48 protein-coding genes and 13 pseudogenes are annotated in these 57,671 nt (G+C 56.6%); 41 read left to right on the forward strand and 20 right to left on the reverse strand.

Annotated features, from left to right (window positions below; genetic code table 11):
- The 3 genes and pseudogenes from B4968_RS13475 to B4968_RS13485 form a co-directional block, all read left to right on the forward strand.
- A partial coding sequence (locus tag B4968_RS13475; RefSeq protein ID WP_139792828.1) for an NAD(P)/FAD-dependent oxidoreductase occupies positions 1-1,048 on the forward strand: 1,048 nt, incomplete at its 5' end.
- 271 nt (positions 1,049-1,319) lie between these two features.
- A pseudogene (locus B4968_RS13480) lies at positions 1,320-1,574 on the forward strand (IS110 family transposase); the annotation flags it as partial.
- Positions 1,558-1,950, forward strand: a pseudogene (locus B4968_RS13485) (transposase); the annotation flags it as partial. The pseudogenes B4968_RS13480 and B4968_RS13485, both read left to right, overlap by 17 nt.
- Before the next feature lie 40 nt (positions 1,951-1,990).
- Here B4968_RS13485 and B4968_RS26185 read toward each other — a convergent pair.
- Positions 1,991-2,773 (reverse strand): annotated as a pseudogene (locus B4968_RS26185) (IS30 family transposase); the annotation flags it as partial.
- A 305-nt stretch (positions 2,774-3,078) separates the two neighbouring features.
- Between B4968_RS26185 and B4968_RS13495 the strand changes: the two are divergent.
- A pseudogene (locus B4968_RS13495) lies at positions 3,079-3,850 on the forward strand (ZIP family metal transporter).
- 57 nt (positions 3,851-3,907) lie between these two features.
- Here the strand turns inward: B4968_RS13495 and B4968_RS23825 are convergent.
- The 4 genes and pseudogenes from B4968_RS23825 to B4968_RS13510 form a co-directional block, all read right to left on the reverse strand.
- A complete protein-coding gene (locus tag B4968_RS23825; RefSeq protein WP_338153274.1) occupies positions 3,908-4,273 on the reverse strand; it encodes a ZIP family metal transporter in 366 nt (121 codons plus the stop codon).
- A gap of 116 nt (positions 4,274-4,389) precedes the next feature.
- A pseudogene (locus B4968_RS26190) lies at positions 4,390-4,614 on the reverse strand (hypothetical protein); the annotation flags it as partial.
- A 34-nt stretch (positions 4,615-4,648) separates the two neighbouring features.
- Entirely contained in the window at positions 4,649-4,963 is a 315-nt protein-coding gene (locus tag B4968_RS13505; RefSeq protein ID WP_206601103.1) for a hypothetical protein, read from the reverse strand.
- Complete coding sequence (locus B4968_RS13510) at positions 4,960-5,175, reverse strand: hypothetical protein (protein WP_083099739.1); 216 nt, start codon at positions 5,173-5,175, stop codon at positions 4,960-4,962. The genes B4968_RS13505 and B4968_RS13510 overlap by 4 nt, the downstream gene beginning before the upstream one ends.
- Before the next feature lie 192 nt (positions 5,176-5,367).
- On the opposite strand from B4968_RS13510, the gene B4968_RS13515 reads away from it, so the two are divergent.
- The 3 genes from B4968_RS13515 (at position 5,368) to B4968_RS13525 (ending at position 7,632) form a co-directional block, all read left to right on the forward strand.
- Positions 5,368-5,952 carry a hypothetical protein gene (locus tag B4968_RS13515; RefSeq protein ID WP_083099983.1) on the forward strand — a complete coding sequence of 195 codons (585 nt, stop codon included), beginning with the start codon at positions 5,368-5,370 and terminating at the stop codon, positions 5,950-5,952.
- 161 nt (positions 5,953-6,113) lie between these two features.
- On the forward strand, positions 6,114-7,049 hold the full coding sequence (locus B4968_RS13520) for an MBL fold metallo-hydrolase (protein WP_083099741.1): 936 nt from the start codon (positions 6,114-6,116) through the stop codon (positions 7,047-7,049).
- A 100-nt stretch (positions 7,050-7,149) separates the two neighbouring features.
- Complete coding sequence (locus tag B4968_RS13525; protein ID WP_083099744.1) at positions 7,150-7,632, forward strand: bacterioferritin; 483 nt, start codon at positions 7,150-7,152, stop codon at positions 7,630-7,632.
- 392 nt (positions 7,633-8,024) lie between these two features.
- Here the strand turns inward: B4968_RS13525 and B4968_RS13530 are convergent.
- Positions 8,025-8,429, reverse strand: a pseudogene (locus B4968_RS13530) (transposase); the annotation flags it as partial.
- A 272-nt stretch (positions 8,430-8,701) separates the two neighbouring features.
- On the opposite strand from B4968_RS13530, the gene B4968_RS13535 reads away from it, so the two are divergent.
- Both B4968_RS13535 and B4968_RS13540 read left to right on the forward strand, forming a co-directional pair.
- Positions 8,702-9,094 carry a response regulator gene (locus tag B4968_RS13535; RefSeq protein WP_083099747.1) on the forward strand — a complete coding sequence of 131 codons (393 nt, stop codon included), beginning with the start codon at positions 8,702-8,704 and terminating at the stop codon, positions 9,092-9,094.
- 186 nt (positions 9,095-9,280) lie between these two features.
- Positions 9,281-10,096 carry a sensor histidine kinase gene (locus tag B4968_RS13540; RefSeq protein ID WP_083099750.1) on the forward strand — a complete coding sequence of 272 codons (816 nt, stop codon included), beginning with the start codon at positions 9,281-9,283 and terminating at the stop codon, positions 10,094-10,096.
- A gap of 329 nt (positions 10,097-10,425) precedes the next feature.
- On the opposite strand, the pseudogene B4968_RS13545 reads toward B4968_RS13540, so the two are convergent.
- The 8 genes and pseudogenes from B4968_RS13545 to rfbF all read right to left on the reverse strand — a co-directional run.
- A pseudogene (locus B4968_RS13545) lies at positions 10,426-11,853 on the reverse strand (IS1182 family transposase).
- A 510-nt stretch (positions 11,854-12,363) separates the two neighbouring features.
- Complete coding sequence (locus tag B4968_RS13555) at positions 12,364-13,134, reverse strand: cephalosporin hydroxylase family protein (RefSeq protein WP_083099755.1); 771 nt, start codon at positions 13,132-13,134, stop codon at positions 12,364-12,366.
- A gap of 11 nt (positions 13,135-13,145) precedes the next feature.
- Entirely contained in the window at positions 13,146-14,066 is a 921-nt protein-coding gene (locus B4968_RS13560) for an NAD-dependent epimerase/dehydratase family protein (protein WP_083099758.1), read from the reverse strand.
- Positions 14,063-15,193: a glycosyltransferase family 2 protein gene (locus tag B4968_RS13565; protein ID WP_241525737.1), complete on the reverse strand. Its 1,131-nt coding sequence runs from the start codon at positions 15,191-15,193 to the stop codon at positions 14,063-14,065. The genes B4968_RS13560 and B4968_RS13565 overlap by 4 nt, the downstream gene beginning before the upstream one ends.
- A 111-nt stretch (positions 15,194-15,304) precedes the next feature.
- Positions 15,305-16,059: pseudogene (locus B4968_RS24530) on the reverse strand (methyltransferase C-terminal domain-containing protein).
- 52 nt (positions 16,060-16,111) lie between these two features.
- Positions 16,112-16,582 carry a class I SAM-dependent methyltransferase gene (locus B4968_RS24535; protein ID WP_241525740.1) on the reverse strand — a complete coding sequence of 157 codons (471 nt, stop codon included), beginning with the start codon at positions 16,580-16,582 and terminating at the stop codon, positions 16,112-16,114.
- Positions 16,582-17,136 (reverse strand): dTDP-4-dehydrorhamnose 3,5-epimerase family protein, encoded by a 555-nt coding sequence (locus B4968_RS13575; RefSeq protein WP_083099761.1) that lies wholly within the window; start codon positions 17,134-17,136, stop codon positions 16,582-16,584. Before B4968_RS13575 ends, B4968_RS24535 begins: the two co-directional genes overlap by 1 nt.
- Positions 17,137-17,254: 118 nt before the next feature.
- Positions 17,255-18,004, reverse strand: a pseudogene (gene rfbF / locus B4968_RS13580) (glucose-1-phosphate cytidylyltransferase); the annotation flags it as partial.
- 221 nt (positions 18,005-18,225) lie between these two features.
- Between rfbF and B4968_RS13585 the strand changes: the two are divergent.
- The 5 genes from B4968_RS13585 (at position 18,226) to B4968_RS13605 (ending at position 22,583) form a co-directional block, all read left to right on the forward strand.
- Entirely contained in the window at positions 18,226-19,503 is a 1,278-nt protein-coding gene (locus tag B4968_RS13585; RefSeq protein ID WP_241525741.1) for a class I SAM-dependent methyltransferase, read from the forward strand.
- A gap of 164 nt (positions 19,504-19,667) precedes the next feature.
- Positions 19,668-20,768 carry a CDP-glucose 4,6-dehydratase gene (gene rfbG, locus B4968_RS13590; protein ID WP_241525742.1) on the forward strand — a complete coding sequence of 367 codons (1,101 nt, stop codon included), beginning with the start codon at positions 19,668-19,670 and terminating at the stop codon, positions 20,766-20,768.
- A 434-nt stretch (positions 20,769-21,202) separates the two neighbouring features.
- Positions 21,203-21,460 (forward strand): DUF3302 domain-containing protein, encoded by a 258-nt coding sequence (locus B4968_RS13595; protein ID WP_083099988.1) that lies wholly within the window; start codon positions 21,203-21,205, stop codon positions 21,458-21,460.
- On the forward strand, positions 21,457-22,296 hold the full coding sequence (locus B4968_RS13600) for an HlyD family secretion protein (protein WP_083099764.1): 840 nt from the start codon (positions 21,457-21,459) through the stop codon (positions 22,294-22,296). Before B4968_RS13595 ends, B4968_RS13600 begins: the two co-directional genes overlap by 4 nt.
- Positions 22,293-22,583: a hypothetical protein gene (locus B4968_RS13605; RefSeq protein WP_083099766.1), complete on the forward strand. Its 291-nt coding sequence runs from the start codon at positions 22,293-22,295 to the stop codon at positions 22,581-22,583. Before B4968_RS13600 ends, B4968_RS13605 begins: the two co-directional genes overlap by 4 nt.
- Before the next feature lie 18 nt (positions 22,584-22,601).
- Here B4968_RS13605 and ftrA read toward each other — a convergent pair whose 3' ends face one another.
- On the reverse strand, positions 22,602-23,669 hold the full coding sequence (gene ftrA / locus B4968_RS13610) for a transcriptional regulator FtrA (protein WP_083099991.1): 1,068 nt from the start codon (positions 23,667-23,669) through the stop codon (positions 22,602-22,604).
- A 99-nt stretch (positions 23,670-23,768) separates the two neighbouring features.
- Here ftrA and B4968_RS13615 point away from each other — a divergent pair, with 99 nt between their 5' ends.
- The 15 genes and pseudogenes from B4968_RS13615 to B4968_RS13680 all read left to right on the forward strand — a co-directional run bounded on the left by B4968_RS13615 (position 23,769) and on the right by B4968_RS13680 (position 39,059).
- Positions 23,769-24,227: a nuclear transport factor 2 family protein gene (locus tag B4968_RS13615; protein ID WP_083099768.1), complete on the forward strand. Its 459-nt coding sequence runs from the start codon at positions 23,769-23,771 to the stop codon at positions 24,225-24,227.
- Entirely contained in the window at positions 24,224-24,595 is a 372-nt protein-coding gene (locus B4968_RS13620) for a VOC family protein (RefSeq protein ID WP_241525743.1), read from the forward strand. The genes B4968_RS13615 and B4968_RS13620 overlap by 4 nt, the downstream gene beginning before the upstream one ends.
- A 308-nt stretch (positions 24,596-24,903) precedes the next feature.
- Complete coding sequence (locus tag B4968_RS13625) at positions 24,904-26,181, forward strand: flavin-containing monooxygenase (RefSeq protein ID WP_083099993.1); 1,278 nt, start codon at positions 24,904-24,906, stop codon at positions 26,179-26,181.
- 57 nt (positions 26,182-26,238) lie between these two features.
- Complete coding sequence (locus tag B4968_RS13630; protein WP_083099774.1) at positions 26,239-26,655, forward strand: RidA family protein; 417 nt, start codon at positions 26,239-26,241, stop codon at positions 26,653-26,655.
- A 4-nt stretch (positions 26,656-26,659) separates the two neighbouring features.
- Positions 26,660-27,333 (forward strand): annotated as a pseudogene (locus tag B4968_RS13635) (DUF1028 domain-containing protein).
- A gap of 15 nt (positions 27,334-27,348) precedes the next feature.
- Complete coding sequence (locus B4968_RS13640) at positions 27,349-28,845, forward strand: aldehyde dehydrogenase (protein ID WP_083099777.1); 1,497 nt, start codon at positions 27,349-27,351, stop codon at positions 28,843-28,845.
- 28 nt (positions 28,846-28,873) lie between these two features.
- A complete protein-coding gene (locus B4968_RS13645) occupies positions 28,874-29,800 on the forward strand; it encodes a LysR family transcriptional regulator (RefSeq protein ID WP_083099780.1) in 927 nt (308 codons plus the stop codon).
- Positions 29,801-29,910: 110 nt separating this feature from the next.
- Positions 29,911-31,980: an oxidoreductase gene (locus B4968_RS13650; protein ID WP_083099783.1), complete on the forward strand. Its 2,070-nt coding sequence runs from the start codon at positions 29,911-29,913 to the stop codon at positions 31,978-31,980.
- A 30-nt stretch (positions 31,981-32,010) separates the two neighbouring features.
- Positions 32,011-33,159 (forward strand): acetylornithine deacetylase, encoded by a 1,149-nt coding sequence (gene argE, locus B4968_RS13655; RefSeq protein WP_083099786.1) that lies wholly within the window; start codon positions 32,011-32,013, stop codon positions 33,157-33,159.
- 166 nt (positions 33,160-33,325) lie between these two features.
- A complete protein-coding gene (locus B4968_RS26195) occupies positions 33,326-34,006 on the forward strand; it encodes an ABC transporter ATP-binding protein (RefSeq protein ID WP_420916521.1) in 681 nt (226 codons plus the stop codon).
- Between the two features lie 132 nt (positions 34,007-34,138).
- Positions 34,139-34,417, forward strand: a complete 279-nt coding sequence (locus B4968_RS26200) for a TOBE domain-containing protein (protein WP_420916522.1) — start codon at positions 34,139-34,141, stop codon at positions 34,415-34,417.
- Positions 34,417-35,346, forward strand: coding sequence for an ABC transporter permease (locus B4968_RS13665; RefSeq protein ID WP_083099788.1), 930 nt, complete (start codon positions 34,417-34,419; stop codon positions 35,344-35,346). The genes B4968_RS26200 and B4968_RS13665 overlap by 1 nt, the downstream gene beginning before the upstream one ends.
- Positions 35,346-36,179, forward strand: coding sequence for an ABC transporter permease (locus tag B4968_RS13670; RefSeq protein WP_420916523.1), 834 nt, complete (start codon positions 35,346-35,348; stop codon positions 36,177-36,179). The genes B4968_RS13665 and B4968_RS13670 overlap by 1 nt, the downstream gene beginning before the upstream one ends.
- A 19-nt stretch (positions 36,180-36,198) precedes the next feature.
- Positions 36,199-37,235: pseudogene (locus B4968_RS13675) on the forward strand (extracellular solute-binding protein).
- A gap of 639 nt (positions 37,236-37,874) precedes the next feature.
- Positions 37,875-39,059, forward strand: a pseudogene (locus B4968_RS13680) (tannase/feruloyl esterase family alpha/beta hydrolase).
- Between the two features lie 222 nt (positions 39,060-39,281).
- Here the strand turns inward: B4968_RS13680 and B4968_RS25780 are convergent.
- The 4 genes from B4968_RS25780 to B4968_RS13695 form a co-directional block, all read right to left on the reverse strand.
- Entirely contained in the window at positions 39,282-39,584 is a 303-nt protein-coding gene (locus B4968_RS25780; RefSeq protein WP_338153269.1) for a hypothetical protein, read from the reverse strand.
- Positions 39,581-39,997, reverse strand: coding sequence for a hypothetical protein (locus tag B4968_RS25785; protein ID WP_338153270.1), 417 nt, complete (start codon positions 39,995-39,997; stop codon positions 39,581-39,583). Before B4968_RS25785 ends, B4968_RS25780 begins: the two co-directional genes overlap by 4 nt.
- Before the next feature lie 276 nt (positions 39,998-40,273).
- Positions 40,274-41,596: a sensor histidine kinase N-terminal domain-containing protein gene (locus tag B4968_RS13690; RefSeq protein ID WP_338153271.1), complete on the reverse strand. Its 1,323-nt coding sequence runs from the start codon at positions 41,594-41,596 to the stop codon at positions 40,274-40,276.
- 31 nt (positions 41,597-41,627) lie between these two features.
- Positions 41,628-42,296: a response regulator transcription factor gene (locus tag B4968_RS13695; RefSeq protein ID WP_083099793.1), complete on the reverse strand. Its 669-nt coding sequence runs from the start codon at positions 42,294-42,296 to the stop codon at positions 41,628-41,630.
- Between the two features lie 107 nt (positions 42,297-42,403).
- Here B4968_RS13695 and B4968_RS13700 point away from each other — a divergent pair, with 107 nt between their 5' ends.
- From B4968_RS13700 to B4968_RS13755, 12 genes and pseudogenes are all read left to right on the forward strand, one after another.
- Positions 42,404-43,390 (forward strand): tripartite tricarboxylate transporter substrate binding protein, encoded by a 987-nt coding sequence (locus tag B4968_RS13700; protein WP_083099796.1) that lies wholly within the window; start codon positions 42,404-42,406, stop codon positions 43,388-43,390.
- Positions 43,391-43,454: 64 nt separating this feature from the next.
- Positions 43,455-43,937 (forward strand): tripartite tricarboxylate transporter TctB family protein, encoded by a 483-nt coding sequence (locus B4968_RS13705; protein ID WP_083099798.1) that lies wholly within the window; start codon positions 43,455-43,457, stop codon positions 43,935-43,937.
- 1 nt (position 43,938) lies between these two features.
- Positions 43,939-45,449: pseudogene (locus B4968_RS13710) on the forward strand (tripartite tricarboxylate transporter permease).
- Between the two features lie 949 nt (positions 45,450-46,398).
- Entirely contained in the window at positions 46,399-46,638 is a 240-nt protein-coding gene (locus B4968_RS13715; protein ID WP_139792832.1) for a hypothetical protein, read from the forward strand.
- Complete coding sequence (locus B4968_RS13720; RefSeq protein WP_083099803.1) at positions 46,628-49,276, forward strand: PAS domain-containing protein; 2,649 nt, start codon at positions 46,628-46,630, stop codon at positions 49,274-49,276. Before B4968_RS13715 ends, B4968_RS13720 begins: the two co-directional genes overlap by 11 nt.
- Positions 49,277-49,349: 73 nt before the next feature.
- Positions 49,350-49,988, forward strand: a complete 639-nt coding sequence (locus B4968_RS13725; RefSeq protein WP_083099805.1) for an endonuclease/exonuclease/phosphatase family protein — start codon at positions 49,350-49,352, stop codon at positions 49,986-49,988.
- The gene (locus B4968_RS13730; protein WP_083099808.1) at positions 49,985-50,443 is read left to right on the forward strand and encodes a hypothetical protein; all 459 of its coding nucleotides are present in this window, start codon (positions 49,985-49,987) and stop codon (positions 50,441-50,443) included. Before B4968_RS13725 ends, B4968_RS13730 begins: the two co-directional genes overlap by 4 nt.
- Before the next feature lie 315 nt (positions 50,444-50,758).
- Entirely contained in the window at positions 50,759-51,631 is an 873-nt protein-coding gene (locus B4968_RS13735) for a DMT family transporter (RefSeq protein WP_083099810.1), read from the forward strand.
- Between the two features lie 251 nt (positions 51,632-51,882).
- Positions 51,883-53,451: an adenylate/guanylate cyclase domain-containing protein gene (locus B4968_RS13740; protein WP_083099813.1), complete on the forward strand. Its 1,569-nt coding sequence runs from the start codon at positions 51,883-51,885 to the stop codon at positions 53,449-53,451.
- 476 nt (positions 53,452-53,927) lie between these two features.
- Complete coding sequence (locus tag B4968_RS13745) at positions 53,928-54,602, forward strand: acetyltransferase (protein WP_083099816.1); 675 nt, start codon at positions 53,928-53,930, stop codon at positions 54,600-54,602.
- Position 54,603: 1 nt separating this feature from the next.
- Positions 54,604-55,533, forward strand: a complete 930-nt coding sequence (locus B4968_RS13750; RefSeq protein ID WP_083099819.1) for a glycoside hydrolase family protein — start codon at positions 54,604-54,606, stop codon at positions 55,531-55,533.
- Entirely contained in the window at positions 55,530-56,504 is a 975-nt protein-coding gene (locus B4968_RS13755) for a GNAT family N-acetyltransferase (RefSeq protein ID WP_083099822.1), read from the forward strand. The genes B4968_RS13750 and B4968_RS13755 overlap by 4 nt, the downstream gene beginning before the upstream one ends.
- A 470-nt stretch (positions 56,505-56,974) precedes the next feature.
- Here the strand turns inward: B4968_RS13755 and B4968_RS13770 are convergent, their stop codons facing one another.
- Positions 56,975-57,529 (reverse strand): glycosyltransferase family 2 protein, encoded by a 555-nt coding sequence (locus tag B4968_RS13770; protein WP_083099830.1) that lies wholly within the window; start codon positions 57,527-57,529, stop codon positions 56,975-56,977.
- Positions 57,530-57,671 lie beyond the last annotated feature (142 nt).

The following is a 57,671-nucleotide window of genomic DNA, read 5'->3' on the forward strand; positions in this document are numbered from 1 at the left end:
CCACTCCAACCTCTATATCGGCGGTTTCCGCACTATCGATGACATCGGCCACACTTATGGCACTTTGGCGGCCACTGGCGTGAACGTCCTGCATGACTGGGCCGTTGGCGTTGATCGCGACGCCAAGACTGTTTCCTTGGCTGGCGGCGGCTCTGTCCCTTATGACAAGCTGATCCTTAGCCCCGGCATCGACTTTGTTGATGGCGCAGTAGAAGGTTGGGACATGAGCGCCCAGAACGCTATGCCCCATGCGTATAAGGCGGGATCACAGACCGAGCTTTTGAAGTCTCAGATCATGGCCATGCCTGCGGGCGGCACCTTTGCAATGGTCGCGCCGCCCAACCCATATCGCTGCCCTCCTGGTCCGTATGAGCGGGTCTCGATGGTGGCGCATCTGTTAAAGGCTCACAATCCGACGGCAAAGATTATCGTCGCTGATCCAAAAGAGAAATTCTCGAAGATGGCCTTGTTCCAAGAAGGTTGGGCAGACCACTACGGCGGTATGATCGACTGGATCGGGGCGGGCTTTGGTGGCGGAGAGGTTTCGGTAGACCCCAGCGCAATGACCCTTACAATCGATGGCGAAGTCACGAACGTGGACGTCTGCAATGTTATCCCGGCAATGAAGGCGGGGCAGATTGCACATTCGGCGGGTGTCACTGACGGAAATTGGGCGCCAGTCAATGCCGCGGACATGGGCAGCAAAGTGGACGCAGATATCTATGTCCTTGGCGATGCCAGCCAGCAAGGCGATATGCCTAAATCGGGCTTTTCGGCCAACAGCCAGGCCAAGGTCTGTGCAAACGCTGTCCGGGGTGCTCTGACCGGTTCAAAGGTCTTCCCGGCCAAATTCTCCAATACATGTTGGTCGCTGATCGACACCGACAATGGGGTCAAAGTTGGGGCGACCTATGAGGCAACTGAGGAAAAAATCGCAAAAGTTGACGGTTTCATTTCACAAACCGGAGAGAGCGCCGAAGTCCGAAAGGCGACCTACGAGGAATCCGAGGGCTGGTATGCGGGTATAACCGCAGACATGTTTGGCTGATAAATTGGCGGGGCTGGTCTCAGGACCGGCCCCGATCCAATTCGGGGAAATAGGCGCCAACAGATTTTGGTTTCGACCCGACGATTCAGGCGCTGAGATACCAATCAAATGGATACGACAATCAACAAGACGCGCTTTCGTAGTTTGCCAAAGCCGTCGTTGGTTCGGCTGTAGCGAATTGGCGCTTCGTCCGCACCTTACCAGTTCCTGCGTTGCGCAGCGAAGGTCAGGTCTGTCACATCCGCTCCTTTTCCCTTGGGCCCGGTTTGGGTTGGCTAAGAACGTTTTCCAGGTCCACGGGATTGATGACAATGGTGAGGTTGCATTCAACCGAGCACTTAGGCGGGCGCAAGTTCTCACGTTCTTTGAACGTCTTGAGCCATGTCTGGTTGGTATCGAGGCATGTGGGACGAGCCACCATTGGGCGCGTGAGCTAATCAAATTGGGCCATAACGTGAAGCTGATCCCACCAGCCTATGTGAAGCCGTACGTCAAACGTGGAAAGTCAGATGGCGACAGCGCTCAAGGCTGTCTACACCGCTGTGGACGCCGATGTGGCAGAGGCTGCGCTGGCCGAGTTCGAAAACAGCGATCTCGCGGCCCGATACCCGGCCATTGCGCCGAGCTGGCGGTGGGCTTGGAACGAGGTGATCCCTTTCCTGGATTATCCGCCTGCAGTGCGCAGGTTGATTTACACGACCAATGCGATTGAGGCGTTAAACTCGAAAATCCGCCGGGCAGTCCGAACCCGTGGCCATTTCCCCGGTGATGACGCCGCAGCAAAATTGATTTATCTGGCGCTGAATGCTACATCTCAGGAGTGGAAGCGCTCAATACGTGAGTGGCACGCGGTTAAAAGCCAGTTCGCAATCATGTTCGAAGATCGCTTCCCCATGACGTAACCAAACGCGTCAGAGCACAGAATTCCGCACAGTCTCAGCTGTTGCAGGAACCTGCGATCAAATCACCTTCCCAGTGCCCTGGTACAGCGCGATCTTCTACCTCCGCAGGCCGCTCACAGATCGAAACATCATCGTTGAACTTCCCCAAACCGCTCCGCTTCAACGTGGCATGACGTGACCGCCTGATGGACCGTGTGGCATGTAAATGCGCCTGGAGTTCTTTCTTTAGGACGCCCCGCGTCTGAATGAAAAGGCTCCGGTAGATCGTCCCCCTCTCGGGACATTGCTGTGCAATGCCCTGCCGGTCAGTGCATGCGAGATACGTTTGTCTTCCTCATCAGGATGTTCGCGCATGAGCCAACCTGCAATTTGTTGCGGGGACCACTTGCGATGCAGCTTGGTGGATATCATGCGGCAAAGATAGTCGTTGCCGACTAGCTTACAGGGCTTTGGACGGTGCGCTCGATCCCAGGCCTTCGCGTCGGAACCTGGCTGCACGGTAATGTTTGGTGCCGCCATTGCGGCGAACTTCACGGCTGATAGTTGAGGGTGCCCGGTGAAGGTTGCGCGCAATGGACCTCAGCGACTGCTTAGCTACAAGGCCCCGTGATATCTCTTCCCGCTCACCGAGTGTCAGCGCCAACCGAGACCGCGCCCGGGCTATTGGTCTGATGCCACCAGTGCGCTCAAGTACTGGATAGATAGACGAAGATCCGCGATCAAACACACGTCCAATCGAGCTCATCGACTCTCCGCGCTGCCACCGACCCCATATCTCCGCCTTCTGCTTCTCTGAGAAAAATATCCGCTTCCGATAGGCCATGAGTTACACTCCATCTTTCCAAAAAGACTAAAGTGTTGCGTCCATCCGTTGAAACCGCCGGACGAAACGAGCCGAATTCTCGCTGCGCGCTCTCGCAGCAGCACGATTTTTGCTGCATCAGCGCGGACTCGAGTATTTCGATACGGCGCAAAAAACCGGCCATTCACATAGAACGCAGAGAGAATAGGGCGTAGGATCAGGTAGCGGGCTATCCCGCTGTTCAGATGGCAGAAACGGAGGTCTGCTCCGCTACGCTTTGTAGGCTTTCAGAGCCTAGCCACAAACATTTTCACGGCGGGATGTAGATGAACGTTATTGTACTTGGAGTTTTGGGTAGTCTCGCCGCTGGCCTGATGACCGCGATCGGAGCGTTGCCAATTCTGATTGGCAAAACTGTTTCGCGCAAACTGAACGACAGTTTGCTCGGGTTTGCGGCTGGTGTTATGCTCTCCGCCTCATACTTCTCGCTTATCATTCCGGGACTGGAAATTTCTGAGGAACAATATGGTGCGGGAGCAATCCCGGCACTGATTGCAGTTGGTGGAATCATCCTTGGTGCCGCATCCATCTACTTATTGGATGAAAGAGTGCCGCACCGGCACTTTACCAAAGGCCTTGAAGGTCCAGAGGCCGTCTCTGTTCGAAAGATCTGGCTTTGTAATCGCGATCACGCTGCACAACATTCCCGAAGGCCTTGCCGTCGGCGTTGGTTTCGGAGGCGGCGACATTGCTGCGGCGATATCTCTCGCGGTCGGTATTGGGTTGCAGAACGCGCCGGAGGGTCTGGCAGTCGCGCTGGCACTTCAGTCCGAAGGATACTCAAAAAACTACGCTTTCCTCGTCGCTGCCGCGACAGGACTGGTCGAGCCGGTGGCAGGCTTGGCCGGAGTTGTTGCGGTGAGTGCCTCCCAACTTCTCTTGCCATGGGGGCTGACCTTTGCAGCAGGTGCGATGCTCTACGTGATCAGCAATGAAATAATCCCCGAAACACATCGGCACGGCCACCACAAGGGTGCCACAGCAGGCCTGATCGTGGGTGTGGTGGTCATGATGTTTCTGGACGTCGTGTTTGGCTGAACATGCTTTTATCAGTGCCTTGGGCTCGCTAACTGGGAAGCCATTCGAACGAGGTGCTCAATGAGCCCCCATTGTTATCCCTAGTGCCGTCGCAATCCCCCCACCCAACACGATCAGTGAGAATTTGCGCGGTTCACGTTCGGCCATTGGAAGCAAATGCGTAGCCCCGACATAAAACAGCGCTCCTGCAGAGCCTGCCATCAAGTTGCCCAAGAACGGTTTATCTATGTTACTGATCCAACCATAGGACATAAGTGTTCCAAGGGGCGTAGTTGCAGCTGCCGACACAAGGGCAAGAACGAGTGCCTTCCTGTCGCCAAAGCCGCTGCGCAGCAAGAGGACATAGGTGATGATGCCTTCGGGAAATTCATGCAGCACCATGCCGAGTGTGGACACAACACCAGTGAAAAAGCTGACAGTGATGTGACGGAGTACATCACGCCGTCAACGAAAGAGTGGAACCCGATCCCGAACATGGCAACCAGGCCAATGGCATAGTCCGCTGTGGTTGGTTTGTCGCAAACCTGTGTTGTCAGAAACCGGTTCATAAAATGCATCACGAGGTAGCCGGTCAGCATGAAGACAGGGCCCTGGGGGCTCAACTCAAGGCTTGTTGGCATCAGATGTAGGAAAGACACGGCGATCAAGACGCCCGCGGCGAAACAGGCAAAATAGACGGCATTTCGGCGCCCCCAATCGCTGAAGCGCCGTACAGTCAGGACCCCAATGGTTGTTACGAGACCGGCAAGCAGGCTTGCCCACACTGCAAAAGGGATGACTGGTGAAACGACCAAGTCCTCAGGTCTTTCGGTTGGTGCGCCTCAGCGCCTCACGAGACAAGCCGCCCTGCTTGGTGGGGGGTGTTTCACTTGTATCTATATCGCCAACAAGCATATGCAGGGCCTGCAGTATCTGCTTCAACACCTCACCATTTCGCGCTGGCATGCCTTCGTCTTCGGCGACACTGACCTCACAGGCATCATACTCCCATCGCCGCAGGATCTCGATCCTTTGCGATGTCGTAAGGCTTTCATCGGTCAAAACGTCCTCAGGCATATCGAATATGGACGGCGGATCAAGAATGGCTTTGGCAAGGCGCTTTTCGTCCATCATGCGTTCCTTGCGCTGAGTATTGTCAGCACCTCTTTCGTCGGCCCTGTGAGCACGCGTTCACCTTGGCCAGCAATATCGCTGGTACCATCCGCCAACGACTTGGCCTCGGCGATATCTGCCAGACTCGCGCCCGTCGCTTCAATCGCGGCAAAATCGTTGTCGTCCAGAACCCCAAGCATGTCCTCGGCAGCTGCCCGTGTAACGTGGCTCATTGAATATCTCCTCTACTTCAAGCCAGGTTCCATCTCTGGCTTCCGCCTGTCATGGACAACCTGAATTTTCGATCTCTGAGTTATGGTAGGGCACGGCGGGGCGTCGCCCCTTGATGTATCTCAATGCATTCGCCTTTCAATTGCATATCATGACATAAAAAATCGATAGCCACGAATGGAATGGAGACCGAAATGGCCGAAGCAGAACCCAAGTCGGACGACAGCAAGACCACCTATATCAATACTCCAGAAGCGGTCGGCGTTTTTTATACATTCGAAGCGCAACAGGCCGCATTTTACGATCTGCGTTCGGTAGGGTTTCATCATTCCGACATCAGCCTTCTCGGTAGCGATGAGGCTCTGCAAGAGAAACTTGGCAAGGCCTATTGGCGCGCGTCCGACCTTGAGGACGATCCGAAAGCGCCCAGGGCTCATTTCGTATCCGAAGAAGCGATCGGCGAACTTGAAGGGGCCATCACAGGTGGGTTTTTCTTTGTGGGGTCGGCCATCGCAATGACGGCGATGCTAACGCCTGCGAGTACCCTGGCGGCCTCCATTGCGGCCGTCGCCATCGGCGGCAGTCCCGCCGCCGTCATCGGCACACTTTTGGCGCGACGCGTTGGAAAGCATCATAAGGAATACTATGAAAATCAAATTCGACACGGCGGTATCCTGATGTGGGTCAGAACGCGGGACAAGGAAAGGGAGGCCCTCGCCGTGAAGATCATGAAGGGCCATTCCGGGCGCGATGTGCACCTGCATGGCTGGAGCGAGTGAAGGTGGCGCGGGAGCCCGACACCGAGACCAGTTTCCCCAAAGCATATGCTCCTGACCACAACTCACCAATTCCAGCTGCATCATCATGCGTGCCAATCCGCAGTGGTGACTGTCTGTAGAGCAATCGGCTGAAAGCAACTATCTTAGAAAGACGCACAAAAATGCAATTTTTTCCCAGTTCGACCGAAACCGGCAGTCCGAATGTCGCTGCATTCTACGAAAAGACGACCGGTTCCTGGCAATACGTGGCATGGTGCCCGGCAACCAGGGCTGCTGTCATCATCGATCCAGTGCTCGACTTTGATCCGGCTGCCGGTGCGACCTGGACAGCGAGTGCAGACGAGATCCTGCACTACGTGACGTCCGAGGGGCTCGAAGTAGAAGGGGTGCTCGACACGCATCCGCACGCCGATCATTTCTCATCAGCGGCTTATCTCAAGGAAAAACTTGGTGGGGTACCCAAACAGGCAATCGGCGAACTGGTAATGAAGGTGCAGGAAATCTGGTCGGATTTCTACGCCGATGACAGTCTGAACGGCCGTGACGACTACTGGGACCGCCTGTTTAAGGCGGGTGATACTTTTAAAGTCGGCAAGTGCGACGTGGAGGTATCGCTTTCGACCGGTCACACCCTGGCTTCCATCACATACAAGATTGGCGATGCGGTTTTTGCCCATGACACCTTCATGGCCCCCGATAGCGGAACATCGCGTGCGGATTTTCCTGGTGGTTCCTCGTCTGAACTATGGGACAGCCTGCAGGCAATCCTCGCACTGCCCGGCCAGATCCGCGTTTTCGTTGGCCACGATTATTGCAAGGGCGGCCGGGCCGAGGCCTGCATGGCAACCGTTGCGGAGCACAAGGCGTCCAACATTCACGTCAAGGACGGTACTACAAAGGAAGAGTTCATTTCCATACGGGATGCGCGCGATGCTACGCTGCCTCTTCCCGGTCAAATGCTTTATGCGCTGCAGATCAACATTCGCGGCGGGCGCCTTCCCGAACCCGACCCTCAGGGCCGCGCCGTGCTGCGTGTGCCACTTAATCGTTTTGCTTCGAAGATTGCATCGAACTTCGAGCATTCGGCCAGAGAATAGGTAAGCGGGTAGGTCGGGCGGTGGCCTATATCACATTGATATTGTCGAAATCTGCTCTCCATCATCGTGTTCGTAAATCAAAGTAAGAAAGTTTTCTGAAATGCCAGATAATGAAACAATGAAATACCTCCAAAAAGCCTTGCACATGGAGCTCACGGCAGCACATCAATATCAGCTGCATGCCCATGTGCTCGATAATTGGGGGCTGGACAAACTGGCCGCCCAAATGCGGTCGGAAATGCAAGAGGAGCTGGGTCATTCTGATCTTTATATAGCGAGAATTATGTTCTTTAACGGCAATCCCGATTTGAAATTCTACAAAAAGCCTGTCCAGGCGGATAACCTCGTTAGCATGTTTAAATCTGATTTGGCCGACGAATTGGAAGCAATCGAGTTTTATACCGCCGCCGCCCAGCACGCAATGAAGACGGGTGATATCGGATCTCGGACGCTCTTTGAGCAGATCGCACTTGACGAAGAGGGGCACAAAGGTTGGCTTGAGCTCCAGCTCAGTTTGATTGAGCGGCTCGGTGAAAAGGCGTTCAGTGCGAAATACGTTTCCGGAGTGGCTTCAGAAGAATAGTTGGTCTGAACAATGATCCCCGTATACGCGACCGTTATTCCCATTATCGCTGCCTTCAATGACCTGTGTGGATAGCGCCTGCATAGCAAGACATTTTTGAAGAAGATTTAGCACTGGTCAGAAGCAGCGGTGTGTTCCCACTGCCCGGCAGGCGATTGCGCAGCAATCTGCCGAGAGGGGCCTGTTTGCGCGGCGCACGCGGCCGCTGGCCCTCCCTCTCAGCGATGCAAGAATCGCCTGCCGGGCTGTGGATGGTTTCCGCAGGCAAAGTCCCAAACCGCTTCTCGGACAAGTGATGTCCCTGACATTGGACGGGGTGTCTTGGGAGACTGGCTGACTGTGCTCCATCATTTCAATGGTCATGCTGTCTCTGGTGTTCTGTTGTCCTCATATTACGCCGCGTTGGGCCGGTAATGCTGGTTCTTGGTCAGAACTGCCCAAATGATCCGGGCTGTTTTGTTTGCCATTGCCACAGTGGCAAGACGGGTTGGCTTGCGCTCAAGCAGAGCCCGCGCCCACGGATCAACGCGCTCCGGATGTGTTTTCACCTGCCTCAGTCGCGAGGTCATGCCAGTGACCAGCAGCCGTATGATATATCGGCCGCCCATCTTGGAGATACGGCCCAGCCTTTCCTTGCCACCACTTGATCGATTGAGTGGGGTTAGACCCAACCAGGCTGCAAATTCGCGGCCGTTCTTGAACTGGCGGGCACCACCTGCTGTTGCGACAATTGCGGACGCGGCCACGGGGCCGACACCCGGAATCGGCCGAAGTAGCATCACGCGAGGATCCTGCTTGGCTTGGACCTGACAGACCTTGCGCGAATGCACCGATAGGAAGCAAAACAATGACCACGCTACGGTCGCAACATCAACGCGGAGGGTGCTCCCGGTCCGTTGTTCATAGAAGTGGACAATTCCAAAGGGTGGGTCGTGGCTCAGAACCGACCTATTCCCTCCAATTTTAGCTTTAAGGATTAGTTAAATAATTTACCCGATCCTCCAAAGGAGTCTGTGCGTTCGGGCTGCCTACGATGAAGTTTCCACCGCTGAATATATGGAACAAGAGTATGGCCTACACGAAATCCAAAGATCCGCGCCCAAAGTGCCTGATCGTCGAAGATGACGAGTTTGATCGGTTGATGATGTTTCGAACTGCAAAAACTGCAATAAACAACTTTGTCATCACGGCAGTGACCTCTTTGGAGGCTGCCCGACAGGTGCTCATGGCAGGACCGGCTTCCCTTATTCTGCTGGACAACTCCTTGCCTGATGGCAAGGGTTCCGACTTTGCTTTGGGACTGGCGCAGTCACCAAGCTTGGCTGAGACCCCGATCATCATTGTTTCTGATTGGCCCTCTCCTTTCATGTGGGACAAGGCCAGTGCCGCGGGTGTCAGACGTGTTGTGACAAAGTCGGACCTCAATCCCAACCTGATCTGTGAGATATTGAGGGCTTCTTGAAGGCCAAATGGCGCAACTCTCTTGGGCGCCACGAGGCGTAGCGATGGCAGTGCTGAGGAGAACAACCTGAACCGGCTTGACGAGGATGGACGGCGCACTGCTCAATAATATCTGGCAAAATTTCATCTCGGAGTTTTTCCGACCACTCAGAAACCTCTCCGCCTGTCAGAACAAGGGTCTCAATCTATGTTACGTGCAGCCATGGGTACCTCGACTGAATGCAAGAACTGTACCACGCCCGAAGCGGTGAATATGATTACCCACAGAATTGGGCATGATCTGCGCGCGCCCCTTCGCGCTCTGAAAATCCTCCCGGAGTGGATTTCTGAAGAGTTTGAGAGCGCAGAAACTGATATTCCCCCAAAGGCCCAACAGTTTCTGGAGATGATCACAAGCAAAGCCGTCCAAATGGAAGGATTGTTGGCAGGGCTTCTGGAATACGCACTGGTCGCGGACCCGGAGGCGACGGTAAGTTGCGTCGACATTCCTGCAGAGATCGATGAAGTGGCCCGTAGATATCTCGCCAATGGTGCATATGAGATCGAAGTTGCCCCGGAATTGTCAACCTTAGTGTTAATCCGCGAAGATCTTTCTGCTATCTTCAAGCACTTGATATCAAACGCTGTTTTGCACAACGATCAATGCGATTCATATGACCGCGTGACAGGTCGGCTACACGACGCAACGGCGATCTTTTGTGTGGAAGACAATGGGCCCGGCATCGAAAGGGAATTTCACCAACGCATCTTCGAACCCTTTGCAATACTGAAACCCCGGGATGAGGCCAGAGGTAGCGGGTTGGGATTGGCAGTTGCCCAAAAAATTGCCGGCTGTTGGGGTGGCCGCATCACTGTAAGGTCTGAATTGGCAAAGGGGTCTCGTTTTCAGTTCGAATTTCCGGTTGAGGCTTGCGAATTAGCATCAGAAGAACTCGTGCCTGCCGAGATCCAATGCAAGGGGCTGGTGCTTTGGGCAAACACTCAGGAGAGGCACCCCGAATGAAGTAGTCCTTTCCTATGTTTGGGAAAGCGATTGCCCAATAGGTCAGCATCGGTCCACTGGCGGCCTTTGCCTGAAGGGTGATCAATGAACTTCCTTTTGAAAATATGTCTGCCTTGAAAACGCCCCCTCCAGCTCGAACGGCTCAACAGCTTGGCTCGTCCGTTGCTTAGGTTCAAGCATCCGCCGCAGAGACCCGTTTGATCCGCTCGAAGCCTGAAACTGGGACCGAACGCCGCGTCGGCATGACGGGCAGCTTCGGGCTTATTCTGTTGAAAAAATCGCGGTTTTCGCGGCACTGCATCACAGGATGAATGGCTTCCGCCTCGATTTCACAGGACTGTTCTGGCCTGACCAGGGTTTGGAGCCAATTTGGCTAACTTTTTGAGGTTCTGGGCGGTTGCGGCGAGGATAAATTCGTCATGAGCGCCACATGGTCCACGTAATCTGAGCCGACCTAAGCCGTGAATGCGTTTTAGATGGGCGAATGACATTTCGACTTTTTTGCGCAGCTTGCATGAGATGGCATATTGCTGGGTTTGCGATAAAGCGCGTGCGACATTGCGAGAGGCCTCATAGATGGATTGCGTAACTTTACGCTGTGGCGATTTGGGACAACAACCTTCTTTTAGATCGCACAAATCGCAGTCGGCTTTAGGGGCTCGGTAACGAATTGTCTCATCTTTGTTTGCGCCAGTTGTTCCTGTTTTATATGCACGTAGCGGCTTTCTCAGCTCTTTGCCACCGGGGCAAATATAAAGATCATTGTCGGCATCATATGTGAAGTCAGCACGTTCAAACGTGCCATCCTTTCGGCCAGGTTTATCCCCTCTCATGCATTTTCAATGCATTGCCGGGCAATGAATGACAGGAATATGCGGTGCGATCCCACGCTTCTCAACAAGCCACTCCAACATTGGGCCGGATCCATACGCCGTATCTGCAATCAGGCGCTCGGGCTTCAAGTCATGTACCGTTTTCACACGATCAATCATGGTTTTGACGGCATCCACCTCAGCTTGACGGACAGACCGCGTAGGTTCCACATCAAGGATGACTGCGTTGTCTGTATCGATCAAATAGTTCGTGGAATACGCAAAAAATGCAGACCCACCACGTGCTCCCGTCCACTGCGATGCTGGATCTGCATGTGAGATGAACTTTGGAACCACGGGGCTGGCGGCCCCAAACGCTGCATCATCAAGTGTTTCCAAATACTCGCGAACCGCGCGCGGAGCATCATCTGGATTGATAGCCTCAGGGTTCCAATCAGCCTTCGGCGTGGAGTGTTGGCGATTGGCATCGGCGGCAATAATACTTGCGCCTGCAGCGTATCGCTGCCCGCTTGCGAGACCTGCATCGATGCATTGCGCTACAACGTTTTCAAACACATGCCGGAGTAAATCACTATCGCGGAAGCGACCATGCCGGTTCTTGGAAAACGTCGGATGATCAGGAATAGCATCTGTCAAATCCAGCTTGTAAAACCAACGATACGCCAGATTGAGGTGAACCTCATCACACCAGCGCCGTTTAGCACCAATGCCCATGATATAGCCAACCAACAACATGCGCATCATCAGCTCAGGGTCAATCGAAGGACGCCCGGTTGAGCTATAAAATTTGGCCAAATGCCGACGCACGCCAGACAAGTTAATGATGCCATCAATAGCCCGCAGGACATGGTCGGACGGGCTATGATCCTCTATCGAAAAGTCATAAAACAGCGCGCTTTGTGCTTCTTGCCTCGGCCCCAACATCGCTCCAGCCTCCCATATCAATAAGGAAATTGAATCAGTCAGATATCCCTAAATCAACAAGAGTTTTTCAACAGAATAGGCTGGGACCGGTCATTGGTATAGAGCTTTCTCAAGCAAGAAAAAAGCAAAGTGATCGCCCCGGCCAGCACGAAGCCAGCCGAGGGTGTTGCTATTTAACCTTCCGGGTCAGCACCTATTCCGCCAACCATCGTCAGTAGTCGCCAGTAGTCGTCAGCATCGTCGAAGCCCAGAGCCCGAGCAGCGAGATCTTCAGCACCCTCACGAGAAAGGCCGCCATCGTATTCAGCGATAGCGGCCCTCTTTTCGAATGCGTCTATGTCCGGTGCCGTCATGAATCCGGTAGCCTGATCTGGTCTACAATGGCCCCCAGAAGTCTAGAGACCTCTTCAGCGCTCGGCTCCGCATAGGGTCGTGGTCGTATCTTCTGATCGACCCAAAGGCGCTGACGTCAGGCACGCGGCCCTTTGGACTGCCCCCCGAAACAGTTTCTCAGGACAGGCGACGCAGGAAGCCGTCGCGGGCGACTGTGATCAGCAGCCGGTCGTGGATCTGGCGGTCGATCTCAAAGCTCCCGTTCTCCCTCAAGTAGGACTGGATTGCAGTATGGGGATTATCCCCCTTGCCCCAGGGGCGGTCGCTGTATGTGTCGGGTGCCATATCCTCGATCAATGTGTCAAAGACCACACAATAGCTGCCTTCAGAGGCGAGCGGTGCATAGGCGTGCAACTCCTCTAAAACGTGCTCATGGGTGTGGTTGCTGTCCAGGCAGACAAGCACTTTCTTGTAGCCCTGTGCGATCTGCTTGACCTGGTTCACCACATCGCTGTCCACCGAAGAGCCCTGGATCATCTCAATTCTGGAGCGCATGGGGTGCGCGTCGATCGCGGCGCGGTTCTGGGCGCGGATATCAATGTCGATGCCCAGCACTTTGCGTTTGGGCTGGTTGGGGTCAAAAATAGTGCCTGCTTCGATCGCCTCGGTCATCTCCAGCAGCGCCAGCATGGAGGCGGAGAAAATCAACGAGCCACCATGGGCAATACCGGTCTCGATAATCAGGTCAGGCTTGATGTCGAAGATCAGCTCCTGCATGGCAACAATATCCTGCGGATACTGAATGATCGGGCGGCCCATCCAATGGAAGTTGTAGGAATACTGCGCCTTGGCGGAGGCCTGCAGGAAATCCATAGCGGCTGATTGCAGGGCGGTATTGTCCCGCATTTCCTGAGTACGTTCAGTGATTTCAGTCTGGAAGGGGGTCATTTGTCATCCTTTCAACAAGGGGCAGTGGCAGCGCCGGGCGCTGTCGCAATAGGGGTGGGAAGAGGGCGGTGCGGCGCGGGGTCGCGCTGTCCGATCACGCAGGGCGGATCGTCAGGATTGTCAGGGCGGGTGCCGAACTGCAGCAAATCGCGGCGGCCGTAACGGTCGGCGATCTGTTCGGCCAGGCTCCGCACGGTGATGCCGGTCTGCGAGCAGATATTGCTCACACCACTAAGGTCCGAGAGAGCATCTGCCACCAGCATTTCAGCCGCCTCGGACACCTCGAGGAAATCGCGGATCTGGCGGCCAGAGGTCAGCGCAATGGGCTCTCCTTTGGAGAGGCTTTCATGCAGTGCGGCCACCAGGCGGCGGGGGTCTTCACCCTCGCCGTGGAGGTAAAACAATCGTGCCCAAAGGAAATCCACGCCAGATTGTGGAAGGTTCTGACCCAGGGCGAGGGCGCAGGCGGCCTTGGCGGCCGCATAGGGCGATTGCGGGTTCAGCGGGCTGTCGGGCCCCACACTGCGCGACACTCCCTGTGGGTTGCGCAAATCATATTCAAGACAGGTCCCAACCCCGACAAAGCGGCGCAGCTGTGCCTGTGCTGCTCCCTGCGCCATAGCCAGCGTCCCTGCCAGACAATCGAGATTTCGCGGTGAGGTCTGGTATTTTCCCGCCTCGGCATACCAGGCCATGTGCAACACAAGGTCTTGATCCTGCATCACATGCGCCCACCAGTCAGAGCTCTGCGCAAAAAGATCGTCGACCGGGATCAGTCGGTCCTGTGGGCCCAGGATGGGGATGCGATCATCACTGCCGCAGCGCACCACATGGGACAGCCGGTGGCCCGCGCTGTGCAAGACACGCGTCACGGCCCGGCCGACAAAACCGGTGGAGCCGGTCAGCAGGATATCCCGAGCGGGCTCACTCATGGGAATTTCTTCAGCAGATTAGCTTCAAGCATATGGCCCAGGGCCAGGGTGCTGGCCTGTTTTGCAAGAGCATCATCCTTGCACCCAATATCAAAAACCAGGTCTGTCTCGCAGATATCTTCGGCACGGCTCACATGGCGCACCGGCAGGTTAGCTATGTCGTTGAGCTGCTGCACGGCTTTCTGCGGGCAGTCGCCTATGATCACCACACCTTTGGCCTTTAGGGTGTCAGGCAGTTTCACACATACAAAGTAGATCACCGCCGAATTGCGTATATGCTCCATTGGTACCGGCAAATTATTGACCCATCCGCGTCCCCGCAGCCGCGCGGCCAGCGCGTAATTTTCCAACGGATCTCCTTCGCCCGACGCCAGTCGCAGCTGAAGCGCCTTGGCCATCCGCTCCACCGGCAAATTCGACACGAAGGCCGCAACCTGTTTGTGCCGGGTCAGCCCGCCATGTTGCAGGGCAAGACCATACATATAATCCACCCCGCCGCGGTAGATGTCCCAGGCGCTCATCACATCGCGGATCCCTTGCTGCGAACGATTGTCCCCAGGAAAGTGCCGGCTGATAGAGCTATAGAAGGGTGTGCTTGCATAGATCAGGTCACCATAGCCAAGGTATTCGCAGGGAATCGTGAAGGCCCAGAAGGCAAGATCGTTTATCATGGGCTGCAACGCCCGGAAGGCCTCGCCGCGCAGGATGCAGATTTCGGAAAAAATTGCGTGTTCGGCAACGTGCTCCATGAGCTTGGCGTAATTTCCCTGCGGGATTGTAACGTCTTTCGACTGTTTGTAGCCGTAGCTCGTGACCTCGTTCTTGACCAGATCTAGCACCTCCCAGGGCGCATAGAGCCCAGCGGCCTGCGGGTTGGCCTCCAGTTGCGTGATGCTGTCGACCAGTGCTGCAGGTTTCAGCCGGTCATCATCACCGAGATAGACCAGATATGTCCCTTTGGCCGCGCGCATAGTGGCACTGATGTTGCGGACCGCACCCAGGTTCTCGGTCTGACGCAGCACGACCAGCGGCAGCCTGTCACAGGCCGTCTGCAACAGCTCCAGAGTATTGTCGCTTGAGGCATTGTCGGAAATCACGACTTCCACGGCAAAGGGCAGCTCGGCCACCACCTCTTCCAGGTGATAAGCAGCCGTGGCCAGATAAGATGCCCGTTGTAGGTCGGTATGCAGATGCTCAGTTTTGGCGACAGCATTTTCTCTCTCCTGTAGTCATGTGCGTCATGCCGAAAGCGCGGCCGCTGACGCTGACAAGGGGACGGAGGGTTGGTCCAGACGTTTAGGGTAGGGCAGGATGGTCCAGAACGTGGTGCCATGCTCCTGGGACAGCCAGGCCAGGTCGCGGGCGATCTCATCCTTGATATTCCAGGGCAGGATCAGCAAATGCTGCGGCGGGGAGCTGTCGAGCGCAGTGGGGGGCGCACCGGGACATGGCAGCCCGGCAGGTAGCGCCCCTGTTTGAAGGGCGCCGCATCGCAGATAAATGGCAACAGCCGGTCGCTGATGCGGGGATAGTTGAGCAGGGTTGTCCCCTTGGCTGCGGCGCCATAGGCGGCGACGGTTTCGCCTTTTGCCTTGCAGTCCAGCAGGAAGGAGAGCAGCGCTTCGGCTGCCTGGTCCGCCTGACCCTGCAGATCGGTAAAAAAGGCGCCCGTGGTGATGCCAACCGCGCGCTCCTGATCCAGAATTGCCTCCACGGCCGCAGTTGTTGCATGGTCCGCCGGTGTCCGGCAGCCCCAGACACGCAAACTGCCGCCGTGGGTAGAGAGCTGCTCGACATCGAAGATGCGCAGGTTGGCGGCGGCAAAGATCTGTTGGACCGTCGTCAGCGAAAGATAGGAGAAATGTTCGTGGTAGACCGTGTCAAATTGGCTCTGTTCGACCAGTTCCAGCAAATGCGGGAACTCCAGCGAGATCACGCCCTGTTCTGCCAGAAGCTGTTCCAGCCCACGGGTGAAATCATTGATGTCCGGCACATGGGCATAAACATTGTTGCCGATGATCAGATCGGCTCCGCGCTTGCGTTCGTCACGCAGCGTCGTGGCCTCGGTTGCACCAAGAAAAGGCCAGCCGACTGTCAACGCCCTTGCGCGCGGCGATCTCGGCGGTGCTGGCTGTGGGCTCGAACCCGAGGCAGGGAATACCGGCACTCACGAAATTCTGTAAAAGATAGCCATCATTCGAGGCGACCTCTACGACAAAGCTTTCGGGTGTCAGGCCAAAACGATCAATAGCACTGTCGACGAAACGTGCCGCATGGGCGCACCAGCTGCTGGACGTCGATGAGAAATAGACATAATTTTCGTCGAACAACTGATCCGCAGCGCAAAAATCCTCGGTCTGGACCAATCCGCAGCTTTCGCAGAGCAACAGGCGCAGAGGGAAATGCACCTCCGGTTGTCGCAGCTGCTCTTTTTTCAGATAGGCGTTTGAGGGCGGAGCATGCGCAAGGTCAAGCACAGTGAGAGAGAGCGGCGTTTCGCAATGGCGGCACTGCATCACAAGGCCTCCTTTATGTGGGTCAGAAAGGGCAGGGCGTCATCGCGTTCAGACAGGGCGGTGACCGGCAGCGGCCAGTCAATTGCGACCTCTGGATCACGGTGGGACAGGCCCGCCTGATGATCTGGGCTGAAGGCTGTCGAATGGCTGTAGTGCAGCATGACCCCTTCGCTCAGGGTTTGAAAACCATGTGCAATGCCCTGAGGGATATAGACTGTGTCAGCGGCCGTTCCGTCCAGCTCTAAGCTGGTCCATTGCCCATAGGTGGGCGAGGCCGGGCGCAGGTCCACCAGTACGTCATAGACCCGGCCCGCCAGACAGGTCAGGAGCTTTATCTCGGCAAAGGGCGGGGTCTGATAGTGCATCCCGCGCAGCGCGCCGCAGGCGAGAGTGCGCGACAGGTTGGTCTGAACACCCACTGGGTTCAGACCGGCAGCTGCCAGGGTCTCGGCACAGCTCAGGCGGGCGAAACTGCCGCGGTGGTCCTGCAGCGGTCGGGGGCGATAGTGAAACGCCCCGGCCAGCGGCAGTTCTGTAAGGGCAGAGTTTGCCATCTTTCAGTGTCTGGTCGTTCTGGATGGCCACCGCAGGATCCTTGGATGTAGCCGGGGCTTTTGGTAATTGGGGTGCGCAGAATGGCAGTTGGGATTCCGGGCATTTCCAGGTTTTCCAGGGCGCCTTGCCACTGCTCCAGAGCTCTTCCAGATGCTTTTTGTCACGCATGGTATCCATGGCGCTCCAGAAGCCGTGATGCTTGTAGACCGAGAGCTGTCCGTCGCGGGTCAGCGCTTCCAGGGGGCCCTTTTCCCAGACCGTGTCCAGGCTTGTGACATGGTCCAGCGCCTCTGCCTCACAGACCAAGAAGCCGCCACTGATCCAGTTGTTGTCGCCAGCCGGCTTTTCCACGAAACGGCTTACGGCCGTGCCTTCAGTCTCGATGCTTCCGAAACGGCCCGCAGGCTGCACGGCTGTAACGGTTGCGGTGCGCCCCTCGGCCTTGTGGAATTCTATCAAGCGTTTGACATCGATGGCCGCGAGCCCGTCGCCGTAGGTGACGCAGAAGCGGTCGCCCAGATGCGGCCGCGCCAGCGCAAGGCGGCCGCCGGTCTGGGTCATCTCGCCGGTGTCGAGCATGGTAATGCGCCAGGGTTCGGCATTGTGGCTCAGTATATTAAAATCACCGGCGGCCAGATCCACCTGCACATCGGCATTATAGAGCAGATAGTTGGTGAAATATTCCTTGATCATATGACCCTTGTAGCCGCAACAGATCACGAAATCCGTGAGCCCATGGGCGCTGAAGGTTTTCATGATGTGCCACAGAATCGGCTTACCACCGATTTCGATCATTGGCTTGGGGCGCAGATGGGATTCTTCACTGATGCGGGTGCCCAGACCACCGGCTAGAATAACAACTTTCATTTTGCGTTCCTGCCTGAAAAAAATGCCTCGTTACGTTCAATTCCTACAAGTACGCAGTTAATTATTCGTTGATTTGTAAAAAGTTTTAGGCTTTCCGTCCGCCCGATCTGTAATTGCGATATTTCTAATTTAGTAAGAATTGTACTCTAGCTTTCGACCATCAGATGCTTCCGGGGCGACCCGAGTATGCATAGCTGACTGCTCTAAATAGTGAGGTTTCCATGGCCGAGACGCAATCGCACGCCTGCCCCCTGTGCAGCAGTGATGTGACCACCGTGATTGAACGCAGGCTTAATGTGCCGACTCTGCAAAACGTCACGCTGCCGGATCGCAAGAGCGCGCAGAATTTCAGCTGTGGAGCACTGACCATGGTGCAATGCAGCGACTGTGGCTTTGTCTGGAATGCTGCCTTTGACGCCGGGCTGATATCTTATGACGGGGGCTACAACAACGATGTCTCCGCCTCTGGGTTCTACCAGGCGCATCTGTGCGAGATGGCGGATCGGATTTTGGCCTCAGTGCCGCCGGATCAGGACATACACTATGTGGAGATCGGCTGCGGCGAGGGCGATTTTCTGCGGCTTTTACATGACCGTTCCAAAGGGCGCGTTGTTTCGGCTGTCGGGTTCGACCCGTCCTGCACAACCGCGTCCCCGCTGCCTGAGGGGGTTGTGATCCACCGCTGTTTCTTCACCCCGCAGGAGGTGTCGAAAATACCGCCTCAGGCCAATGTCATCTGTTCACGCCACACAATTGAGCACGTCAGCGATGTGCAGGGGTTTGCCGCCAATCTATACGCAGCCATGGCGCCTGGTCGGCAACTGTTTGTGGAAACACCGGATGTCGACTGGATCCTGCGACATGGCGCCTTTCAGGATTTCTTCTACGAACACTGCGCGCTTTACAATCCACGCTCCATGCGCAGGCTTCTCGCTGCCCATGGGCTACAGGCCCAGGTCAGCCGGGTCTATGACGACCAGTACATGTGGATCGAAGCCAGTATGCCTGCCGCAGCCCCAGCGGCTGCTCCCAATGACGCACCCCGCGACGCACCCCGCGACGAAACCAGCGCGGCGCCCGCAGACCTGGGCCAGCATTATCTTGCGCGACGGGACGCGCTGCTCGACCAGTGGGCCAAATACCTGGGAGAGCGCCGCCAGACAGGCGGCGTGGCCATTTGGGGGGCGGCCTCAAAAGGCGTGACATTCAGCCTGCTGATGAACGCCCGTGCTGCGGGTCTGATCGACCTGGGCATTGATCTCAATTCGGCTAAACAGGGCTGTTTCATGCCCGTGAGCGCCACGCCGATTGTTGATCCCGCCACCGCCATGGCACAAGGCATAGCAACGGTTGTGGTCATGAACCCAAATTACGAGGCCGAGATTCGGGCCCAGATCGCTGCCATGGGCTGGCAGGCCGAGGTGGTGGTGCTGAACGACCGGGACAGCGCGCCGGAGCGCCCCGAGGCCTCAGCAGAGCTCTGCCAAAAAGCGTCTTAACCCGATACCCGACACGAACCACCCCGACACGACCCTGACACGACCCAGACTGTGGAGACCAGAGTATTGCGCACCCCCGATCCCAATCCCAGCGAGGCCTTTTGGCGGGGCCGCCGCGTGTTTGTCACCGGGCATACCGGCTTCAAGGGCAGCTGGCTCACCGCTTGGCTGTTGCAGATGCAGGCCCAGGTGTGCGGATTTGCGCTGCCTGCGTCGCGCGAGGGTGTGCCACAAAGCGGCACGCACCAGAGCCCCTTTTTGAGGAACTGGAACTGGCCACGCGGATTGACCATATCACAGGCGACATTCGCGATGCCGAAGCTTTACGCAAGGCTGTTGCCGACTTCGACCCCGAGGTGGTCATTCACATGGCGGCCCAGCCGTTGGTGCGCCTGTCCTATGCCACGCCGGTCGAGACCTATGCCACCAACGTCATGGGCACCGTACATCTGCTTGAGGCCTGTCGCATGGCGGCACCTTCGCTGCGCTCTGTCGTCGTGGTGACCAGCGACAAATGCTACGAGAACCGCGAACAGATCTGGGGGTACCGGGAAAGCGATCCCATGGGGGGGCATGATCCCTATTCCAACTCCAAGGGCTGCGCCGAGCTGGTCACCGCAGCCTATCGCAACTCTTATTTTCAGCATGCCACCGCGCAACAGGACGGGGCGCAACAGGACGGCGGGCAGCCCGTGGCGGTGGCCTCGGCGCGGGCGGGCAATGTGATTGGGGGAGGCGACTGGAGTCTGGACCGCCTGATCCCGGATGCCATGCGCGCCTTTGCCGCCGGTGACAGTCTTTCACTGCGCCATCCGGCGGCGCTGCGTCCATGGCAGCACGTTCTGGATCCGGTCGCGGGCTACCTGTTGCTGGCCGAGCGAAGCTGCTCAGGGGCGGGGCAGCTGTCGCAGGGTTGGAATTTCGGCCCGCCGGACAATATGACACTGAGCGTCGAAGAGGTGATCTCGGCCCTTGGAGACAGGCTTGGCCCCGGCTTTGAGTGGCGCCAGGAGGCAGGAGACGGGCTGCACGAGGCGACGCTGCTGCGCCTCGATTGTGCTGCGGCGCGTGAATATCTGGGATGGCGACCCCAGCTGGATGCTGCCGATATGTTGGCCTGGACTGCCGAATGGTACCGAGGCCGCCATGGAGCGCAACGTGCAGATGTGGTGGAGCGGCAGATTACCGAGTATCGCAAAAAACTGGCCCAGATTGGCTCTGCACCAGCCAAAGATCACAGCGGCGCGTCTCACATTCTGGCATGATGCCCGCAGGCGGCTTTAGCGAGACAGGGTTGAGCTGCGCCCTCGGTAAAAGGGCGTAAAATGTGCCGGATGGGTCCCTGGGCAGCACCTTTGTTCAGAACAAATCCGGCGCCCGGCTTGGGCGATCAGCGCCTCGCTTCAAATCTCCTAAGTGCTCTCTTTGAACGGGTGCAATCTTAGCCTTTTTCCATATGCTTAAGTGACGAAGTACTGGCACGGCCCTGGGAGGAGGTCGGATTTTCATCCGGCAGATCGACCGTCGCCTTCGGTGGTCTATTGGCACAGAAATGAAGTATCCCAAACCGAGCAGCGGGTGCAAAGAGTAGCTTAAAAAGGTCGGATCCTGTCCAATAATTGCGGTGTAGCCCAAATCCCATTGTTTTTGATTGAAGCTTCTCTACGATACCTGTGATGTAGCACTCAGTGGGGCGGTGATGAGCGGATTGGATATTTTTGCGGGGATCGTGCTGATCGTACTTATCTGTACTGCCCTGGCTATTTTTGTTTTTCTGGCGATGTTGCCGGGGCGTATTGCGCGCGAGCGTAATCACCCCCAGCACGAAGCTATCAATGTTGCAGGTTGGTTAGGCGCTATTGCGCTTGGCATATTCTGGCCTCTTGCTCTGGTCTGGGCCTTTTATGTTTCGCCAGATCAGAAGCTCCCTTCCAGCGAAGCAAAGGCGGCCTCATGATTGTTTTCCTGACATTGATTTATGTGGCTGTTCTGTTTGTGTTGATGCGCGTAAAAGTTTTACCCAACACAAAACCGGTTTGGGCCACCACTGGCCTATGGATGGTTTTGTTACTGATCTTTCTTTTTATTCCAATGCAATGGGGCGCTCCGACGGGACCTGTGCGCATCATGACCCGCGTGGTGCAGATTGTGCCGAATGTTTCTGGGCAAGTCGTCGAAGTTGTCGCTGAACCCAATGTGGCGTTGAAAAAGGGAGACATTCTTTTTCGCATTGATCCCGTGCCTTTCCAGCAGGCACTGGACATTGCCAAGGCCAACCTGGTGCGCATGCAGGCGCAGTCAAAACAGGATTTGGATGCCCTGGCCACGGCACAGGCGAATTTGCGTCAATCTGTTGCCCGCAAGGTGCTGGCCCAGTCACGCTATGACGATGACAAGAGCCTGGTAGACAGCGGCACCTATTCGGAAAACAGGCTTGAACGTCGTGCCAGCGATTTGGCTCAGGCAGTGGCGGCAGTGGACCCGGCACGGGCTTGGTCATGCGCGCTGAAACTGAATTGGGCGCGCTTATGCCGAACGGTCAGGTTGCCAAAGTCGCCGAGGCCGAAACGAAACTGGAGCAGGCAGAGTGGAACCTGGATCAGACCATCGTGCGGGCGCCCGGCGATGGGTTCATTACCAATCTGGCACTCGCGGTCGGACAGAGGGTGGTCAATTTGCCCTTTGCGCCCTCGATGGCGTTTGTCGATACCTCCGAATCTGCACCCGTCGCACAGGTTCACCAGATTTACCTGCGTCATATCAAGCCAGGTCAACAGGTTGAAATTGCTATGAAGACCCGTCCAGGGACGCTCATTTTCGGAACAGTGGATCGTGTTCTGCCGGCAGCCTCTGGTGGTCAGGCGCAGGTTTCAGGCTCAATTGCCGCTGCCGCGCAGGTGGCTCCAGAGCCCTTCTTGGTGCGGATCAAAACAGACGAGCCCGAAGACGCCGTTTACCTGCGCGCGGGATCAGTCGGCACTGTGGCCATCTATACTGAAAGTGCCGGCGCCACCCATGTCATCCGTAAGGTTATGATGCGTATGAGCGCCATTCTGAATTTCCTTCGCCCGGCTTTGTAGTTTCGAAACCACTGGCGACTATAGCTGGCGAACTGTAGCTGGTGGCCTGCAAGTGGTCGGCCTACAAGTGGGGGATGAGCGTCGCTCGGCTTCGGCTATCGCGCTTTTGGAAGGCGATCCCAGCCGCTCTCTGTAGCGTACCGGCGGGACGCCCATTGTCTTGCGGAATTCGCGGCGAAAGGTTTCTGCAGAGCCAAAGCCACCAACGTCCCAGACGTCCGACAGCGGGATGGATCCGTTCTCAAGCAGCTCTGCCGCGCGCGACACCCGCTCAACCTTTAGCCAGTTTAACGGTGTTGTGCCAACTTCCTCGTGAAAACGCCGCGCCAGCGTGCGTGCGCTTGTGGCCGCCACATTGGCCATACGCTCGATCGGCCAGTTCTCGTCAATAGCGCCACGGATGCGGTCTTGCAGGGCTGCCAAACTAGAGCCGGCACGCGCCTTTGGTTCCGGGCGCGGCACAAATTGACGCTGGCCACCATCCCTTTGGGCGGGCAAAACAAGCCGTCTTGCAACGGATGCTGCGGCCTGCGCTCCGTAATCCTGCCGAATGATATGCAGGCCCAAATCCAGGCCAGCGGCGGAACCGGCTGAGGTATAAACGCGGTCTGCCTCAACGAATAAAACATCGGGATCAACCTCCACATCGGGGTAGCGCGCAGCCAGCGTGTCAGTATAGCGCCAATGGGTTGTCGCGCGTTTGCCATTCAGTAGTCCAGCAGCGGCCAGCACAAAGACCCCCGAACAGATTGAGGCTACACGCGCGCCCCTGCGATATGCGGCACGCAATGCAGCACACAGCGCCTCTGGCACGGGGGTGTCCGCGCCGCGCCAGCCCGGAACGATGATCAGGCTGGCGTCAGCCAACAGATCAAGATTTTCGTCTGCATCCAAAGTGATGCCCCCAAGGGCGCGGATGGGCCCCGGTTCCGCCTTTACGGTCGCAAACCGGTACCAGTTTTCGAACTCGGGTCGCGGCAGCGCGAATAGCTCGACCGCTATGCCGAACTCGAACGTGCACAAGCCATCATAGGCGATGGCGCAGACCAGCAGTTTTTGTGGCGACGCAGAGGCAGGTTTTGTCATGTTGGCAGAATCTGTGTGAATGTTGTCCATTCTGCCAGTATCGTGATTTTCCCTTTGATGGCAAGTCTAAGGGATCACCCTGAAACCGAGGACCTGACCATGACACTCCAAACTGACTTGCTTGCCGCCATCGAGACCTATTTTGACGCGATCCATCACTGTGACACCACAAAGCTGAACGCAGTGTTCCACCCGCAGTCCAGCCTGTTTGACGCAGACAACGGCACAGTATTTGTAGAGCCGATTGACAGCTTCAGCAGCGATGTTGCGGGGCGCATATCGCCTGCCAGCACGGGCCAGCCCCGTGAAGCCGAGGTGCTGATGATTGACCATCTGTCTCCCCTTAGCGCCACGGTCAAAATCCGAATTCGGGCACATCAAACTGTGTTTGTCGACCATCTTGGCTTTGTGAAGGGGGCGCAGGGTTGGCAGATCGTGTCCAAGATCTGGCACCTGAAAGCACCGTTGAAGCGGATCAGCTCGCCTGACGACAGCCGATTGCAAACACTGCAAAATTGGAAAACCCCACACAAAAGGATTAGGAAATGGCCAAGATGAACGCAGTTGGATGGTTCGACATAAATGTCGATGATATGGAGCGGGCCGTGGCCTTTTATGAGGCAATGCTCGGGGCCAAACTTGACCCAATGGTTGATCCAACAGGCGAGACCCAGATGATGAGCTTCCCTGCCGAAATGAGCGCCTACGGCGCAGGTGGAGCCCTGACTAAGGCCCCCTATGCCGCTCCTGGCATCGGCGGGACGGTCCTTTACTTCATGGTCGAGGATTGCGCAACTCAACAACAGCGTGTGGCCGAAGCCGGCGGCTGTGTCGTCAGACCAAAGTTCTCAATCGGAGATTTCGGTTGGGTTCTTTTGTGCAAGGACACCGAAGGCAACATAGTGGGCTTTAACTCGATGAAGTAAGAGCGCCAAACAAGGATATAGGGCGTGGCGGGTTTGCTGGTTACTTCAGTTCAATACGCCACTTGCAGCAGGTGGAGCTTTCGAGCCCGTCTGCTATTCAAGATCGTTCTGAATAGCTTAGGCTGAACCGAACCCACGGTGAGAGATACATTTATTTTAAGTTCGCTGATAAAATGGAACCCTCAGCTAAGTTGCTGTGCAGGGTCGCAGAGTGGGTTTTCATCTGTCACGGGGCTCTGTGGCCGATGAAAACTCCGCCGACCGAAGACACCCCTGCCTGTGTCAGACCCTTTGGAGAGAATGCGGATATGCCAGTCGAAAAAGTGAATACTCTTGTGGTCGGTGGTGGGCAGGCAGGCATCGCGATGAGCGAGCATCTGAGCAAGGCCGACATTCCCCATCTGGTGCTGGAGAAAAACCGCATCGCCGAACAATGGCGTTCGGGGCGTTGGGACAACCTTGTTGCAAACGGCCCAGCCTGGCACGACCGGTTTCCGGGGATGGAGTTCAAAGATGTCGACCCTGACGGGTTTCCGGCCAAAGAGGTGGTTGCGGACTATCTGGTCGACTACGCCAAAATGATCAACGCGCCGGTACGTGCAGGCGTCGAAGTCACCAAAGCGGAGCGCATAGCGGGGGCAGGCGGTTTTCGGGTTGAGACATCGCAAGGGGTGATTGAAGCGCAGAATATTGTCTGTGCGACGGGTGCTTTCCAAAAGCCGGTAATCCCGCCGGTCATACCTGAAACGGCACAGGTGTCTCAGATGCATTCCTACGACTACCGCAACCCTGACCAGTTGGCCCAGGGGGCGGTGATGGTTGTGGGAGCAGGATCGTCTGGCGGCCAGATCGCGCGCGAGCTGATGGAGGCGGGGCGCAAAGTCTATCTGTCTGTTGGCCCGCATGACCGCCCGCCGCGGTCCTATCGGGGGCGCGACTTTTGTTGGTGGCTGGGGGTGCTGGGCCTGTGGGATGTGGCCGCGATGGCACCTGGAACCGAGCATGTGACCATTTCCGTCAGCGGCGCCAAGGGTGGCGAGACGGTTGATTTTCGCAAACTCGCTGCTGGTGGCATGACCCTGGTGGGACGGACCGAGAGCTACGCGGATGGTGTCGTGAGATTTGCCGCTGATCTGTGCGAAAACGTTGCAAATGGCGATGCCAACTACCTTGCGATGCTGGATGCGGCAGATGCCTATGTTGTACGCACTGGCATTGATCTGCCGCCTGAACCCGAGGCGCGGGTCTTTATGGCTGATCCCGAGTGCATGACCATGCCGCTGACAGAACTTGATCTGGCCGCCGCAGGTGTCACCACAGTCATTTGGGCAACCGGGTTTGCGCGGGACTATAGCTGGCTCAAGGTCGATGCCTTTGACGCGCAAGGCGCGCCCAGGCACCAGCGCGGCGTCTCAGTTGAGCCGGGTGTGTTCTTTCTCGGGCTGCCCTGGCAGTCGCGCCGTGGATCGTCGTTTATTTGGGGGGTCTGGCATGATGCGAAACATCTGGCGGATCATATCCATACGCAGCGCAAGTATCTCGACTATCACAAAACGACGCTGGAAAAGCAGCGACACAAGGCATGAAATGACGGGCGGCTTTCGCCTGTCAAAATTCACGGTTTAAGATCGGACAGCACTCAAATGGCTCATACGCGTATACGCAAGTTCAACACCTCTGATACCTACCCAGAACAAAACCTCGACAATGATCTTTGTCAGGCCGTGGTGACCCGCGGCGGCAGTACCGTCTATCTGCGCGGCCAATGTCCGCAGAACCTTGAGGATGCGAAAAACATCGCAAGCCATGATCCGGTCGAACAGACACACAAAGTGATGCAAAACATCCAGCAGCTGATCGAAGAAGCCGGCGGGCAGATGGAGCACCTGGTCAAAGTCGTGGTCTATATCACCGATGTGCGCCACCGCGAGGCCGTTTACCGCACCATGGGGCAATATATCAAAGGGGTTCACCCGGTCTCGACGGGGTTGGTGGTGCAGGCGCTGGCGCGTCCTGATTGGCTGGTTGAAATTGACGGCACTGCCGTCATTCCGGATTAAGCCGATGACATTTTCACTGGTCGCCCGCTGTGCCGAAACCGGAATGTTGGGTTTGGCAATTTCATCCTCCTCACCCGCTGTTGCCGCGCGGTGCTCTTTTGCGCGCGCAGGCGTGGGCGCCGTTGCGTCGCAAAACGTGACGGATCCCTCATTGGGGCCTGCGACGCTGGACCTGATGCAACGTGGCCTGTCTGCACGCGCCGCCGTCGATGAGGTCATTCGCAGCAGCCAGTTCACCGAATACCGGCAGGTGATCGCCATCGACAAAGAGGGGTCTTCGGCTATTCATTCCGGGCCAAATTCGCTGGGCATCTGGACGCAGGCCAGCGGTCTGGACGTGGCCTCGGGGGGCAACCTCTTGGCCAACGATAGGGTGCCGCAGGCAATTGTAGACGGGTTCATGGCCTCAAAGGGACATATCGGCGACCGTTTGATCGCGGCTATGCGGGCGGGTCTGGCAGCGGGCGGTGAGGCGGGTCCAATCCATTCTGCAGGCATGAAGATCGTCGACAAAGTCAGCTGGCCGGTTGCCGATCTGCGCTGTGACTGGACCGAGGACTGCCCAATCGAAACATCGCCGCCGCATGGCAGATCTATAAACCCCAACTGGATGCCTACATCCAGCGGGCCTTGGACCCGCGCGAAGCGCCCTCTTACGGCGTGCCCGGCGACGTATAAACAGAGAGTTGAGACATGCTTGAGTACACCCTTAGCGATTGGAAATCCCGCGCAGCAGCCCTGCGGTTTCGCAATCAGGCCTTCATCAACGGAAAATTCGTAGACGCTGCATCGGGCAGGGTTTTTCAAAGCATCAATCCCGCGACCGACGCCGTTTTGACTGAGGTTGCAGAATGTGATGCCGAAGACGTGGACCGTGCTGTCAAGGCCGCGCGCCAGGCGTTTGAGGCGGGCAGTTGGTCGCGGGCGGAACCGGCGCATCGCAAGGCCGTCATGTTAAAACTGGCCGATCTGATCCGTGAAAACCTCGCGGAAATGGCGCTGCTCGATAGTTTGGACATGGGTAAGCTGATCACCGATGCGGTGACGATTGATGCCCCCGGCTCGGCACATTTTTTTCAATGGTATGCGGAAGCCATCGACAAGATTTACGATGAAGTCGCCCCAACCGGGCCCGGTGATTTGGCGCTGGTGCGCCGGGTCCCATTGGGGGTTGTCGGGGCGGTGACGCCGTGGAATTTTCCGCTGGATATGGCAACGTGGAAATCGGCGGCGGCGCTTGCTGCCGGGAATTCGGTTGTCCTAAAACCGGCGGAGCAGTCTCCACTCTCTGCGTTGCGGTTGGCCGAACTTGCCTCAGAGGCAGGGGTGCCTGACGGGGTGTTGAATGTGGTTCCCGGATATGGTGCCACAGCTGGGAGGGCGCTGGGCCTGCATATGGATGTTGATTGTCTTGCCTTTACCGGCTCGACCGCCATCGGCAAGGTCTTCATGCAGTATTCCGGCCAATCCAATCTGAAACAGGTCTGGCCGGAAACAGGTGGCAAAAGCCCCAACCTTGTGTTTGCCGATTGCGAGAACCTGGATGCGGCCGCTGACATGGCGGCCTTTGGCATCTTTTTTAATCAGGGCGAAGTCTGTTCGGCCAATTCACGGCTATATGTTGAGCGGTCTATCAAGGATGAATTTGTCGAAAAGCTGATTGCCCGGGCGCAGGGGATGCAGCCGGGGGACCCGCTGGATCCGGCCTCCAAAATGGGGGCGATTGTTGATAAAACGCAAACCGAAGGCATCATGCGGTTTGTTGAAGAGGGGAAGAAAACCGCCAAGCTGGTCACGGGCGGTGCGCAGGTGGCGATCAACGGCAAGGGGTCGTTTGTGCAGCCGACGATCTTTGATGATGTATCACATGACGATCCGCTGGCGCGCGACGAGATTTTTGGCCCCGTGTTGTCGATCATTCCATTCGACGATGAGGCGGACGCGGTGCGCATGGCAAACGACAGTATCTATGGGCTTGCTGCGTCTGTCTGGACAGATAACCTGAGCCGGGCGTTGCGGGTGTCAGAGGGGTTGATGGCGGGTACGGGGTCGGGCAACACGGTTGATGCCTTGTCGGCAATGACGCCATTTGGGGGGATGAAGCAGTCAGGATTTGGTCGTGATCTGTCCCTGCATTCGCTGGACAAATACACAGCACTCAAGACAACATGGATAAAATATCAAACCTGAATAAGTCACTCCGTAGGGGACAGACAAAATGCCACTGCGGTTCACATTGCGACAGCTTGAATATTTCGTCGCCGTTGGCGCCTTGGGGTCAATCGCGCAAGCTGCGGAAAAGGTGAACGTGTCATCGCCGTCGATTTCGGCGGCAATTACGCAGTTGGAAAAAGAATTCGGTCTGCCATTGTTTGTGCGCCAACACGCGCAGGGGCTGTCGTTGACGCAGGCAGGGCGGCGCATGATGGAACAGGCAGAGCATATTTTGCAAGCCTCGGACCTGCTTGTGGATCTGGCGGGCGACATTTCCGGATCCGTGCGTGGCCCGCTGAACATCGGCTGTCTGGTTACCTTTGCGCAGGTTGTGTTGCCCGCCGTCCGGCGCAGTTTTGAAGCAGAGTTTCGGGAAGTACGTATCCGGCAGCTAGAGTTGAACAAATCCGAGATTTTCAGCGCGCTGCGCCGTGCAGAGATTGACGTGGCGCTGACCTATGATCTTGATCTGCCTGCAGATCTGGTCTTTGAGGGGCTGCTTGAACTCCCGCCATATGTCATCGTCGCCCCGGATCACCCTTTGGCGCAGAACAGCTCGGTTACGCCGGTAGAGCTTGTGCAACATGCCATGGTGCTGCTTGATCTGCCGTTTAGTGCCGAATATTTCATGTCTTTTGTTGCCGGGCTTGATATCAAGCCGCAGATTGCCGAGCGTACAAAAGACATGGCCGTCATGCGCAGCCTTGTGGCAAATGGCTTTGGCTATTCCATCGCGAACATTCGCCCGTTGAACGACCTGTCACCAGATGGAAAACCGCTAAGGTTCATTCCGCTGCAACAACCTGTGCGGCCCATGCGGATGGGTCTTTTGATGCCTACGGATGCGGAGCGCGCAAATGTCATCCGTGCCTTTGTCGCCCATTGCAAAGATCAGCGCGGGGCCGGCAGCATTCCTCACCTCACGGTTTAAGGCAGATCTCTGCGGCTTAGCCTTTTCCTAAGCGGCGATTTTGCAAGCACGTCTTTCGGTGTCTGGTCAGTGCGTTATCGTGATCCCGACCAACTTTTGAGGAGGCGGAATTGCGCGACCCACGCTTTGATATTTTGTTCGAACCTATGGCCATCGGTCCTGTGGTCGCCAAGAACCGGTTCTATCAGGTTCCCCATTGCAACGGGGGCGGCTATCGCGATCCTTCTGCGGCGGCAGAAATGCGTGCCGTAAAGGCCGAGGGCGGCTGGGGCGTCATTTTCACCGAACAGTGCGAGATGCACCATACCTCTGAAATCACACCTTTTATCGAATTGCGCCTGTGGGAAGACAAGGACATTCCCATGTTGCGTAAAATGTCCGAGCGGATGAAAACGCATGGCGGTTTGGCAGGAATCCAATTGGCCTATTCTGGCATCAATGGGCCGAACCTTTATACCAAAGAGGTGCCTCTGGCGCCTTCGGCAATGCCGATCCGGACCTTTACCAATGATCCTGTTCAGGCGCGTGCGCTTGATAAAAGCGACATCAAGGATTTGCGCCGTTGGTTCGTCAATGCCGCAAAGCGCTCTAAGGCGGCTGGATTTGATCTGATCTGCCTCTATGGCGCGCATGGCTTCGGGATTTTCCAGCACTTCCTGAGCCGGGCCACCAATCAGCGCAGCGATGAATACGGCGGCAGTCTGGAAAACCGCGCGCGCTTCGTGAACGAGGTGATTGGGGACATCAGGGATGCGGTTGGTGATACCATGGGGATCACCCTGCGGGTCAGCCTTGATGAAACCATCGGTGATCTTGGTTTTTCCAACGCCGAGCTGCGTGATTTTATCGAGATGAACAAAGACCTGCCCGATCTGTGGGACCTGGCCCATGGCACCTGGGAGGATTGCTCGGGGCCGTCACGGTTCAAGGAAGAAGCCGCGCAAGAGCAATTGGTGCGCGGTATTCACGAGCTGACTGACAAGCCGATTGTGGGCGTCGGGCGGTTCACCAGTCCGGATGTCATGGCCAGGATGGTCAAGACCGGAACACTGGATTTCATCGGCTGTGCGCGCCCCTCGATTGCGGATCCGTTCCTGCCCAAAAAGGTCGAAGAAGGCCGCATTGAAGACATCCGCGAATGTATCGGCTGTAACATGTGCATCACCGGCGACATGACCATGTCGATTAGCCGCTGCACGCAAAATCCGACTTTCATGGAAGAGTGGCGCAAAGGCTGGCATCCCGAAAAGATGAACACCAAGGGCGATAGCAATAACGTGCTGGTGGTCGGGTCCGGCCCCGCCGGGCTAGAGGCTGCATGGGCGCTGTGCCGCCGTGGTTATGATGTGGCCGTGGCCGAAGCCAAGACCGAAATTGGCGGTCGTGTGGTGCGCGAAGCCAAGCTGCCGGGTCTTTCGGCATGGGGGCGTGTGGTCGACTATCGGCAGTATCAGCTGTCGCAGCGTGCAAACGTCGATATCTACCTTGAAAGCGAGCTGGACGCCGACAGCATCCTTGAATTCGGCTTTGAAAACGTTTGTATCGCGACGGGTGCGAAATGGCGCGCCGATGGTGTTGCACGGCAGCACGTCGTGCCCATGCCCATCGCATCCGGGGCCAAGATCTATACGCCGGATGACTTGATGGATGGCACTATCCCCCAGGGAAAGGTCATCGTGTTTGACGATGATCACTATTACATGGGCGGCGTTCTGGCCGAACTTTTGGCCAAGGCTGGCGCAGAGGTGACATTGGTGACCCCCTCGGCCTATGTGTCGGACTGGACCAATAACACGTTAGAGCAAATCGCAATTCATCCGCGTCTGGTGGAGGCTGGCGTCGACATCGTGCTGAACCGCGGCATCAGTGAAATCCATGCCGGATACGTGGTCAGCAATTGCGTCTACACAGATCGCACCCAGCAGTTTGAATGTGATGCAGTGGTTATGGTCGCATCGCGCAAAGAGGAAAACGCTGTGTTTGAGGACCTCAAGGCCCGCGAGGCCGACTGGGCGGATGCGGGTCTCAAATCGGTCAAGATTATTGGCGACGCCAACGCGCCGGGGCCCATCGCCTGGGCAACCTACGCGGGCCACCGCTATGCGCGCGAACTGGATGGCGACGACATTGGCGATGCATTGCCGTTCCGCCGGGAAATCACCGAGCTGGCACTGGATTGACCCCAAAGCAAGAGAGGCACAAATCAGAGCATGACACAGACTTTGGACATTCTTGAGCGCTTGATCGGCTTTGAGACGGTCAGCGCCAACTCGAACCTTGCGTTGGTTGACTATGTTCAATCCTTTTTGATCGAGCGCGGCTTTCAGGTGCACCGTTTGCCAGATGCTAGTGGGCAAAAGGCGGGGCTTTTTGCGGTGCTTGGCCCCGCTGGCAAAGGGGTGCTGTTGTCGGCGCATTCCGATGTGGTGCCGGTGGCAGGGCAGGACTGGAGCCGCGATCCTTTTCAGCTGCATGTCGATGCTGGCCGTGCCTATGGGCGCGGCACCACGGATATGAAGGGCTATCTGGCCAGCATGCTGGCGCTGGCCGACCGGGCCTCAAAGGTGACGTTGCACGAGCCTCTCAAGATTGCGCTGTCTTATGACGAAGAAATAGGCTGCGTTGGTATCCAGCATATGATTAGCGAGTTGGCGTGCACAATTGGGGCGCCACGGGCGTGTTTTGTGGGCGAGCCGACCGAAATGCAGGTTGCGGTGGGACACAAGGGCAAGGCGGCATTGCGTGCGGTCTTTCACGGCCAAGCCGGTCATTCAGCGCTGGCGCCAAAGTTTTTGAATGCGCTGCATATGGCCGGTGATTTCCTTGCTGAACTGCGCAGGGTTCAAGATACGCTGGCGATGGTTGGTGCGCGCGATGAAGCCTATGATATTCCCTATTCAACCATCCATGTCGGGCAGCTTTCGGGGGGCACCGCGCTGAATATCGTGCCGGATCGCGCGGAGATGTTATTTGAATACAGGCATTTGGCCGCTGATGTGCCGCAGGATATTCTTGGGCGCATTCAAAATGGCGCCACCAGTGTTCTGGAACCATACCAGCGACGCTTTCCAGCTGCCGCACTCGAGATTGATCCCTACAACACCTATCCCGGGCTGGAGGTTTCGTCTGATGCAGAGGTTGTCCAGATGGCGCAACGTCTGGCGCAAAGCAATAGCACGACCAAGGTGGCATTTGGCACCGAGGCCGGGGTCTTTGACGCATTGGATATCCCAACGGTTGTCTGTGGTCCCGGCTCAATGGAAGGGCAGGGACATAAGCCGGATGAGTTTGTGACGCTTGAGCAGCTCGCCCTGTGTGATGGCATGATGGACCGGCTGCTAGAAGAGCTGGCGGCATAGGCATACCTCTGAGGGGGTTTTCAAACCGGCGAAACTTTGGGCGCATGCGCCTTAATTTTATTGCTCACCTTAGACTAAGGCTAAGCAACGCTAAGAGACACCGTTCTTAGAGAAGTTGCCTGCCGTTCGTATGCTTTCCTTAGTCAAGCTCAATAGGGAAGTAGCCATGTCAGACAGCAGGCAAATAGCGATTGATGTGCGCGGCGCCGTAAAGCGGTACGGAGATTTCACTGCCTTGAAGACGATCTCACTGTCGATCTATGACAATGAGTTTTTCACCCTGTTGGGTCCTTCTGGCTGCGGCAAGACCACATTGTTGCGGATGATTGCCGGATTTGAGGAGGTGACCGAAGGCGAGATACTGCTGTACGGCGATGCAATCGCGAACCTGCCCCCGAACAAGCGCCCGATAAACACGGTCTTCCAGAATTATGCGCTGTTTCCACAGATGAGTGTTTTGGACAATGTCGCCTTTGGGCTTGAGATGCGCGGCCAGTCAAAATCTCAGGCCCGCACCGCGGCAGCTGAGATGCTTGAGCTGGTGCAGCTTTCTCAATTCGCGGCGCGCAAGCCCGCACAGCTGTCAGGGGGACAGCAACAGCGGGTTGCCCTTGCACGCGCCCTGGCGCCAAAGCCCAAAGTTCTGCTGCTGGATGAGCCGCTCTCGGCGCTTGATCTCAAGTTGCGCAAGGCCATGCAGCTTGAGCTGAAGCACCTGCAGCGCGAAACCGGCATTACCTTCATCTTGGTGACCCACGACCAGGAAGAAGCGCTCACCATGTCCGACCGCATCGCGGTAATGTCTGCGGGTGAGTTGCAGCAACTGGGCGAGGCCCGCAGACATTAAGAGCGTCCGCGCCACCGGTTTGTCGCCGATTTCATCGGAGAGACCAACCTGCTGGAGGTCTCGGTTGACGCCATCCATGCCGGACGCGCGACATGCCATCTTGGGGGGGGACATGAGCTGAGTTGCAACGCGGTGGAGGGGATAAACGCTGGCGCCAAGGTCCATATGTCTGTCCGGCCCGAACGGCTTTTTATGTCCGAGCAGCCAACGGATTCCGAAGGGCTGAAAGGCACAGTGCGCGAGAATATATTTGTCGGCACAGACATCTCGACGCTGGTTGATCTGGATGAAGGCCCGAATTTCATCGTGCGCACCTCAAATTCGGATCGCGGCAACAAACGCATTTTTGAGCCCGGCTGCGAAGTCTACGTCAACATGGAGATGGAGGCGGCCCGCCTCCTGGTTGACTGATGGCAGGCGGAGCAGCGAGCGGCGGCAGCGCCACCACAGACACCTACAAAGAAGCCCGTAACTGGCTGTTGTTGCCTGCCTGGGTGTATCTGGGGGCTTTTGTCTTAATTCCGGTCATCATGATGTTGATCTATTCATTCCTGACCAAGGAATTTCGCGGCGGCATTATTTGGGACTTCAGCCTCGCCGCCTATGGCCAGTTCTTTTTTGATCGCGGCCTGTTTGGCGATGAGCCCGCCAAAATTGAATGGACCTACATTACAATTTTTTGGCGTTCCATCTGGCAGGCGGCGGTTGCGACCTTGCTCGCCCTGGCGATCGGATTTCCCACCGCCTATTTCATCGCAACCCGCCCGCAAAAGGCACGCCCGATGTGGGTTTTCCTGATCACGATTCCGTACTGGGTCAACCTGCTGATCCGCACCGTGTCGATGAAATTTATGTTGCGCGACACGGGGCCGCTGAACGATTTCCTGATGGGGACCGGGCTGATCAACGACCCGATCACGATCATTAACACCAACTTTGCAGTGCAACTGGGACTGTTCTATTCCTACCTACCGTTCATGGTGCTGCCGATTTATGCCTGCGTCGAGCGCTATAATTTTAGCCTCAGTGAAGCCGCCGCAGATCTGTATGCCTCTAAATGGGTCACTCTGCGGCGCATCCTGCTGCCGGCAGTCAAACCCGGTGTGATCGCGGGCTGTATCCTCGTGTTTGTGCCCTCGATGGGCTCGTTTCTTGCGCCGGATCTGCTGGGCGGGGCCAAGAACTTTATGATCGGCTCGCTAATCGAGGAGCAGTTCAAAGGCAACGCCGGGAACTGGCCCTTTGGGGCCGCGGCTTCGATGGTTCTGCTGTCGATGGTTCTGATTATCCTGATGGTATTTGCCCGCCAGCAAGCCAGGGCCGAAAAGGAGGCCAGCTGATGCGCCCACTAATGCGTCGTTTTATGCACCAGTCACAAACTGACATCAAAACCCTGCCGGGGTTTTACACTGTCACCCTTCTGTGCCTTGTGATCCTCTATGCGCCACTCTTGGTGGTCACGGTTTATTCCCTGAATGACAGCACCTCGATCACCAACTGGGAAGGCGTCAGTTTTCGCTGGTATGTGGATGTCTTCACCGGCCCCGAAAGCCAGAAGTTCAAGATCGCGGCGTGGAATTCGTTTACCATCGCAATAGCCGCCGCCACCATAGCCGCCACGATTGCAACACTGGCCGCAACCGCGATGGTCAGAGGCGGCAAATTCAAGCTGCGCACGGTCTCACTTGGTCTGATCAGCCTGCCGCTGATGGTGCCCGAAATCGTGCTGGCGGTCGCCACGCTGATCTTTTTCAACGCGATTGATTTCACCCGCGGATATGCCACAATTCTGATCGCGCATATCGCTTTTTGTATTCCCTTTGCCTACTTGCCGATTTCGGCGCGGATGCAGGGCATTGACGATAGCTATGAGCAGGCCGCGCAAGACCTTTATGCCACCAAACGGCAGGCCTTTACCCGTATCCTGCTGCCAATGATGATACCTGGGATCATCTCCGGCTACCTGCTCGCCTTTATCGTTTCCCTGGATGATTTCATCATTACCAATTTCGTCAAAGCCGCCGGTGTTGAAACCCTTCCGACGGCAATCTTTGGCTCCGTCAAACAAGGCATCAAACCAAACATCATGGCGATTTCAACGATGTTGCTTGGTGTCTCGATCCTCCTTGTGACGATCTCGTATTTCGTAAGCAAAACCGACAGCAAAAAATAACCAGCAGATGGAGAGAACAATGAAAAACCTACTGAAATCCGGCGTCGCGGCTCTGGCGCTCAGCACTGTGGCATCCGCTGCCGCCGCAGAGGGCAAAGTGGTGGTCTACCCCTGGTTCGAATACATGCCGCAAGAGCTGGTTGACAAGTTCACCGCCGAAACGGGCATGAGGTGGTGATCGACACCTACGATTCAAACGAGGCCATGCTGGCGTCGCTGAAGGCGGGCGGCATGGGCACCTATGATGTCGCAGTCCCTGGCGACTATATGGTCAAGATCATGGCAGGCGCCGGATTGTTGGATACGATGGCAGAGGGCGAGCTGGCCAACAAAGGCAACATCGCCGCAGAATGGGCTGACCCAAACTTTGATCCCGGTCGCCAGCATTCGATCCCCTACCAGTGGGGCTCTACCAGCTTTGCGGTGAACCGCGATGTCTATACTGGTGACATCAACAACACTGATATTCTGTTCAACCCGCCAGCTGAGCTGCAGGGCAAGATCAACGTGCTCGACAGTCAGGGCGAGGTCATGGCCTTGGCGGCGCTGCATATGGATATCCCGCAGTGCAGCACGGACCGTGACCAGCTCAAGGCGCTGAATGCAATGCTGCTGGGGGCCAAGGCGAACTGGGTGTCGTTCAACTCGGACACGGCCAAAGAGGTGCTGGTTTCAGGCGATGCCGCAGCCGGTATGATCTATGACGGTTTCAGCGCCAAAGCCCGCGAGGAAGGGGCCAATGTGGAATACGCCTTTCCAACGCAGGGCTACATCGCCTGGATGGATAATGTCGTTTTGTTGAACGATGCCCCGAACCGGGAAAATGCGCTGAAGTTCATGGATTTTCTGCTGGTTCCCGAAAATGTCGCGCAGCTGACCAACTGGACACGATATGCTGCGGGTGTCGAAGGTGTCGCGCCGCTGCTGGACGAAGCGCTGCGCACCTTGCCCGAGGCGAACCCGCATGAGGGGGCTGGCCAGGCGGTGTTTATTGATGCCTGTGACGAAGAGGTTCAGGCGGTCTATGATACCATCTGGACAAACCTTAAGAAGTAAGCAGATGGCGGCCTGGCTATCTTTTGCCTTTTGCAGTTTCCAGGCCGCCGTGGTGTTGCCGCCGTCTCAGGATCCGTAAACCGGAGAGCGCAGCCGCTCGTTCTCTTGCTGCGGCCGCTATAGTGCCTTGAGACGCCCTGCGTCCCATCAGAGCTTCAAGCGGCCTTAAGTTCACGTCACCCTCTTGGGCCTTGCGTCTCTGAAGAGCCAGGTCTGGCTCTGTGCTTTCCCAGCTCTAGGGGCGGAGCCCTTCACAGGGCGAGGCTCTGCTTGTGTGGGATTGCTACATATTGATGCGGCAAATTTGGATGTATCGCCTATCGAACCACCCCCGGGGCTGTGATGTGATCTCAGGGTGAGCCTTTGTGATGTGGCCATAGTGTGATTTGGCCAAAGGCTCAGGCACCTTGACCAAAGGTTCGGACAACGGGGACTTCTAAGGGAGAAGAAAATGCAAATGCTCAAGAAACGAGGCGGGCTTTCCGCGCTCGCAGTTTTGTTCAGTTTGGCGGCAACGGCAAGCTACGCGCAGAGCGACGGGGATGCAGACAAATGCGCGGCGCTGGCTAATCACCGGATCGATGGCGGCTTTGTGACCTCGGCCCAGATCATCGCGGCAAGCGATAAACTGCCCGCCTATTGCGAGGTGCGTGCAACCGCATTGCCCGCAATTTCATCGAAACCCGCCTGCCTCTCTCGGGCTGGAACGGCAAGTTTTATCAGGTCGGATGTGGCGGCTGGTGCGGCATTCTTGGGCGCAGCGATGCCGGTGGCCGGTGGGTCAACGCGATGGCTCCAGGTCTGGCAAAGGGCTATGCAACGGCCACTTCAGACAGCGGCCATCATGGACTTTCGGTGGTGGACGGTGCCTGGGCAGAAGGCAACGGCCATGCAGAACGCGACTGGGGATGGCGCGCCATCGGTGAGACCTATCGCGTGTCGCAGGATCTGATCCAGGCCTTCTACGAAGAAAAACACGACAAGGCGATTTTCCAGGGCTGTTCAACAGGCGGGCGCCTGGCGCATATGGCCTCGCTGCGTTAACCGGAAAACTATCAGGGTATTATTTCGGGTGCCCCGGCGATGAATGAAACCGCGCTTGCAGGTGCGGCGATTGCCTGGATCGTGCAGGCCAATACCGGCCCGGACGGTCAGCCCATTTTGAAACCGGGCAAAGAGACGTTGATTGGCGACGAAGTCATGCGCCAGTGTGACGGGCTGGACGGGACCACAGACGGGCTCATTTCGGACCCGCGCCAATGTACGCCGGATGTGTCGGCCCTGCGGTGCGAAACCGGCCAGGATGCATCTCAATGCCTGAATTCGGATGAGATTGCAGTGCTGGACAAGTGGTATCAGCCTGCTGTCAATTCGGCCGGCGAAGAGCTGTTTCCCGGTGGTGTTCCTGCCGGATCTGAGCCGTTCTGGTGGCTTTGGATGACCGGAAAAGAAGACGGAACCTTGCCTTTGAACCCGATGTTCGGCCAGTCATTTGGTGCCTATCTGGCCTTTGATCCCGATCCCGGTCCGGATTGGAAAGTGACCGATTTCGACTTTGACAAAGACCCCGCGCGCATGAGCCGGGCGGCCGAGAATTACAATGCGGATTCTCCGGACATTTCAAAATTCCGGGATGCGGGTGGCAAAATGATTGTCTGGCATGGCTGGGCGGATGCTATCGTTTTTCCGGGGAAAACCGTGGAATGGTATGAGCAGGTCAAAGCCAAAGCTGGGGGCGAAGATGAGATTTCGAAAAATGTCGCACTCTTCATGATCCCGGGGATGGATCATTGCGGACTTTGCCCGGCGCGGGCGGTATTGTGATGGAAAGCATCGATCCCTTTGCCGCGCTCGAAGGCTGGATGGAAACGGGTGAGACGCCCATTTCCATTGCGGCAGGAAACTAAAGAAACCTGCGGAAAACCCAGTCTTTGGGTTTTCCGCGCCCTGTTTCAGCCAGCCCTGTTTCGGCCTGTCTGTGTCTGCAACTGTCATGTGTGGTTGATGCGTCCTGCCCCTAAGGTACAACAGTCAAAGGGACTACGTTCAGGGGTGCTTTTGAATGACGGAATCTTCCCATTCAGCAAGAAACTTGCGCCTCTTTAAGGTGTCCAGAAATGTCATCAACGCAGGCTCCAACGTGATCGTTGCGCGCTCATCGTCATTCAGCGTCGAATTCAGCGGCGGCCGCGGAAGGCTATGTGCCTCCGTTCCTGACTGCAGAGCAATCAAGTGCCGGAGGAATTCCGACGCTTGTTCGGGATGCGGGGCCTGGCTCGAAACCATGGCTGTCCGCATCATTGTCGTCGGGAAATCCGAAGGCAGGATGACTTCGATGCTGTCTTTCATCTCAACACGGACGGTCGCGTAACTTCCCAACACATTGTATGCAACTGCGAGGGTGCCATCGGCCAATCGTCGATCATGCTGCCCGAGCAACAATACAATCGCACGTCCAATGCGCCCATGACCTCCATCAGGCGCCAATAGGTTTCAGAGGCGCGCGCGTCCTGGGTTGCGAGCAGGTATCCAAGGCCGGAGTCTCTCACATCATAGGTGCCAACCCGGCCGTGAAATGTTTCGGGCCGTGCCCGCAGGGCTTCGATGAGCTCTTGCCGGGTTTTGGGGATCACGTGACCCGCAAAGGCCGCGCGGTTGATCACAATGGCCGCAGGCTCGGACGTGAAGGCCAAACAGACTGTGACGCCATTGCGCCCAGGCCGGATGAGGCACATCCGAAACCGGGCGCGCCAGCCCGTCATTGGCGGCTTTCAGCTGCAAATCCATGGCACTGGAAACGACCAAATCAAATGCTTCCGGATTTGCCCGGAATATCTCGTTGGTATCGTTGGTTCTCATCTCCAGATACTCAACGCCAATATCGGGGTATTGTGCCACGAAACTCTCGATGACAGGCGCAAAGAAGGAGGTATCAGTCGAGGAGATAATCCGCAGGTGGAGCGCTGTTTCCTGCGTGTTGAACAGGCGCTGATCTTCCCAGTCCTGCGCAACAAGAGCCACTGGGATGACCCAGAAAATTATAGCGATAACAATGCGCATGCGCCGCCTTTCGTCTGGTTTGACAGGTGTAAATCGCCGCCGTGGGCGCGTGCCACGTCCATTGCAATCGTCAGGCCAAGGCCAGAGCCGATGGTGCCTTCGGCGTTTTTCCCACGTTTGAAGCGCGCTGCGAGTGTGATGAGCTCTTCACTGGGAAAACCCTTTCCACTGTCACACACACAGATTTGGACGTCTGGTTTGGCCGAGACACTGATATCGATCTTGCCATCGCTGGGGGCGTATTTCATCGCATTATCAATCAGATTTCGAACTGCATTCTGTATCAGGACCGGATCGCCTGAATAGGAAACCTTCGCCTCACTTTGCAGGCATATCTCGAGGGCTTTCATGTCGGCAATTGGCGTCAGGCTCACCACCAGTTCATGGACCAGTTCAACCAGATCAATGTCCTGTCTCTCAAGGTGGTCGGCGCGAAAGGTGATCATGGCATGATCCAAAAGCTGGACTGCAGCGCGCGAGCTTTCGTCGATGGCGCGGATCATGGATCGTACTGCCTGCCTGTTTTCTTCCCTGTCGACGCGTTGCAGCGTTGCTTCTGCATAGGACCGGACGGTGGCAAGCGGTGTGCGCACGCGGTGGGCTGCTTCTGCGATAAAATCCTCTGACTGGCTCAGCGAATAGTCCAGCCGCCCCATCAGTGAATTTAGGGAGGTGACCAGCGGCATCATCTCGGAGGGGACCGGTTTTTCGAACGGGCGCAGGTCTTGTGGTCCACGTCTGGTGATCGAATGCGCCAGGGCCTTTAGCTGACCAATCGTCGTGGATGTCGCCCAAAAGGACAGGATGGCCGCAAGCGCAAAAAAGCAGGCCCCGAACAAAGCTGCAGTGCGGGAAATCTGGGCCAGTGTGCCTGACAGGGCATCCTGGGTCTGCGCCAGTGCGACGCGAATTTGGATACGCCTATCACTGCCAATCAGGGTGCGGTTTGCACTGACGACGCGGACAACTTCGCCCTGATACAAAACAGAGTAAAAATCTCTTTCGCGACCAGAGGAAGGGGGGAGCGACAGGTCACGATAGCCAGACAGAAAGTGATCATCCTGGTAAATGGCGTAAAAAATCCGATCATCAAGCGGAGTGCTGAGCATCGAAAAAGACGCATAGGGAATATCAATCTCAACCTCGCCATTCCGGATCGATGCCGCATCCAATATCGACGTAACCGAGGCTCCCAGAATGCTGTCCTGTCCCTGTAGGGCAACCTGGGTTGCGTAATTTCGGATGGCAAAAAACAGCAGCAACCCAAGGATTGCCGCGCCACTGATAAGGGTGAAAGCCAAGCGGTTTCTGAGGGAGCCGGAGGTTTGCAAGCTAGGCGTCATTGTCGAGACGATAGCCCAGCCCGCGCAGGGTGGTGATCTTCAGATCTGAGGGGTCCAGGTGCTTGCGCAAGCGGGCGATATAGACCTCGATTGCATTCTCCGAAACGTCATCGTCGTATGAAAACAACCGGTCGGACAGCTTTTGCTTTGAGAATATTTGCCCGGGCGCGTTGATCAACAGCTCCAGCAGGCGCAGCTCCCGATTGCGCAGTGTCACGGGCTGACCCTGCACGGCCATACTGCCTGCGACCGGATCAAATTCTACCCCGCCTGACCTGATGATCGTCTGGGATTTGCCAGCCCTTCGACGCAAAACCGCGCGGCAACGTGCTGCAAGTTCGGCGTGATCAAACGGTTTTGTAACATAGTCATCAGCCCCCAGATCAAGTGAGCCGATTCGATCCGAGATCTGGCTGCGCGCGGTCAAAACGATCACTGGCGTGTCCAAATCACTGGCCCTGTGTGTCTTTAAAAAGGAGCGCCCGTCGCCATCGGGCAGCATGATGTCGAGCAGTATCAAATCATATTCACCGGTTTCCACAAAGGCGGTAGCATCCTTCAAATTTGAAGCATGTTCAACAACATGCCCGTCCAATTGCATGCGTGAGGAAATTGCATGTGCAAGCTCTTGGTTGTCTTCAACAAGGAGAAATTTCATGGATGGTGACTGCCATTTATCGGGGGTGTCAGGTCGGTGTCAGGTTAACGTGTTTTAGTCCTCTAAATTGAGCCGCAGAGCGGTCAGTTGTCAAACGGGAGGATAACATGACAACATTTAGCATGGGCCGCAGGGCCCTAATCGCAGCGGCTATGGCCGCGTTGAGTTTTGGATCTGCCGCACAGGCGGACGGCCAAAAGGTTCTGGACAGCATTCACTTTCTGATCCCCGGCGGTGCTGGTGGCGGCTGGGACGGCACCGCACGCGGCACAGGTGAGGCGCTGACAAAGGCGGGTCTCGTGGGCTCGGCCTCTTATGAAAACATGTCAGGCGGCGGCGGCGGTAAGGCCATCGGCTTCTTGATTGAAAACGCCGCAAGCAACGAAGGCACGTTGATGGTCAACTCCACGCCCATCGTGATCCGGTCGCTGACCGGCGTGTTCCCACAAAGCTTTCGTGATCTGACATTGGTTGCAGGCACGATTGGCGACTACGCCGCAATTGTTGTGGGCAAAGACAGCCCTGTCAACAACATGTCAGACCTGCTGGCGGCCTATGATGCAGATCCTTCGGCAACGGCCATCGGTGGCGGCTCGGTGCCGGGCGGTATGGATCACCTCGTTGCTGCAATGGCCATGGAGGCCGCAGGCAAAGACGCTTTGGATGTCAAATACATCCCTTATGACGCCGGTGGCAAAGCCATGGCGGCCCTGCTGTCAGGTGAGATCGCGGCCTTGTCTACCGGTCTGTCAGAGGCCATCGATCTGGCGAATGCTGGCGAGGTCAAGATCATCGGTGTAACAGCCGACGCGCGTGTCCCGGCGGCTGCTGATGCGATGACCATGAAAGAGCAGGGCATCGACATGAGCTTTGTGAACTGGCGCGGCTTCTTTGGCGCACCTGGCCTGTCTGCTGAAAAGACCGCCGTCTATCAGGAGGCGATTGCCAAAATGTACGACACCCCTGAATGGGAAGAGGTGCGGGCACGCAACGGTTGGGTGAACATCCATAACTCCGGCGACGACTTCAAAACCTTCCTTGAGAGCCAAGAGAAAACCATTGGTGATCTGATGAAAAAACTGGGCTTCCTGTAAACGGAAACCTGTTTGGCAGAGCGCTGCGTCGCTCTGCCAATCTGAATTTGGGGGGGGCAAGATCATGGCTCTTGATCGTTGGATCGCACTTATCTTATTGGGCATCTGTCTGGTTTATGGCTACACCGCCTGGTTCACGATGGACGCAGGCCTCGCTCCTTTCATGAAGCGCAACCCGATCTGGCCCAGCACCTTTCCCAAGGTCCTGTCGATCCTTGGTATTGTCGCCTGCCTTATCATCCTGTCCGGCGTGGAAAAATCTGAGGTAAAAATTGCCGAGATCGACTACCGCCGCCTGCACGAATACAAGCTGGGCCAAGCGCTCTTGCTGCTGGCACTGATGGTTGCTTACGCGCTGTGCCTGCGCCCCGTCGGCTTCCTGCCCTCGACCACTGCTTTCCTGTTTCTTGGTGCGTTTATCCTGGGGGAGCGCAAGTGGGTTCTGATGCTCAGTGTCGCTGTCATTGCGACGATGATCGTCTGGTATCTGGTGCAACAGGTTTTGGGCATCTACATGCGCCCGCTGCCCGGATTTTTTGGAGGTTGATATGCTAGAGGGTCTTCTTATTGGTCTGCAAACGGCCATGTCATTCCAAAACCTTGCGATGGTCATTGCGGGGTGCCTCATTGGTACGTTCATCGGCATGTTGCCGGGGCTTGGCCCAATGTCGATCATCGCGATCATGATCCCCATCGCGATCTCAATGGGCGACCCCTCTGCTGCTTTGATCCTGCTTGCAGGGGTCTATTACGGGGCCATCTTTGGCGGCTCCACGTCGTCAATTCTGCTGAATGCGCCCGGTGTTGCAGGCACGGTAGCCTCCAGTTTTGATGGCTACCCCATGGCGCAGCAGGGCAGGGCAGGTAAGGCGCTGACCATCGCTGCCGTCTGCAGTTTTGCCGGGGGCACAATTGGGGCGATCCTGTTGATGATTTTTGCGCCGATGCTGTCGTCTGTCGCCCTGCTGTTTCATTCTGCCGAGTATTTTGCGCTGATGGTGGTCGGGCTTTCAGCCATCGCGGCCTTCGCGGGCACCGGCCAGGTCGCCAAGGCGATGATCATGACCGTGTTTGGCCTGATTTTGGCCACGGTCGGCGAAGGCGCTCTGTTCAGTCTGCCACGCTTTACCGGGGGGGTCATGGACCTGCAGTCGGGCTTTGGCTTTATCACCCTGGCCATGGCCATGTTCGCCCTGCCCGAAGCCTTGTTCCTGGTGCTCAAACCTAAAGACGCGGGCAGCGTTGAAGCTGACATCACGGACCTGCGCATCACGCGGGTCGAGGCCCGTTCCATTGCGCCAATCATCGGACGTCAGTCTGTCCAGGGTTTCTTTATTGGGGTTTTGCCCGGTGCCGGCGCGACGATTGCCAGCTTTCTGGGCTATGCCGTTGAACGCAATCTGGCGACAAAAGAAGAGCAGGCCGAGTTCGGCAAAGGCTCAATCACAGGCCTCGCAGCTCCCGAGACCGCAAACAACGCCGCCTGCACTGGCTCCTTTGTGCCGCTGTTGACGCTGGGCATCCCCGGCTCCGGCACCACAGCGCTCCTGCTGGGGGCTCTCGTGGCCCAAACGTCTCGCCTGGGCCACGGCTGATGATTGACGAGCCGCAGATTTTCTGGGCTGTGATCATGTCGATGTTCATTGGCAATCTGGTCCTGCTGATTTTGAACCTGCCCCTGATTCCCTATATCGCCAAAGTCCTGTCGATCCCGCGCAACTATCTGATCCCGTTCATTTTGTTCTTTACCTTGATGGGGGCCTACATTGGTCAGAACAATGCAACGGAATTGCTTATCCTTGTGGGATTTGGCGTCTGTGCGACAGCTTTGAAATTCGCAGACTACCCTTTGGCCCCTCTGTTGATCGGGTTCATTCTGGGTGGCATGCTCGAGAACAACTTTGCGCGTTCGATGCAACTTTACGACGGTGTTTCGTTCATCTGGGAGCGGCCTATGACGCTTGGTCTGCTGGTGATCGCTGCGATCCTGATCCTCCTGCCCAGCTACCGGGCAAGGCGGGCGCGGGCGCGTGCTGAGGGGGTTGCTGATGGTGACTAAGGTGTGGGTGTTTGGCTGAGCCGCAGCCAGGCGCACAGGAAGCTGAAGGGGATACTGAGATCTCAACTCTGTGAGGCCTCAACCCTGTAATTTGCCGGCAAGCTGTTCGAGATGAGCTTTCGGGATCGCGCAGTGAACCTGCGCAGCCAGTGACATTTCGGAATGGCGTTGACGCCATTGTCGGCAATGAGGCCCCGAAAGGGGTTCCGGGGCTTTGCTGGAGACTGGAAATTGTCGCGTCATCCACGGCCAGATTACAGGCAATCCCTGCGGATGTTTCTTCGGCCAACAGGACCTCGACCAGCTCTGAAACATTCAACAGGTTCAGGCGTTCCCGCAATGTCACCCACAGATCAATACGACCCGCTTTGAGCTTTTTGATGTTCAGCTCTTCCTTGGGCGTGGACACGATATTCATGCCTGCGTCGGTCATGAAGGTTTCGGTGACGTCGCTTGTGTAGGTGCCGATGCTATAGGCACGGGCGTCCGAACCTTGATCCGGAACACAGGCCCAGCTCGGTCACAGGCCCAGCTCTCAGTGGTCCAGCACTCAGGGGGCCAGCTCTTGGTGGCGCAGCTGCATGGATTGCATCGCCATCACCGTCCTTCGCTCGACGCAGAGCCTTTGACACTTTAGCCTCACAGCTGTCCTGCGGCGGTGCAGCGCGAGGGGGCGTATTACGAACAGTTGCAGGCTGGAACATTGCCCGAATGTGGACTTTGGCTGAAACTTCAAGTAGGGTCACCCACTAGAAAAACTGCGATACAGGCTAAGCCGCTCACTTTGCCCGAAAGCCCACTGCCCCCACAACATTGCGATATGACCGGCTGCCCCCCGCATTCGAGGTGTTGGCAGGCACGTGAAACTGCACTTGGAAACAGATAAGAAATTGATGGAACGGACCACGCAGTGCCTGCTCAAGGACCTGATAAAGGTAGGGGGTTCTCTATGCTTGCTTCAATGGACTCGCTAGAGTCCTATTGCTCAACCTTGGCAGAGTTCGCCAAGGTTGGTCGCATATCGGTCTGGCCGTACGGGACCGGGCAGCAGGATCTGTCGTGCCTGTTTGAATGGAACGCCGACAGTAGCGCCGACAGCAAGGTCCGACCACAAGGCCGTAAAGTTGCCAATACGGTGTTCCAATCCTTATGGACGGCCCTTGAGGCGCAGGGCAGTCGTGGCCTTTGACGATGTCAGCATCACCGCTGAGTGCGCCGCACTTGCGCAATTCTTCCTTTCGGAGAATGAGGTGCGCTCGGTCCTCGCATGCCGCCTGGGATCTGCCGACCAGAGCCTCGGAATTCTTCTCCTCGAACATACCGGCATGCCGCGCATATGGACCGGTGAGGACAAGGTCCTCGCGCAATACGTCGCCAGTCTGATTGCAACCTCTTTTGACAAGACCCGCAACCCGGCCTCTCAGTCCAGCGACAGTGTCGCAGGCCGAAGATCCTCGTATTACGATAAACTCGTATTCGATCAGTACTGGGAGATGGATGCCGAATTCAGGTTGCAGAACTACCTACCCGGTGCTGCGAATAGCGCGCGGGATTTGGGTCAGGTCAAGGGGTTGAGGCTGTGGGAGATGCCACAGATTGACCCCGCGAACGGGTCCTGGAACGAATTGCAAAGGGATGTTGCAGACCAGAGAAACATTGACGACTGCATCTTTGCATCAGTCAACACTGCAGGCGAAAGGATCTTTCTGGAGCTTTCCGCGCGGCCATCATATGCGCAGGATGGGGATTTTCTGGGATATTTCGGGGTCGTACGCGACATCACAAAGCGTGTTATTCGGGAGCAGGATCTCAAGTCCAGTGAGAATAAATACCTCAATGCGGCGCGGCTGGCGAATGTGGTGACATGGGTCTGGGATGAAGTCGAGGCGCGTATCACCTACTGCTCTCCTGAGCTTGCCGAGATCTATGGTATTGCGCCGGAAGAGTTGATGAAAAGGACCGTCGCGCAAAAGCACAATGATGCTCCGGAGGGACCCAGCAACGGGTTGCAATACGAAAAAAATCTCAGCTGGATCCACCCGGATGATCGAGACCGTTACCGTGCGGTGGTTGAGGGGGCCTCCAAGGCTCAGACTGGCTACGATGTTGTCACCCGGATCATTCGTGACGACGGTGGCGTTCGGGTTCTTCACGAACGCGGTGAGCCGGTTTTCGACATCACGGGCCGATTGATCGAAACGACGGGTGTCCTGCTGGATGTGACGGAACAGGAAGACAGAAAATCGGAACTTGAGTTGAAACGCGCCCAACTGGAGAACCTGATGGACAATATTCCAGGCGCAATCTACCGGGTGAAGAATGATGAAAACTGGACGCCAATCTACAAAAGTGCAGGATTTGACACGCTGTTTGATCCTGAACTGCAAAACAGCCAGGACGGTGAACGTTTCAGCATAGATTACGGCTCGATCTTTGCAGAAAGCGACATGAAGACCATGAACGATGCCGTCGCCAAGGCTATTGCGAACGGCACCGAATTTTCCTTTGAGTATCCCGTCAAAAGGCGCGATGGCAGCGAAATCTGGCTCAGTGAACGGGGCCGGCCGGTCATCGCGGAAAATGGGGAGATTGAACTTGAAGGAGTGCTGATCGATGTCACCGAAAAGCACAAGGTCAAAGAGGCATTGGCTCAGGCGCAAAAAATGGAAGCCATCGGAAAACTAACCGGTGGAATTGCCCATGATTTCAATAATCTTCTGGCAGTCACCCTGGGAAATCTTGAGCTGCTTAAAGATGACGTAAGCAATCCTGACCATCTTGAATTCATTGATAAAAGCATCGCTGCCACTCTGCGCGGCGCTGACCTTACCAAAAACATGCTTCTGTTTGCGAGGCAGGCACGTCTTGAGCCCACCAGGGTTAACCTCAACACTGTCATCAAAGACACCCATAGCTGGATCAGTCGGGCCTTGCCGGAAAACATCGAGATCCACACCTCTCTCAGTAGCGAGTTGTGGGAGGTTTCGGTTGATCAAAGCTCTACCGAAAGCGCCTTTCTGAACCTCATATTGAACGCCCGGGATTCGATGCCGCAGGGTGGAAAAATGACCATCGAATCCCGTAACATCGAGAGAGATCAGGACTTTACGGATGCAAGCGGTGAGCTGGTTGAACAGGGCAGATATGCGGTTCTTTCGGTCACTGATACCGGTCACGGCATTGCGAAAGATGAGTTGGGGAAAATATTTGAGCCCTTCTACACCACCAAGGAAGTGGGAAGCGGCTCCGGGCTTGGCCTCTCTATGATTCAGGGCTTTGTCAAACAAACAGGAGGATCGGTTCAGGTTCATTCAGAGCCGGGGGTCGGCACGACGTTCAGGATATACTTCAGAGCGCTTGAGGCAGGCGGCGCCGACTTGTCCCAACCCGCAGCGCAGACCGAGGCGGCACCAGAACATTTTGGGGCAAAGGTTCTTGTTGCCGAAGATGAGCCAGAGGTTCTGGAGATCATCCAGAGAACGCTGCAGGGAATGGGATGCCTGGTTACGCCTGCGGCCAGTGGCGATGACGCGCTGAGGATATTCCAGCACGATTGTGACTTTGATTTGCTTGTGACCGACATTGTCATGCCGGGCGAGCATATGGGAACGCACCTGGCAAAGGCCGCGCGCGCATTGAAGCCGGATCTGCCTGTGATCTTCATGTCAGGCTACGCAAACGAGGCCAAGGCCCACGGGAACGGAATGCGTCCCGAAGATTTGCAGCTGAGCAAACCGGTGCCAAGAAATGAACTGGTTGCAGCCGTCAAACAGGCGTTGAAAGCCGTCGAACACCGTCCATTCAGAGAGATAGGAGACCAGTCTTGACGTTTGGCTGCGATATCCTGTCAACTTAAAGGTGCAATGGCTTACTTTTGACAATTCAGATTTGGAGATTGCTATGCCCTTTTATCATGACCTCAAAGACTACGGCCAAGATACGATCTATCCAGACAAGGCCGCCTGGATTGCCCGCCGCCTGCTGACCCTGCGCTACGATCTGGCACAGGCAATCACAAAGACGAGACGTCCCAATTCCCTCATCATCGGCTCATGGAATATCCGTGCGTTCGACGGCGGCATGCCCCGGCTGGATGAGAGCTTCCACTACATTGCTGAAATCATTGCAACCTTCGATATTTGTGCCATCCAAGAGCTGCGCGCTGATCTCGCACCGCTCAAGCGGCTCATGGCTCTGCTCGGACCAAACTGGGATTACTTCGTCACTGATGTAGGCAACCATGAGGGCGCAAATTACGAGCGTATGGGGTTCATCTACAACAAGGACAAAGTGTTCTTCCGCAATGTCATCGGTGAGATCGTGATCCCTTCTGACGCGCTAAGCGATGGCAGCCAGATTGCCCGAACGCCCTTTTTTGCCGCCTTTCAATCCGGCTGGTTTCGCTTCACGCTCTGTTCAAACCATATCATATATGGCGACGATCTTGGCATGCGTGCGCAAGAGATCACGGCCATCACAAACGCCCTGGTGAAACGCGCCAAAAAGGAAGACCAGTCTTTGTCTTTCTTGGTGACATGAACATTGAAAGCCGCGATGGCGAGGTCTGGCAGGCCCTCATCGACAGCGGCATGACGGTGCCGCATTTTGAGGCGACCAACATGAAGGGGGACAAGTTCTACGACCAGATCGCATATACCGAAAAAGGGGCCTCTACCCGCAAAACCCGCCTGCTGCGCCACGGGGTGTTCGACTGGCGCAATGCGGTCTTCGGCCCTGCGCAGCCCCGTGACCCAGCGGCGCCGGATGATCCTGAATTCATAACCCGGATAACCGATGCCGAGCACCGCGCGCACTACGAGCCCATCAACGCAGCAACGCGTACGGACTACGGAAAATCCCCCTACGCCGATTTCGCGTCGCAATATGCCACCAATTTCATGACCTTTGAGATGTCAGACCACTTGCCGATCTGGGTCGAGCTTGAGGTCGACTATTCCGACGCCTACCTCGCGCGCTTTCTCATGGACAGCTGATCGGGTCAGGCAGTAGGGACGAAAGGGGGCGGAATACGCCGGTCGTGCGTCTTGCGCTATTCTGGTTTTATAACGTGTCGCTCGCGCCATTCTTGGCCCGCGCAAGAGCAATGCATTGCCATCAGGGATGGAAAAATGTACTGAACAAATTAAGCGACTACGCCTTCTATATGTGTTTGGCCATTGCTCTGCGCCATAGATTTCGATCTCGCTCCCACAATGAAGGTGCTGAAATTTGCTGATAAACAGCCGGTTTATTCGTCCGTCACATCAACACCAAGATGACGCAAAACGCCTTTGCCTGAGGGATCCAGTATGACGTCGCAAAGTCGTGCAATCCTGTTGATGATAAGTGCTATTTTTTGCTTTTCGATCATGGATGCAGCGGTCAAGGCACTGGCGCCTGATGTTGGCGTGCTGCCGGCACTCTGGGCGCGCTATACCGGACAGATGCTGTTGGTTTTGGTCCTGGTGCTGCCGCGTCTGAAACAGGTGGTGCGCAGCCGATATCCGGGGCTGCAATTTCTGCGATCTATCCTGCTGATGCGCGCGACCGCGTTCTTTTTCACCGGTTTGAGCCTGATCCCCCTAACGGATGCGGCGGCGCTGATGTCGACCAATCCGGTTCTGATCACCCTGGGCGCTGCGATCTTTCTTGGCGAGTCCCTTGGCATACGCCGCGTTGCGGGTATCGCAGTGGCGCTGGTTGGAGCGACGATTATCATGCGCCCCGGTAGCGATGTCTTCAGCCTGTCTGCCTTGTTCCCTCTGGCGGCCGCCGTCTGCTATTCAGGCTACGCATTGCTGACGCGGCGTGTCGGAGCCGACGAAGATGTCTGGACGTCGCTTTTTTACACGGGACTGGTCGGAACCGTGTTGCTGAGCCTTGCGGTGCCCTTCAGATGGCAATCTCCGGATCTGGCCGGTTTTGCCTTGATGATTGCCATCGCGCTGGCCGGAACAATTGGACAACTGGCGTTGATCAAGGCCTTTTCGCAAGGCGAAGCCGGGATGTTGGCACCTTATTCCTACACAGGACTGGCATTTGCAGCTTTCTGGGGCTTTGTGTTTTTCTCGGAAGTACCAGATTTATGGACGGTCTTGGGCAGCTGTGTGATCGCAGGAGCGGGGCTTTATGTCTGGCACCGCGAAAACTACAAAAAGGCCAGGTTGCCTGACCGCAAATGACGGCCCGGAGCCTGCGTTCGACAGACCTGGATGACAGCGGGCGGGCTGATATTCTGGGGCACAGGTAAATGCTGTCTTGCAGGGTGGCAGCGCCAAGCCTACGGTCACTGTATGCTTTGCGAGACCGAATTCCTGTTTAAGTTTGGCCTGAGACGCTGGCAGGCTGGTTGATTGTACTGACGCGGGTCGCCCTATGCGGGGCCATGAAACGGGAGTTTTCCATCTGGAGAATGTCTCATTTAAGGTATCTGATGGAGAAATTAGGACGGTTTTTTCTGGTTCGACCGTATTGGCTGATCGTCGTTGTTGTCGTTGCACTGGTCGGTCTGCCCACCGCGATCTGGCTTGATCTTCGCAACCTGTCGGATGAAACGCTGCGCCGGCAGGCGAGCAGCCTCAATGGAATAATCACCTCCGTCAGGTCCTATTACGCCAAAAACGTCGTGGCGCGGGTGGTGAATTCTGACGCGGAAACACAGGCCCTGCACAACTATCTTGACGTAGTTGGCGCGATCCCAATACCTGCAACGCTGTCGCTGGAACTGGGCGCTGAGATCGGCTCGCGTGAGGGCGATGTCCAGTATCGCTTTGTTTCGGATTATGCCTTTGCCAATCGCCCCCCGCATATGCTCAACAAATTTGAACGGGCTGCCTTGAGCGCGTTTCGCGCGGACCCGCAGGGGGCGCAGTACATTGTCAATTCGACAGGCAATGTGTGGAACCGCGAAATTACCTTGGCGACCCCGGTGATTATGGCAGGCGGAGGCGTCAGTTGCCACAACTCCCATGCCGAGAGCCCCAAGACGGATTGGCGCGTGGGCGACATCCGCGCCTTGCAGACCGTCACCGTGCGTCAGCCGGTGACGCTCAATCTGTGGTCCTTTAAGTGGTTGCTGCTGTATTTCGCCATCGCCGGAACCATCGGACTGCTTTTTGCAGCGATGCAATACAAGCTTGCAGGCCGGTTCAGCAAAATGAACGACGAGCTGACTGCAAACAATGAGTTTCTTGCGGGGGTGTCGCTGAAGATCTCAAAGTACCTGTCGCCACAGGTCTATAAGTCGATCTTTTCGGGGGACAAGGATGCTTCAATTTCGACCGAGCGGAAAAAGCTGACGGTCTTCTTTTCCGACATAAAGGATTTCACCGCCACAACAGAACGTATGCAGCCAGAAGAGCTGACAACGTTGTTGAACGAATACTTCACAGAGATGTCCCAAATCGCCGAGGCGCATGGGGCCACCATCGACAAGTTCATTGGCGATGCGATTGTCGCATTCTTTGGCGATCCCGAAACCAAAGGCACCACCGAGGATGCGCGCGCCTGCGTCCGCATGGCATTGGATATGCAGCGACGGCTGTTGGATCTGGGCAAGGTCTGGAACCAAAAGGGATTGGAGCACCCGTTCAAAGCCCGCATGGGCATCAACACGGGGTTTTGCAACGTCGGGAATTTTGGCTCCAGCGAGCGGATGGACTATACGATCATTGGAGCCGAGGCCAATTTGGCCGCACGTCTGGAAAGCATTGCAGAGCCGGGAGGCATTGTTCTGAGCTATGAGACCTATGCCCATGTGCGTGACATTGTTGAGGCCGAGCCTTCTGAGCCCGTAAGCTTTAAGGGCATCGCCCGCGAAATTATCCCCTACCACATCAAGGTTCAGGCACCCGCAGCGGATTTGGCTGAGGCCTTGCCGGGGGAAGAGGGCGATAGGCTGACGGGGGATTTAGGCGCTTTGGATGAAACTGCGCGCGCCAGGCTCCGCGCGACCATTCAAGACGCCCTGCACAAGGCGCGCCCGCCGCATAGAGCTGACTGACGGGGATGGCTTTACCGGCCCCACAACGGGGCTCCCGCCAACAGGGGCCCCGTCATCAGAGATCTGTTTCGTCAACAGCTGGAGTGCCGATGCAGCCTGCGGTTTGGCGCGCAGAATGCGCCTTGGTTTAGAGAATACGTCCGCTTGTTTTGGGGAGTAAGTCTGTTGAGCGAGCAGCCCGGATTCAGGGAGGAGAACACCCGGGCTGCTGCTTCGTTAGGCTCTCCTGATCCTAGGGTTTGAGTGCTTACCGAGGGGTTAACGCCTTGAACGTTTAACGCACATTTTATGATGCATAGGTTTTTGCCCTGCCGAATCCCGTCGCATCCTGTCGCGTCCTGTCGATATCGGCGGCATCGCTGCAGGCTTTGGCCGGGGGTGAATTGCACCTCGCTTCTGGGGTTGAGTATCGGTATAGACAGGGTTGACAGAGGGCGGCGTGGGGACTCTTCTGAACCAGGAAAGGGCAGGGCGAGATGTCCAAGAGACTATTGATCATCGGGGCCGGCGAATTTGCCGATATCGCCTATGAATATTTCACCGTCGATAGCGACTATGAAGTTGTGGGCTTTGCCGTTGAACGAGAGTACCTGACCGAAGACACCAAATTCGGCCTGCCGGTGGTGGCGCTGGACGAGGCAGACGCGACCTTTGACCCCAGGGATACAGAGGCGCATGTGGCAGTGACCTCAACACAATTGAACCGGGTGCGTGCCCGGCTGATAGGGGCGGCCAGGGCCAAGGGCTACAGGCTGGCCAGCTTTATCAGCCCGCATGCCTTTGTCTGGCGCACGGCCGAGATCGGCGAGAATGCCTTTATCTTTGAGGACAATACGATCCAGCACGGAGTCAGGATCGGAGATGGCTGTGTGCTGTGGTCTGGCAATCACATCGGTCACCAGACCCGGATTGGCGACCACTGCTTTTTGTCGTCGCATGTGGTGATCTCGGGCTATTGCTCCATTGGAGCCAGCTGCTTTTTGGGGGTGAACGCCACCTTTGCCGACAATGTCACGCTGGGCGATGACTGCTTTGTTGGCATGGCGGCGGTGGTCAACAAAAGCTTTGAGGCAAAGGGCCTCATCCTGAATGGCCACCCGGCAGAGGCTTCAAAGGTCTCGTCCTACCGCTACTTCAGGATCAAGGTCTGAGATGGTCTGGCGTAAAGAGGGCCTGGTCTATTGCCCCGAAGCCGCGTCAAGCTGGGCGCAGCATTCCTTTATGACGCCCTGTCCCTGGATGCGGGACGACGAGACAATTCGCCTGTTTGGCGGCATGCGCGATGCGCAGGGGATCAGCCGTATCGGCTGGATTGATGTGGATGCCACCGACCCCACCCGGGTCAAAGCCGTGTCGCCAGATCCCGTGCTGGATCTTGGCGCACCAGGCATGTTTGACGATAATGGCGTGATCCTTGGCGATGTGATCGAGGTGGCTCCGGATGAGCTGCGAATGTATTATGTCGGCTTCCAGCTGGTGGCCAAGGCCAAGTTTCTCGCCTTTACCGGCGTGGCAATCAGCCGGGATCGCGGCGAGAGCTTTCAGCGACTGCAACAAACTCCGGTCATTGATCGTTGCCCTCAGGGACAATTTATCGGCGCGCTGCATTCCATCGCACAGCTGGAAGATGGCAGTTTTCGCGCTTGGATCTCTCGGGGGCATGGCTGGCAAGACATCGACGGACGGCTGTACCCGCAGTATGATTGCTGGACGCTGACCTGTGCTGATGGGCTGCGGTTTGACAACAATCAGGCGGTGCAGATCATTACGCCAAACGCGCAGGAATACCGCATTGGCCGACCGCGAGCGACGCAGCTGCCAGATGGCTCATGGGAGCTGCGGGCCACCTCGGACACGCTGTCCAAACAATACGAGAGCTTTCGGTTCATATCCCCTGATGGCGTCAGTTTCAGCCGCACCGATGAGGTTGAGCTGCCCCGCGGCGATACCGGAGCCTGGGACAGCGACATGACCTGCTATCCGGCAAAGATCACAACGCCTGCGGGCGCGCAGTACCTGTTCTTTAATGGCAATGACATGGGACGCACAGGAGTGGGTGTCGCCCGCTGGACAGCAGCATGACTGAGACCCTGACGATCCGCCGCTACGGGGCCGGGGATGCTGAAGTTTGGAACAGGTTTGTGGCGCAGTCGCGCAATGGCACCTTTCTGCTCAACCGGGGCTTTATGGAGTATCACGCGCATCTGTTTGAGGATCATTCCATGATCATTGAACGGGGCGGCAAGGTGCTGGCGCTTTTGCCTGCCAATCTGGCCAAAAAGGTCGCTGGTGACCAGGGCCCTGCGCGCCAGTTGCACGCACATGGCGGGCTGACCTATGGCGGGTTGATCTATGGCACTGCGATGTCTGCGGCGCTGATGGTCGAGATCATCGCGGCGTTGCGCCAGAGCCTTCGCAGCCTTGGTATCTCAGAGGTGCTGTACAAACCGGTGCCGCATATCTTTCATCAGGCAGCCAGCGAAGAGGATCTCTATGCCTTGCTGCAGGATGGGGCACGTCTGGTTCGTACGGATCTGTCATCAGCCCTGGCGATTGGCGGCCCGGTTGCCTTTTCCAAATCAAAACGCCAGGGCGCGCGGCGGGCCGAAAAGGCAGGGTTAAGCGTCCAGCGTTCAGAGGATTTTGCCGCGTTCTGGCAGATCCTGACAGCGCGTCTGGACGAGGCGCATGATGCCGCGCCGACCCACAGCCTGGCTGAGATTGAATTGCTCAAGGCGCGCTTTGACGCTGAAATCCAGCTGTTTGTCGCCCAGGGCGATGACGCAGTGCAGGGCGGGCTGGTGGTGTTTGACTGCGGCCAGGTGGTGCATGTGCAATATATGGCAACCACCGAGGCAGGGCGCAACAATGCCGCTCTGGATCTGATCATCGAACATCTTGTGACCGAGGTTTACGCGGATCGGGCCTGGTTGAACTTTGGCATTTCGACCACCGATGCAGGGCGGAATTTGAATGTGGGTCTGTCGCGGCAAAAAGAGATGTTTGGTGCCCGTGGCATCCTGTTTCAACACTACGCCTGGGATCTGTCATAACCCGAGGGACGCAGCAGGCGGATCGCTGGATGTTTTTTCCGCGCCAAAACAGGGGCTGTTTATGGCGCGGTGGTTTGGCGGCTGCGTCTTAGGTTCTTTCCCATCCGGCGGCGTTCTGAGATCAAGAGCCGCAGCGCCAATACGGGCTGCGAAACATGCCTGAACAAAAAGGCCATCAGCGGCAGATCGTTGGCCTCTAGCCGCAGCTGAGCCTCGTTCAGGCAGTGTTCCAACACCGCGAACACCGCATGCGTAGGCTCTAGACCGGCCGTTTTGGCATCTGCCTGGCGCAGTTTGAACGTATTGCAAATACGTGTGAGCTCACGGTGGCGATGCGCGGTCCAGTCGGCGCGGTTTTTGAGTGTCGCGGCAGCTTGCTGATGCCGACCTCGGTGCGGTAGGCGACCAGCGGGGCGTCAATAAACCCAACCCGGTCCAGCAAACTGGCGCGAAAGCCAAGGATCAGATCCTCAAAAACGCCCAGATTGGGTACTGGCCCGAAAAATGTCGAACAATTCCCGCGACCAGCAGGCCGTGGCTCCGATATAGAGCGACTGGGACCTGGCCGCAGCGCACAGATCGCGGGGCTGCTGCAGTTGTATCCCTGTGTGGCGGCTGTCGTCCTGCACGCCGTGCTCTGTCAGAATGTCGACACGGGCGTGCACCAGCAGCGGTTTTTGCGCGTCGAACATCTGCAGAACCCGCGCAACCCGATCCGGGTAGGAGACATCGTCGCCAGAGCCCGCAATATGGATGTCGCCCTTTGCCATTGCGATGCAGGCATTCAAATGCGGGTTCACGCCCATGTTCCGGGCGTTTTGGTTCAGGGTGACCAGATGTGGCCCTGAATAGTTTGCAGCGACCTTCTGGATAATTTCCCATGTTCGGTCGGTCGAGCGATCATCCGAAATCAGAATTTCGACCGGCTCGCAGTCCTGCGCCAAGGCTGCACTGAAGGCCTCCTCAATATAGGCCTCCTGGTTGTAGACAAGGAGGATAAAGGACGCCCGGGGATTGGCTACCATTGGAAGTTCCTTGCAGGCATTCACGGATCCAGTACCAGTTTGCCCCGTTAATAGGCAGGCATCGGGACATGTCAAGCCGGTAGGCACGCGCGAGATGGGCTGCTTCGTGCACGGGTCTCTTCAGGTTTTGCGAGGGCCCGCC

Origin of the sequence: Pseudophaeobacter leonis (genome assembly GCF_002087335.1) — a bacterium.
Classification (GTDB): domain Bacteria; phylum Pseudomonadota; class Alphaproteobacteria; order Rhodobacterales; family Rhodobacteraceae; genus Pseudophaeobacter; species Pseudophaeobacter leonis.

What these genes read in the sequence shown, in the direction of transcription:
- B4968_RS24535 (WP_241525740.1), bottom strand. Translation starts at nt 16,582, where the DNA reads ATGCAGTGCCGCCATTGCGAAACGCCGCTCTCTCTCACTGTGCTTGAC.
- B4968_RS13670 (WP_420916523.1), top strand. Translation starts at nt 35,346, where the DNA reads ATGCGCCCACTAATGCGTCGTTTTATGCACCAGTCACAAACTGACATC.
- B4968_RS13560 (WP_083099758.1), bottom strand. Translation starts at nt 14,066, where the DNA reads ATGAGTGAGCCCGCTCGGGATATCCTGCTGACCGGCTCCACCGGTTTT.
- B4968_RS13515 (WP_083099983.1), top strand. Translation starts at nt 5,368, where the DNA reads ATGGCCGAAGCAGAACCCAAGTCGGACGACAGCAAGACCACCTATATC.
- B4968_RS13640 (WP_083099777.1), top strand. Translation starts at nt 27,349, where the DNA reads ATGCTTGAGTACACCCTTAGCGATTGGAAATCCCGCGCAGCAGCCCTG.
- B4968_RS13770 (WP_083099830.1), bottom strand. Translation starts at nt 57,529, where the DNA reads ATGGTAGCCAATCCCCGGGCGTCCTTTATCCTCCTTGTCTACAACCAG.
- B4968_RS13555 (WP_083099755.1), bottom strand. Translation starts at nt 13,134, where the DNA reads ATGACCCCCTTCCAGACTGAAATCACTGAACGTACTCAGGAAATGCGG.
- B4968_RS13665 (WP_083099788.1), top strand. Translation starts at nt 34,417, where the DNA reads ATGGCAGGCGGAGCAGCGAGCGGCGGCAGCGCCACCACAGACACCTAC.
- B4968_RS25780 (WP_338153269.1), bottom strand. Translation starts at nt 39,584, where the DNA reads ATGAAAGACAGCATCGAAGTCATCCTGCCTTCGGATTTCCCGACGACA.
- B4968_RS13505 (WP_206601103.1), bottom strand. Translation starts at nt 4,963, where the DNA reads ATGATGGACGAAAAGCGCCTTGCCAAAGCCATTCTTGATCCGCCGTCC.
- B4968_RS13525 (WP_083099744.1), top strand. Translation starts at nt 7,150, where the DNA reads ATGCCAGATAATGAAACAATGAAATACCTCCAAAAAGCCTTGCACATG.
- B4968_RS13575 (WP_083099761.1), bottom strand. Translation starts at nt 17,136, where the DNA reads ATGGCAAACTCTGCCCTTACAGAACTGCCGCTGGCCGGGGCGTTTCAC.
- B4968_RS25785 (WP_338153270.1), bottom strand. Translation starts at nt 39,997, where the DNA reads ATGACGGGCTGGCGCGCCCGGTTTCGGATGTGCCTCATCCGGCCTGGG.
- B4968_RS13630 (WP_083099774.1), top strand. Translation starts at nt 26,239, where the DNA reads ATGGCTCATACGCGTATACGCAAGTTCAACACCTCTGATACCTACCCA.
- B4968_RS13510 (WP_083099739.1), bottom strand. Translation starts at nt 5,175, where the DNA reads ATGAGCCACGTTACACGGGCAGCTGCCGAGGACATGCTTGGGGTTCTG.
- B4968_RS13600 (WP_083099764.1), top strand. Translation starts at nt 21,457, where the DNA reads ATGATTGTTTTCCTGACATTGATTTATGTGGCTGTTCTGTTTGTGTTG.
- ftrA (WP_083099991.1), bottom strand. Translation starts at nt 23,669, where the DNA reads ATGACAAAACCTGCCTCTGCGTCGCCACAAAAACTGCTGGTCTGCGCC.
- B4968_RS13535 (WP_083099747.1), top strand. Translation starts at nt 8,702, where the DNA reads ATGGCCTACACGAAATCCAAAGATCCGCGCCCAAAGTGCCTGATCGTC.
- B4968_RS13540 (WP_083099750.1), top strand. Translation starts at nt 9,281, where the DNA reads ATGTTACGTGCAGCCATGGGTACCTCGACTGAATGCAAGAACTGTACC.
- B4968_RS26195 (WP_420916521.1), top strand. Translation starts at nt 33,326, where the DNA reads ATGTCAGACAGCAGGCAAATAGCGATTGATGTGCGCGGCGCCGTAAAG.
- B4968_RS13595 (WP_083099988.1), top strand. Translation starts at nt 21,203, where the DNA reads ATGAGCGGATTGGATATTTTTGCGGGGATCGTGCTGATCGTACTTATC.
- B4968_RS13735 (WP_083099810.1), top strand. Translation starts at nt 50,759, where the DNA reads ATGACGTCGCAAAGTCGTGCAATCCTGTTGATGATAAGTGCTATTTTT.
- B4968_RS13605 (WP_083099766.1), top strand. Translation starts at nt 22,293, where the DNA reads ATGAAGACCCGTCCAGGGACGCTCATTTTCGGAACAGTGGATCGTGTT.
- B4968_RS13700 (WP_083099796.1), top strand. Translation starts at nt 42,404, where the DNA reads ATGACAACATTTAGCATGGGCCGCAGGGCCCTAATCGCAGCGGCTATG.
- B4968_RS13755 (WP_083099822.1), top strand. Translation starts at nt 55,530, where the DNA reads ATGACTGAGACCCTGACGATCCGCCGCTACGGGGCCGGGGATGCTGAA.
- B4968_RS13615 (WP_083099768.1), top strand. Translation starts at nt 23,769, where the DNA reads ATGACACTCCAAACTGACTTGCTTGCCGCCATCGAGACCTATTTTGAC.
- B4968_RS13645 (WP_083099780.1), top strand. Translation starts at nt 28,874, where the DNA reads ATGCCACTGCGGTTCACATTGCGACAGCTTGAATATTTCGTCGCCGTT.
- B4968_RS13695 (WP_083099793.1), bottom strand. Translation starts at nt 42,296, where the DNA reads ATGAAATTTCTCCTTGTTGAAGACAACCAAGAGCTTGCACATGCAATT.
- B4968_RS13740 (WP_083099813.1), top strand. Translation starts at nt 51,883, where the DNA reads ATGGAGAAATTAGGACGGTTTTTTCTGGTTCGACCGTATTGGCTGATC.
- B4968_RS13705 (WP_083099798.1), top strand. Translation starts at nt 43,455, where the DNA reads ATGGCTCTTGATCGTTGGATCGCACTTATCTTATTGGGCATCTGTCTG.
- B4968_RS13725 (WP_083099805.1), top strand. Translation starts at nt 49,350, where the DNA reads ATGCCCTTTTATCATGACCTCAAAGACTACGGCCAAGATACGATCTAT.
- B4968_RS13745 (WP_083099816.1), top strand. Translation starts at nt 53,928, where the DNA reads ATGTCCAAGAGACTATTGATCATCGGGGCCGGCGAATTTGCCGATATC.
- B4968_RS13715 (WP_139792832.1), top strand. Translation starts at nt 46,399, where the DNA reads ATGCTTGCTTCAATGGACTCGCTAGAGTCCTATTGCTCAACCTTGGCA.
- B4968_RS13620 (WP_241525743.1), top strand. Translation starts at nt 24,224, where the DNA reads ATGAACGCAGTTGGATGGTTCGACATAAATGTCGATGATATGGAGCGG.
- B4968_RS13750 (WP_083099819.1), top strand. Translation starts at nt 54,604, where the DNA reads ATGGTCTGGCGTAAAGAGGGCCTGGTCTATTGCCCCGAAGCCGCGTCA.
- B4968_RS13585 (WP_241525741.1), top strand. Translation starts at nt 18,226, where the DNA reads ATGGCCGAGACGCAATCGCACGCCTGCCCCCTGTGCAGCAGTGATGTG.
- B4968_RS13625 (WP_083099993.1), top strand. Translation starts at nt 24,904, where the DNA reads ATGCCAGTCGAAAAAGTGAATACTCTTGTGGTCGGTGGTGGGCAGGCA.
- B4968_RS13520 (WP_083099741.1), top strand. Translation starts at nt 6,114, where the DNA reads ATGCAATTTTTTCCCAGTTCGACCGAAACCGGCAGTCCGAATGTCGCT.
- argE (WP_083099786.1), top strand. Translation starts at nt 32,011, where the DNA reads ATGACACAGACTTTGGACATTCTTGAGCGCTTGATCGGCTTTGAGACG.
- B4968_RS13730 (WP_083099808.1), top strand. Translation starts at nt 49,985, where the DNA reads ATGAACATTGAAAGCCGCGATGGCGAGGTCTGGCAGGCCCTCATCGAC.